We start from the raw sequence: 53,455 nt of genomic DNA, 5'->3' as shown, positions 1-53,455 counted from the left end.
CGCCAGCACCAGTTGCTCCATGCTTTGCGCCAAGCCACAGAACAGCGAGGCGACGGTGAACAGCCCCATGCCGATCAACATCATCGGCCGCCGCCCATACAGGTCGCCGAGTTTGCCGTAGATCGGCACTGCCACCGTCATCGCCACCATGTAGCCGGAGATCACCCAGGCCAGCAGGTTGACGTCATGAAATTGCGCGGAAATGGCCGGCATCGACACGGCGACGATGGTCTGGTCCAGCGCACCGAGAAAGATCGCCAGCATCAGCGCGGCGAGGATGCTGCGCACGGCGGGAACGGTTGGAGCGGGCTGATTGAGAGGGGTCACGGCAGAACCTTCGAGCAGGGCCCGCAGGCAACGGCAGCCAGCGGGAATGCCGAATACGATAGCAGGCTATTCGATAGCTTCGTAAGGAAGCCCGACGTAATTTTCCGCGATGGTCTTGCGCCCCGCCTCGGAGTTAATGAAGTAATCCAGCTCGCTCTCGGCAATGCGCTGGCTGAAGCCGTCCGCCTCGGGAAATTGATGCAGCATCGAGGTCATCCACCAGGAAAACCGTTCGGCCTTCCACACCCGCCGCAGGCAGATGGCGGAGTACCGCTCGAGCAACTCCACGCGCCCTTCGCGATAGACCTTGAGCAAGATCCGAAACAAGGTGTTCACATCACTGGCCGCCAGGTTCAAGCCCTTGGCGCCGGTGGGCGGCACGATATGCGCGGCATCGCCGAGCAGGAACAGGCGCCCGTACTGCATCGGCTCCACCACAAAGCTGCGCAGCGGCGCGATGCTTTTTTCAAGGGACGGCCCGGTGACCAGCCGTTCAGCCAGGTCGGCGGGCAGGCGGGTTTTCAGCTCATCCCAGAAGCGCTCGTCCGACCAGTCGGCCAAGGGCTCCTGCGCGGGCACTTGCAAGTAGTAACGGCTGCGGGTCGGCGAACGCATGCTGCACAGCGCAAAGCCACGGGGATGCTTGGCGTACACCAGCTCCGGGTGCACCGGCGGCGTATCGGCAAGCATGCCCAGCCAGCCGAACGGATAGACGCGCTCAAACACCTGCAGCGCCTCGGGCGGAATCGACTGACGGGCCACGCCGTGAAAGCCATCACAACCGGCGACGTAATCGCACTCCAGGCGAAAGGCCTGGCCCTGATGCTCGAAGGTCAGCCAGGGACGCTCACTTTTCAGGTCATGGGGTTGTACGTTCGAGGCTTCATACAATGTCGTGGCGCCGGCTGCTGCACGGGCGGCCATGAGGTCGCGGGTGACTTCGGTCTGGCCGTAGATCATCACCGACTGGCCGCCGGTCAGGGTCTTGAGGTCGATGTGCGTGAGTCGGCCATCGCGCGCCAAGGCGAAACCGTCATGCACCAGGCCCTCGGCGTCCATACGTCGGCTGACACCGGCCTCGCGCAGCAGGTCGACCATGCCTTGCTCCAGCACCCCGGCGCGGATGCGGCCTTGCACGTAATCGGCGGCCTGGCGCTCTAGGATCAGGGTCTGGATGCCAGCATTGTGCAGCAACTGGCCGAGCAGCAGTCCGGAAGGACCGGCGCCAATAATGGCGACTTGGGTTTTCAGCGTTTTCATTATTCTTATGGCCTTCAGGCTTCACCCGAACCGAACGAGTGAAAGAGTTGTCAGTGGACGTGTGGCTGACATTTTTCACTTGAGCGAGCAGCATAAGAAGGTGAAAACTGTTTCAAAGCCTGCGCTTTTTGCCAATCGGGGCGATTACCGACCACTTCCTGAGTATCGGATTGAAACCATGACCAACACCGCGATTCCGGTCTTCAAGCTTTACGGGGAAAGCCAACAGTGGCCGACCCCCGATTTGTTGCACTGCGAAACCATTTCCCGCCGCAGTCGGGAATACCAGTGGGAAATTCAACCCCACCGGCACGCGGATCTCTGCCAGCTGCTGTACGTGCACAAAGGCCAGGCGCATCTGGAAATCGAAGGCCAGCGCACCACCCTCAACGAAGCGAGCCTGCAGGTACTGCCGCCGCTGTGTGTGCACGGTTTTCGTTTTTCCGAAGATGTCGAAGGTTACGTGGTGACCCTGTCGGCGCCCCTGGTCAGCCACTTGCAGGCGCAACTGGGCAGCACGGTCGATGGCCTGCACGCCCTGGGCAACTACCCGGCGGGCAAGGACAGTGATTACCTCAACAACCTGTTCACCCGTTTGCAGGACGAGTACGCCGACGATCAACCGGCACGGGACATGATGATGCACGCCCTGGTCAGCGTGCTGCTGGTGTGGGTCAGCCGCCAGGCGATCCAGCGCCGCCACCCCAGGGTGCCACGCAGCCGTGAATATTTCCGACGCTTCACCCAGTTGGTCGAACAGCATTACCGCGAACACCCCAAGATTGAAGACCTGGCCCACAAGTTGGGCATCTCGGTCTCACACTTGAATGGGACGTGTCGGGAGTTAGGCGGGCAGCCAGCCTTGCAGATCATGCATGACCGCCAATTGCTGGAGGCCAAGCGCCTGCTGACGTACACCAGCATGACGATCAATGAAATGTCGGAAGTGCTGGGGTTTTCCGACCCGACCAACTTCTCACGCTTGTTCCGCCGCAGGGTCGGATTCTCACCCAAAGCGTTTCGCGAGCAGCTGAAGGCCGATAGCCCGCAGCAATAAACATCGGCGGCTTGTAGCGTGTCCGGCATCAACGCAAGGCACTGAAACTGCCGCTGCGGGGCACACACATATCCTGATGGCAACTGATCGCAAAGGTGGGCTGCATGCGCGTCTGTTCCACGCGATACGCGGCCGTCCCGTAAAGCGCGGTAGCCAATGCGCACAGGCTGAAAATCATCAGGTACTTTCTGGTTTTAATACTCATGACACACCTCTGAACAGATCTATACGGTGCTGTTTAAAGCATAGGTCAGTCCGGGCAAGTTGCCATGATTGCAGGCCATTCAGCCCGTTTATGTCGCCTCAGAGACCGGCATCCCAAGCGGGCTCCTCGGGAAACCGCAGCACCAGAAAATCCAGCAGGCTGCGCAACGCCGAGGGCATGTGCTTGCGCGAGGCGTACACCGCATAGATATTCATCTGCCGTGGCTCGGCCCCCGGCAGCAAGCGCACCAGTTCACCGCTGCGGATCAGGTCGCCGGCCTGATAGCTGGGAAGCATCGCCACCCCTGCCCCAGCCAGCGTTACGCGCAATAACGTACTGGCCTCGTTGGCGGTGATATTGCCGTGTACGGGCACCGACACATGCTCGCCGTTTTCCTCGAAATGCCACAGGTTCTTGCCGAAGTAGGAGTGGGTCAGGCAGTTGTGCCGGGCCAGGTCTTCGACTTTCTGCGGCGCCGGATGCTCCAGCAGGTAAGCCGGCGTGGCGCACACCACCGAGCGGCATACGGTCAGGCGCCGGGCGATCAGGTTCGGGTCCAGGTCGTTGCTGGTGCGGATCGCCAGGTCGATGCGCTCATCCACCAGGTTCACCGTGCGATCCAGCATCTGCAGGTCGACCGTCACCAACGGGTAGCGTTTGATGTATTCGGCAATGGCCGCGCCCAACTGCGCCTGGCCGAACGAGGTGCTGACACTCAGGCGCAGCAGGCCCCGCGGGGTCTCATCGGGCTCGCTGACGGCGGCCTGCATATCAGCGCACAGTTCCAGCAATTGCCGACAACGCGGCAGGGTTTCACTGCCGGCGGCCGTGAGGCTGAGCTTGCGCGTGGTGCGGTGCAGCAGGCGCGCGCCGACCCAATCTTCCAGCTCGGCCAGATAGCGCGAGACCACTGGGCGCGACAGGTCCAGATGATCGGCGGCGGCAGATTGACTGCCCAGGTCCACCACGCTGACAAACACGCGCATTGCTTGAAGACGATCCATGATTTGCCCGATTTCAGAAACAAACTATGTCCCAGCATCGCATTTTTTGTGATGTTTTATGCAACTAAGCTCTGTGCATCCCTTACCGATGGCAGGAGCTGCCCGATGTTCTCGACCTTCAAACGCTTGACCCTGGCGACCGCCGCCCTGGCCTTCAGCGCCCACGCACTGGCGGCAGAGTTGACACTCGAGGTGTACAACCCCGGCGAAGCCGCGATTTTCCCGGTCAGCTCGGTGCTGGTCAGCGGTGCCAAGGACGCGATCCTGGTGGACGCACAATTCGGCAAGGGCCAGGCCGAGCAACTGGTGCAGAACATCCGCGCCAGCGGCAAACAGCTGACCACCATCTACATCAGCCACGGCGACCCGGACTACTACTTCGGCCTCGACACCCTCACCGCCGCCTTCCCCGAGGCGAAAGTGCTGGCGCCCCAACCGGTGGTCGACCATATCAACGCCACCGTCGCCGCCAAGCTGGCGTTCTGGGGCCCGAAAATGGGCGCCGACAAACCGGCCAAGACCGTTGTGCCACAGGTGCTTGAAGGCCACAGCCTGACGCTGGAGGGACAGCAGTTGGAAGTCATCGGCCTGGACGGCCCGCAGCCGGATCGCAGTTTTGTGTGGATTCCGTCGATCAAGGCCGTGGTCGGCGGCGTGGTGGTCGCGCAAAACATTCACCTGTGGATGGCTGACACCCAGACTCCGCAGTCCCACAAGGATTGGCTGACCATCTTGCAACGTATTGCAGACTTGAAGCCGACCACCGTGATTCCCGGCCACTACCTGGGTACTCCATCGCCGGCCTCGGTCAGGTTCACCGCCGACTACATCAAGGCCTTCGACATCGAAACCGCCAAGGCCAAGGATTCCGCCGCCCTGATCGCGGCGATGAAAAAGCGTTACCCGACCCTCGCCGACGAAAGCTCGCTGGAATTGAGCGCCAAAGTCGCCAAGGGCGAAATGAAGTGGTAATTGGTTTTAAACCCTGACCTGACTGGAGAACGTCATGAGCAAGATCGCAATCATTGGTGCCACCGGCCGTGCCGGTAGCCAACTGCTGGAAGAAGCGCTGCGCCGTGGGCATACCGTCACTGCCATCGCGCGCAATACCGACACCCTGGCCGGGCGCCCTGGCGTCACAGCCAAAGGCGTCGATGCCCTGGACGCCGATGCCCTGCAACAGGCCGTGAGCGGCAACGATGTGGTGATCAGTGCGGCGCACTTCGCCACCTTGCCCGCCAGCGCCGTGATCGGCCCGGTCAAGAAGGCCGGGGTCAAACGCCTGTTGGTGGTGGGTGGCGCCGGCTCGCTGCTGCTGCCGGACGGCAGCCGGGTGATCGACAGCCCGGGCTTCCCGGCTGAATACAAAACTGAAGCCAGTGCGGGGGCCGAGTTCCTGGAAACGCTGCGCCAGGAAAAGGAGCTGGATTGGACCTTCCTGTCGCCGTCGGCCCTGTTCGATGGAACCGAGCGCACCGGTAAATTCCGCCTGGGCCAGGATGATCTGCTGGTCAACAGTGACGGGACAAGCTCGATCAGTTTTGCCGACTACGCCATTGCCATGCTCGATGAAGTGGAAACCCCCAAACACTCGCGCAAACGCTTCACCGTTGGCTACTGACACAACAGGGTCAAACTTGTGGGAGGGTGCTTGCTCCCGATGGCGCTGGTTCAGTTGGAGCCTCTTTAACTGATACACCGCTATCGGGAGCAAGCCCCCTCCCACATTGAATCCTCAGTGCTGTGGCAATTTGCGCAATTGGCTGGGGCATAAAGCATTTTTTCAATAGCTCCAACGACTTTCTCATTTGCCTGCCCTCGCCCACCGTGGCCTGATGCGCCCTGGTTCATTCAAGGCAGGCCCATGGAAAACGTTCAGGCAAAACCCACCACCGCCGTGTGGCTGATGATCAGTGTGGTGCTGGTCGCCTTCAACCTGCGCCCGTCGATGGCGGCCGTGGGGCCTTTGTTGTCGTCGATTCGCGCTGAGGTGCCGCTGAATTTCAGCAGCGCGGCCTTGCTGACCATGTTGCCGGTGATGGGCATGGGCCTGGCGATGTTCTTTGGCATGGGCCTGGCCAGGCGCTTTGGCGAACACCGCAGTATCGTGGTGTCGTTGCTGGTGATCGGCGTGGCGACAGTGTCGCGGCTGTGGCTGGATTCAGCGCTGGAGCTGGTTGTCAGCGCCATTGCTGCAGGCATCGGGATCGCGCTGATCCAGGCGTTGATGCCGGCGCTGATCAAGTCGCGCTTCAGCGCTGACGTTTCGTTGTTCATGGGCCTGTATGTCACCGCGATCATGGGCGGCGCGGCACTGGCCGCCTCGTTTGCGCCCTTTGTGCAAGTGCACACCGGCAGTTGGCGCATGGGTCTTGCGATATGGGCGGGGCTGGCGCTGCTGGGGCTGGTGTTCTGGTACGCCCAGCGCTCGGCGTTGCCGCCCTTGCCGCAGGTCGACAGCGGCCCGCAGGCGTCGTTTTTCGGCAATCGCCGGGCCTGGTTGCTGGCGCTGTTTTTCGGCCTCGGCACGGCGTGCTACACCTGTGTGCTGGCGTGGCTGGCACCGTATTACGTCGAGCAGGGCTGGAGCGAACAGCAGGCCGGTTTGCTGTTGGGTTTGCTGACTGCCATGGAGGTCGTCTCCGGCCTGGCGACCCCCGCCATCGCCAATCGCCGCCGGGATAAACGCGGCGTGGTCGCGGTATTGCTGGTGCTGATCATCATCGGCTTCTGCGGCCTGATCCTCAGCCCGCAGCATCTGAGCCTGGTGTGGGCGTGCCTGCTCGGCCTGGGTATCGGCGGCCTGTTTCCGATGAGCCTGATCCTGTCCCTCGACCACCTCGACAACCCGCGTCGTGCCGGTGGCCTGACCGCGTTCGTGCAGGGCATCGGCTACCTGATCGCCGGCCTCTCGCCCTTGATCGCCGGGATGATCCGCGACCAGTTGGGCAGCTTCGAATGGGCCTGGTGGTCATTGGCGGCCGTGGTGGTGGTGATGCTGCTGATGGTCACGCGCTTCAATCCCGCGCATTACGCGCGGCATATCCGCTGAGGTCGTGTTGTAAACACTTTTTGTCCCACTCAAAACATAGAAGAGTCCTACAGAGCTTTCTATTGGTACGAGCGTTCCGTTAACATTTTGCGCAGTCTTGTACTGAGTTCGGTACAAAGGGTTTTACGGACGGAACCGATGCTAAACAGTAACTTGCTCAGAAAGCTCGATATGCAGGACTTGATGGTGTTTATCGCTGTCTACGACCAGAGCAGCGTTACCGACGTGTCCGAAACGCTGTTCGTCAGCCAATCCACCGTGAGCTACAGCCTGAAGAAACTGCGCACCAGTTTCGAAGACGAGCTGTTTATCAACACCCGTGCGGGCATGCGTCCGACGTACAAGGCCACCACGATGTACGGCCATGTGCAGAAAATCCTCGAAAGCATCAACCTGTGCCATGCCGGTGGCCAGGCCTTCGACCCGACCCGCAAGGCCGTGACCTTCAATGTGTGCGCCCCGGAATACTTCGAACAGCTGATCCTGCCGCGCCTGCTGAAAAACTTCGACCGCGCCGACCTGCCGGTGATCGTCAACGTGCGCAAGCTGGAAGCCGAGATTCCCGCCGACGACTTGCGAGAAGGCCGCCTCGACCTGGTGATCTGCTTCGGCCCCAATTTTCACCGTGCCCATAAAGACTTCAAGACCCAAATGCTGCTCGAAGATGACCTGGTATGCGTCTTCGATAAACGCGCGGCGCCCCGGGAACCGGCATTCGGCCTGCAGGCCTTCGTCGAGCGGCGCCACGTGTTTCCCACGCCCTGGACGTCCGACACCAACATGATCGACGGCTGGCTGGCGCGCCAGGCCCACAAACGCCAGGTGATCGCGCGGGCCAACAGCTACAGCGCGGCGTTGAAGATGATCAGCGGCACCGACTTCATCGTGACCCTGCCCCGCCGCGTGCAAAAGCTGCTGGCGTCGACTGCGGCGTACGGGTTTTGCGAAGCGCCGAATGGTCTGCCGGGCTTCACCCTGGATATGCAGTGGAATGAAACCATCGAACAGGACAACGCCAATACCTGGTTTCGCGAGCAAGTGGTGAAGGTGTGTGAGGAGCAGCTGCAAGCGGCAAGTTAAAAGCGGCAAGAGGTGCCGGGATGGCTGTTAGCTTGGCGCTGGCAGCTTGTCACTCCTTGCGGCTTCTTTGCGAAACGATGAATCAGACTTGGACGCCGAGCCCTCGATCACTCATGAACGCCTCCAGCCGCGAGCGCATCCAGCGTTCTGCCGGGTCGGTGTCGACGTGGCTGAGCCAGACCATCGACAAGTCCAGGGTCGGCGTTTCAAATGGAAACGCCTCGCAGAACAGGTTCCCGCCGGCGGCCATGGCCTGGGCCGTGTAGTCCGGCAGGCTGGCGATCATATCGGTGCCGGCGAGCAGCGCCGGTAGCGAGCTGTATTGCGGCACCGACAGCACCACGTGCCGCTTGCGGCCGATCTCCGCCAGCCATTCATCGGCAAACCCGGCCACGTTGGCGGTGTGGGACACCAGCACATGGGGCCGTGCGCAATATTCGTCGAGGGTCAGCGGTGTGTCGGACGCATCGGCGCGCAACAGGCAAGGCCGGATATGCCGCAGCAGTTTACGCTTGGCATTCGCCGGCAGGCCGCGGGTCTGGGTGATGCCGACGGTGATATCGCCGGAGGCCAGCAGGTCGGGAATGCGCCAGTAATCCACATGCTGTACCACGAACACCACCTGCGGCGCCTCCTGACGCAGAGCCCGCAGCAACGGCGGCAGCAGGCCGAACTCAACGTCATCGGACAGGCCGATACGAAAGGTCATGGTGCTGATGGACGGGTCGAAATCATGGGTCAGGCTCAGGGCCGACGACAGCGAATCCAAGGCCGGCGACAAGTGCTGGATGATTTCTTCGGCGCGTGCGGTGGGCTCCATGCGGTGGCCGACGCGAATGAACAACGGGTCATTGAACAAAGTGCGCAGACGATTGAGGGCCGAACTGATGGTCGGCTGGCCGAGAAACAGCTTCTCCGCCACCCGGGTCACGTTGCGCTCGAGCATCAGCGCTTCGAAGACCACCATCAGGTTGATATCGGCCTTGCGTAATTCATTGCGATTCATCGGCGCCTGCCCCTTCCCCAAGACAAGCCGCAGTTTAGAAAGGCAATGGGGCGGCGTCTATGTCGGTCGACGCATCGGGTTTCATGTGGAAGTGGACTTGCCCGCGATTGCGGTGGGTCAGTAGAGGCATGGATTGACTGGCACACCGCAATCGCGGCATAGGTATCTACACAACTTTGGCGTAGCCCTGAACCTGTGGCGAGGGAGCTTGCTCCCGTGGCGACCTGGCGGCCTATAGCTATCTGACTGATGCCGCGCGATCCAAATGTGGGAGGGGCGGTGCGACGATTCGACTTGCCCCCGATGGCGGCCTGACAGCCGACCAGGATGTTGGATCAAGGCGAGTACATATCCGTTGCTGCGGTAACGGCAGCTTAGGGTTCCGCCCTTACGGCGTCTCACTTTTGAAAAGCGCAAAAGTAAGCAAAACGCTCTTGCCCCACCACTCGGCACCTCGCCTAGGCTCGGTGTGCCCGTAATCCGACAGTGATTTGGGGGGCCGCCGCCACGCGCCATCCATGGCGCGGGGCGGCTAAACCGGCATCCCTGCCGGTTTACCCCCCAAATCACTGTCGAATTCCGGCCAGCGTGGTTTAACGGGGCGCCTAAGAGCAAGATCAAGAGCGACTCGCTTCGCATCGTGGTTACCGTTGGCTGCTACGAAGTTGTGTAGATACCTATGGTAATCGCGGGCAAGCCCACTCCCACATTTGGCTCGCGTCGTCCCCGACATCAAGGTTTCAAAGGGAATTCCTGATCCCGCTCTGAAAGCTCAGTCCCATCGTCGGGATGCTTCCAGGTTTGCGGTTTTTCTTCCTCAGGTCGTTGCCGAGGCTGTTCACGCTCCGGCTCATTGTGCTGTTTGTGTTCCTCACCCATAGCCACCTCCCATTCGTAAGCATTGAACCCAGCTTCAAGCGTAGAACAGGACCGACAATTCCGACGGCTCTTTCGATTGATAGCCAAGACGCATCAATCTATCCAAATTTGTCACTTATCATTTCTAAATGTGTCAGCCACTATCCCAAGTCTTAAGCGAAACAAGCACTTTAAAAAGAACGCTGGAGACACAAAACCATGACTAGCCCTTCCCGGCCTGCGGCTGCTTCCTCGAAAGCAGGCGCCGTACTGCGCGTTACTTCGGGCAACTTTCTCGAACAGTTCGATTTCTTTCTGTTCGGCTTCTACGCCACCTACATCGCCGCTGCCTTCTTCCCCGCCGCCAATGAATTTGCCTCATTAATGATGACCTTCGCCGTGTTCGGTGCAGGCTTCCTGATGCGGCCGTTGGGGGCGATCATCCTGGGTGCCTATATCGATGACGTGGGTCGGCGCAAAGGCTTGATCGTGACCCTGTCGATCATGGCCAGCGGCACGCTGTTGATCGTGCTGGTGCCCGGTTATCAGACCATTGGCCTGTGGGCACCGTTGCTGGTGCTGCTGGGTCGTTTGCTGCAGGGCTTCTCGGCCGGCGCGGAATTGGGCGGTGTGTCGGTGTACCTGTCCGAGATGGCCACCCCGGGCCGCAAGGGCTTCTATACCAGCTGGCAGTCGGGCAGCCAGCAGATCTCGATTGTGGTCGCCGCCGCACTGGGCTATGGCTTGAACGTATGGATGGAGCCGGCCGTCGTCGCCGACTGGGGCTGGCGCATTCCGTTCGCCGTTGGTTGCGTGATCATTCCGTTTATCTTCGTGCTGCGGCGCAACCTGCAGGAAACCGAAGAGTTCGCCAACCGCAAGCACCGCCCGACCATGCGTGAAGTGATGGCCACCCTGGTGAAAAACTGGACCGTGGTGATTGGCGGCATGCTGATGGTGGCCATGACCACTACCGCGTTCTACCTGATCACCGTGTACGCACCGACCTTCGGCAAGACCGTGCTGCAACTGAGCACCTCCGACGCGCTGCTGGTGACGTTGCTGGTAGCGGTGTCGAACTTTGTCTGGCTGCCGATCGGCGGCACCCTGAGCGATCGCTTCGGCCGCAAGCCGGTGCTGGTCGCCATGACGGTGCTGACCGTTCTTACGGCTTATCCGGCGTTGTCCTACGTAGTCAACGCGCCAAGCTTTGCGCACATGTTGGAGACCCTGTTGTGGTTTTCCTTCCTGTACGGCATGTACAACGGCGCAATGATCCCGGCGCTGACTGAAATCATGCCGGTAGAAGTGCGCGTCGCAGGCTTCTCCCTGGCCTACAGCCTGGCAACTGCGGTGTTCGGTGGCTTCACGCCCGCGATCTCCACCTGGTTCATTCACATCACCGGAGATAAAGCGTCGCCGGCTTACTGGATGATATTCGCTGCGCTGTGTGCCTTGTGTTCTACCCTGGCGCTGTATCGCCGCGCCAATGCCCGTGGCCAGGTCATGCAGGGGGCTGCACAATGAAGCCGCTGTTCAAAACCCTCACGGCCTTGGTCCTCGGCGCCCTGGCGCTGTCAGCCCAGGCTGAGGAACTCAAGGTGATGACCTCCGGTGGCTTCACTGCCGCGTATAAATTGCTCGGCCCGCAATATGCCAAGCACAGCGGTGACACCCTCGACACTATCCTCGGCCCGTCCATGGGCAAGGCGCCGGAAGCGATTCCCAACCGCCTGGCCCGTGGCGAACACGCCGATGTGGTGATCATGGTCGGCTACGCCCTGGATGAGCTGATCAAACAAGGCAAGGTCGACCCCGCCTCCCGCGTGGAACTGGCGGATTCGCGGATTGGCTTGGTGGTCAAGGAAGGCGCGGTCAAACCATCGATCGGCACCGATGCCGAACTCAAGGCCGTGTTGAGCAAGGCCAAGTCAGTGGCGTATTCGGACAGCGCCAGCGGTGTGTATGTCGAGAAAGAGCTGTTCAAAAAGCTCGGCATGCCCGCCAAGGGCACCATGATCGAACGCGTGCCGGTGGGCGAACAGGTGGCCAAGGGTGACTACGAAGTAGGCTTGCAGCAGGTGGCGGAATTGTTGCCGGTCAAGGGCGTGACGTTTGTAGGCAAGATCCCGGAGGACGTGCAGTCCGTTACGCGTTTTGCAGCGGGCATTCCGGTAAACGCCGAACATCCGCAAGAGGCCAAGGCGCTGCTGCAGTTCATGGCGTCGCCCGAAGCCCAACCGGTGGTGCAGTCCACCGGCCTGGACTCGGTGTCACGCTGACCGAAACGGCATCTCCCGCACCAACCGCTCCAACTCCAGCGCCGCCGGCGGCAATGTCCGCCCGCGGCGCTTGATCAAGCCCACATTGCGCATCACCTGCGGCTCCACCAGCGGCACACTCACCAGGATCGGGTGTTCGCACGCCGGCATCGCAATCGACGGCACCATCGCCACGCCCAACCCCGCCTCCACCAACCCGATCATGGTAGTCACGTGGTGGGTCTCGCAGATACTCGGCTTTTTCACACGCACGCCACGCAGGGCCTGGTCCAGCAGGAAGCGGTTGCCCGAGGTTTTGTCCACCGTGATGTAGTCATGCTCGTAGGCTTCGGTCCACGTCACGCTCTCACGCGCGGCCAACGGATGGTCACGACGACAGGCCAGCACATAGCGCTCCTGCAGCAACAACTCGAACTCCACTTCATCGGCCAGGCTGCCGCTGAAACTCACGCCAAAATCCGCCTCGCCACTTTCTACCGCATTGCACACTTCACCGGCACTGGCGTCCAGCACCCGCAGGCGAATTTTCGGATACAGCTTGTGGAATTCGGAGATGACGTGAGGCATGAAGTAATACGCGGTGGACGGCACACAGGCGATGGTGACGTTGCCCATGCGCGTGGACGCGACGTTACTGATGCCCATCAAGGCGATGTCGAGATCGTCGAGCATGCGTTCGACCTGGGGCAGGAACGCCCGCCCGACCATGGTCAGGCTGACCCGCCGCGTGGTGCGCTCGAACAGTTTGACGTCGAGTGCGGATTCCAGCTTTTCGATACGCCGGCTGAGGGCCGGCTGGGAGATCCGGATGGCCTCGGCAGCGCCGCGAAAACTGCCCTTGTCTACCACGGCGCGGAAGGCTTGGAGGTCGTTGAGGTCGAAGTTGATGATCACGGGAGGCAGGCCAAAGTGGTCGGGGTGGCGGGCATTATCGTATGGGAGCCGGTGGGATGCCATGCGTGCCGGGCGGGCTGGCCGGGATAACTCTGTTACACATATGAAGTCATACATATCAGCAGCTTATCAGCGTCCCCAGACCACGAAATCGCCAAAACGGGTCAATACTTGCAGCCTTACCTACACAACGGGAGAGGCAAAACCGCATGGAAACCTATCACTTCTGGATGGACGACGAGACGCCGGATATCGGCATCGATCAGCTGCTTCTTGCATCGCGCCAATGGTCAAGTAGGATTGAATCCTACTCACCTCTGGCGGACATCCAAATGCGCTCAACCCAGCAAATGAGCATCACGTTGCCCCTTGAAATGGCTGCCCTGGTCAAAGCCAAGGTGGCTGCCGGCGAATATGCCAGCGAAAGTGAAGTGATTCGCGACGGACTGCGCGTGCTGCTGGCACGTGACCGCGCCATGGACGACTGGCTGAGGGATGAAGTCATTCCGGCAGCGACCGCGCTCGAGGCTGAGCCTGAGCTCGGGCTATCCGCTGAACAGGTCCGCGAACACCTGGCAGCCAAACGTCAGCGCAAAGGCACAGGGAAAGCGTGAGCTACTCGGTAGTCTTTTCGCCTGAAGCCCTGGCGCAACTCGATGCCCTCGAAGACTACATCAGCGATGTCGGCTCCCCGCCTGTGGCTGCGCGTTTTATCGACAATCTCGTCAGCTACTGTGAAAGCCTTGCCCTGTTTCCCTTGCGTGGCTTGCGTCGTGACGACCTGCTGACAGGCTTGCGCATCACCCATTATCGTCGCACCACCCTCATTGCTTTCAGGGTGAGGGCTGGCTGCGAAACGGTATCGATAGTGGGGATATTTTACGGCGGGCAAGACTACACGGCGTTGTTGCAGGGAGATGAGAGTTAACGTCCAACACTGGATAAAACAGCCTGCTGAAAACGGGTCAGCAGGCTCTTGGTATTTCTTCTCGCTGATTGAATAAGTGCACGCCTCGTCACATCGATGGCACTGATGATTACTATCGAAACGAGCGCCTGCCCGATTGCCCACACTGCTTCCTATAATCCCTTCCGAATTCCCTCCCCCGCCTGGCTTCAGGCGACATTCCTGTTGGAACCCAATCCCATGCCAAGCGCGAGCCAGGCCCCTAGCGGGCTTCCCGAACATAACCAACAAAGTGTCAAACAGCAGTGGCTGGCGATTCTTTCGGTCGCCGTGGGCGCATTCGCCTTGGTGACCAGCGAATTTCTGCCGGTGGGCGTGCTCAATGATGTCGCCAGCGATCTGGGCATCAGCGCCGGTCACGCCGGGCTGATGGTGACTCTGCCCGGCATCATGGCCGCGCTAGCCGCGCCGTTTCTGTCGGTCAGCATCGGCACCATGGACCGTCGCTATCTGCTGATCGGCCTGACGTTGGTGATGATCATCGCCAACTCGGTGGTGGCCTTCGCCAGTGACTTCAGCCTGTTGCTGTTCGGGCGTGTACTGCTCGGCATCAGCATTGGCGGCTTCTGGGCCACGGCCATTGCGCTCAGCGGAAGGCTGGCGCCCAAGGGCGTGGGCGTTGCGAAAGCCACCTCGATCATCATGATGGGCGTGACCCTGGCCACCGTATTGGGCGTGCCGGTCGGCACCTGGCTCAGCGGCCTGATGGGCTGGCGCATGACTTTCCTGGTCACCGCACTGGTGGGCATTCCGGTGCTGCTGGCGCAGGTTTTCCTGCTGCCCCGACTCACCCCGGAAAAAGCCATTCAGATCCGCGACCTGCCGGCCTTGTTTATCAACCCACAAGCTCGGGTCGGGTTGATCGCCGTACTGCTGATCGGCCTGGCACACTTTGCCGCGTACACCTATGTCGCGCCGTTTTTCAAAAACAGTTCAGGCTTTGACGGCCCGACGATTGGTTCACTGTTGCTGCTGTATGGCGTAGCGGGCGTGATGGGTAACGTCTTCGCCGGCTTCGCCGCCAACCGCAGCGTACGCAACACCCTGCTGCTGGTCGCGCTGATGATCGGCACCAGCACCGCGCTGTTCCCCTACTTCGCCACCGGCATGACCGGCGCCGCGATGCTGATCGCCCTCTGGGGCTTCGCCTTCGGTGCGTTCCCGGCCTGCGCCAGCATCTGGATGTTCGTCGTGGCACCCAAGGACGTGGAGCGCGGCATGCCACTGTTTGTCGCGCTGTTTCAGGTGATCATTGCCCTGGGCTCGTTCTTTGGTGGGCGGATTGTCGATCAGATGGGTAGCTCGGTGTTGTTGAGCCTGGCGACGGTGTTGGTGGGATGTGGTTTTGCGACGGTATTGGTGCTGGGGCGCAAGGTGAGTAATAGCCTGGTGGCGCAGCCTGCCTGAGCGGGTTGAATCCGCGAAAAAAGCCTGCTGAGCGTGAGTTCAGCAGGCTTTTTTCGCTCCAGCGGCAAGTATTAATCAACGCAACGCTGCTCGAAAACTGCCGGCTCTGCACAACGTAAGCACCTGTCTCGGAAAAGCTTGGTAAAGAGAATTCCCACAGGGAGGCTTGTGTGCATAAGCCTCTGAGCTAGCCTCAAAAGGTCGCCGCCGTGGCGACATACTGACAGGATGCTTATATGCCAACGAGATACCGCGATGCGGTCACAGGTGAATACGTGACAGAGCAAGAGGCAAAAAAACGGCCAAGGGAAACGGTAAAGGAAACGGATAAAAAGCCCCCGGCAAAGCCGAAGGCTAAGAAGTAGGGTCAATGAATGAGAGAGATTGCCGTATGTCCAGAGAGGCTTGCCAGTAAAGCACGCTTGCTCCATCGTAATGACGAACGTCATTACATAAGGAGTTATCCCTTGGCCTCTATCAACATTCGTATCGATGACGACCTTAAGGCTCGCGCCTACCTTGAACTGGAAAAACTCGGTGTCACGCCTTCCGAACTGATACGCCAGGCGCTGCAATATGTAGCCGAGCGCGGCCAACTGCCATTCAAGCCCGTGCTGATGACTGAAGAAGATGAAGCCTTGATAGCGACCGTGCGTGAGCGCCTTGCGTCGCCTCAACGAGTGAAGGTTTCTTTAGATGATCTATAGCCTTGATTTTGATGCGCGTGCATTGAAGGAATGGCAAAAACTCGGCGACACCCTTCGTCAGCAATTCAAGAAGAAGCTGGTCAAAATCCTGAACAACCCACACATTGACGCGAACCGCCTGCATGGCCTGCCTGACTGCTACAAGATCAAACTGCGTAGCAGCGGGTACAGGCTGGTCTATCAAGTGATCGATCAGGAAATTACTGTGTTTGTGGTCGCCGTTGATAAACGTGAGCATGATCAGGCTTATCGGAAAGCGTTTGAGCGCTTGGACCGGCGCCAGGTGCGATTGCAGCGAATCCCTGAAGCAGCCATGAACAGCCATAGGAAACGAAAAAGCCCCGTAGCTTATTCAGCTGCGGGGCTTTTCTTATGTAATGGCGGAGAGATAGGGATTCGAACCCTAGGTACCGGTGAAGGTACAACGGATTTCGAATCCGTCCCATTCGGCCACTCTGGCATCTCTCCAACGGCGCGCATCATAACAGCCTGTTTCGTGGAAGCAAAGCGCCGAAGCGTTTTTTTTCCGTGCTATCAGATGCTTGCGTCGATTACAGCGGTACGCCGAGACGCTTGGCGACTTCTTCGTAGGCTTCGATAACATCACCGAGGCCCTGGCGGAAGCGGTCTTTGTCCATCTTCTTCTTGGTGTCCTTGTCCCACAGGCGGCAGCCGTCAGGGCTGAATTCGTCGCCCAGGACGATGGAGCCGTCGTGGAACACGCCGAATTCGAGTTTGAAGTCCACCAGCAAGAGGCCGGCGTCGTCGAACAGTTTGCTCAGCACGTCGTTGACCTTGAGGGACAACTCTTTCATGCGCGCCAATTGTTCAGCAGTGCCCCAGCCGAAGGCCACGACGTGGGATTCGTTGATGAACGGGTCGCCCTTGGCGTCGTCCTTCAGGAACAGTTCGAAGGTGTAGGGATTGAGCTTGAGGCCCTCTTCCACGCCCAGGCGTTTGACCAGGCTGCCGGCAGCGTAGTTACGCACGACGCATTCGACCGGGATCATGTCGAGCTTCTTGACCAGGCACTCGTTGTCGCCCAGCAATCTGTCGAATTGGGTCGGAATGCCGGCCTCTTCGAGTTTCTGCATGATGAAAGCGTTGAACTTGTTGTTCACCATCCCCTTGCGATCAAGCTGCTCGATGCGCTTACCGTCGAACGCCGAGGTGTCGTTGCGAAACAGCAGGATCAGGCGGTTGGCGTCGTCGGTCTTGTATACCGACTTGGCTTTGCCGCGGTAGAGTTCTTCACGTTTTTCCATGATGGGCTCCGCTTTGAGTGAGGTGGGCTAGGCGATATGTCGCCAGTCGAGCCCTGAATCTTGATCGGCCAGTTGCAGCCAGTCCGGGTCGCACCCGAGGGTGTCGACAAAACATTGCCGGGCAAGCGTCGGCAGGTTGTTCTTGCTGCTCAGGTGGGCCAGGACCAGGTGTTGCAGGTCTTGCCAGCCCAACTCATACACCAGGTACGCCGCCTGATGGTTGTTCAAATGTCCCAGTTCGCCGCCCACCCGCTGCTTGAGAAAGTAGGGGTAATGACCGCGAGCCAGCAGGTCTCGGCAGTGATTGGACTCGATCATCAAGGCATCGAGGTCGCGGTAACCGTCGAGCACCTTGGCGCAGTAGGAACCCAGGTCGGTGAGCACACCGAAGCGCCGCTCGCCGTCACTGAATACATATTGCGTGGGTTCCTGGGCATCGTGAGCGACCGCGACAACACTGATGCTCAGGGCACCGATCTGCAGTTGCTCGCCTCCCGCCAGGAAACCTGCGGGTTCAACGGGTTTGCGCATCCCGCGCAACGTGCCGCGACTCAAGTACACCGGAAGATTGTAGCGCCGAGACAGCAAACCCACGCCATGCACGTGATCGGCATGTTCGTGGGTCACTAGAATCGCGCTCAGCTGCGCGGGGTGAACCCCCAGGCGCAGCAGGCGCCGCTCGGTTTCTCTTAACGAGAAACCACAATCCACCAGTACGTACGTGTCGTCGTGGGCGACCAGCGTGCCGTTCCCTTGGCTACCGCTACCGAGAACAGCAAAACGCATCGGATCAGCCCAGGTTGTCCTGAATCACGCCCAACACTTTGCGCGCTGTTTCAGCTGGCGCGACAGTGTTGATGTTCTTCTCGACCGTGACTTGTACGCTCTCGCCAACCTTGCTCAAACGAACCTGGTAACGCTCGGCGCGGGTCTCGACTTCTTCCTTGGTCGGCTGGCTGCCGAACAATTTGCCGAAGAAACCTGGCTCGTCGTCCTTTTTCTCGGCCTTTTCAGCCACGTTGATGTAGTACAGGCCCAGGCTGCGGTTGATGTCTTCAACGCGCCAAGGACCCTGCTCCAACGCGCGACCGACGCTGGCCCAGGCACGATCCAGGTCTTCACCCAGGTTCAGCACCACGTTGCCGCTACCATCTTCGGTAAGGCTGACGCGGCTCGGTGTGTCGTAATCGCGTGCGGCGAGCAGGGAAACCGAGCCGCCCTTCTCGGAGATACGACTCATGCTGGCCAGCATCTCGTCGACCAGCGCGGCGTCGACACCGGTATTGACCGAGCGGTTGGTGAAATCGACGTTGGCGGTGCTGCCGGCAGGACGCTCGGCGCTGACCACATAGACTTCACTGGTATTGCGTTGCACGCCAGGCTCGATGCGCACACGCACACGGGCTTCGTTATCGGCGGCTACACCACTGGCCTGCAGACGCTGGGCCATGTTGGCGGAGAGCTCGCTGCCGCGCTGCCAGGCCGTGGTGAACTCACCGGTCTGCGGACGCTGTTGGTCGAGACGAAAACCGTTGTCCTGAAAGAACTGCACGGCCACCGGCCAGACTTCGGCGGGTGGGCGCTGAGCCACGATCCAGCGGTTGTCGCCGCTCTTCTGCAGGCTGTAGTCGCTGGCATCGGCCACCGCCGTGATCGGTTGCGGGCGTGGCACCACGTATTCGCCCTTGACGGTGTCGTCGGCGACATTGCGTGGAATCGGCAGCAGCGGGTCGAGGCGCTTGGCGACGCTCACGTCAGGCGGTAGTTGCATCGGTTTGGTTGCTTGCGCTTCCAGGTAATCGCTGCCGCGGTCACGGAAGTAGCCTTCCGGGCCCCATACCCAACCGCAGCCACTGGTGCTGGAGATAATCAAGGCAAGTGCGGAAAGTCCGGCCAATCGCTTCATGCGTAGTGCTTCCTCAATTAAACCAGGACGCCGGACTGGCGCAGGGCCTGTCGCAGCGGTTCGTGACAGGCTTCGCTGAGCCGGGTGAGCGGCAGACGGATACCGTCCGGCATCAGGCCCATCTCAAACAGCGCCCACTTCACGGGAATAGGGTTGGATTCGATAAACAGTGTTTTGTTGAGCGGCATCAGCTTCTCGTGGATCGCACGTGCGGTCGTGGCGTCACCGGCAATGGCGGCGGCGCACATTTCGCTCATGGCGCGCGGGGCGACGTTGGCGGTCACGGAAATGTTGCCCTTGCCGCCCAGCAGGATTAGCTCGACAGCGGTGGCGTCGTCACCGGAATACACCAGGAAATCGCTGCTCACGCCGGCCAGGATGTCCTTGGCGCGCTGCAGGTCGCCGGTGGCTTCCTTGATACCGATGATGTTCGGCACGGTGGACAGGCGGATCACCGTCTCGGCTTTCATATCGCACGCAGTGCGGCCGGGTACGTTGTAGAGGATCTGCGGGATGTCGACAGCTTCGGCAATGGTGCGAAAGTGCTGGTACAGGCCTTCCTGAGTCGGCTTGTTGTAATACGGAGTCACCAGCAGGCACGCATCGGCGCCGGCCTTCTTGGCGTTTTTGGTCAGCTCGATTGCTTCACGCGTCGAGTTGGCGCCGGTACCGGCGATCACGGCGATGCGGCCCGCAACGCGCTTGACCACGAACTCGATCACCTGGATGTGTTCTTCCACATCGAGGGTGGCCGATTCACCTGTGGTGCCGACCGCTACGATGGCATTGGTGCCTTCTTGCAGGTGGAAGTCCACCAGTTTGCCCAGGCTGTCCCAGTCGAGATGACCTTGTGCATCCATGGGTGTGACCAGTGCCACCATACTGCCCGCAATCATGCAACCGCTCCTGCCGGAAAAAGAGAGCCGTAATGGTACTGGCGCCAAGATGCTTGTACAAGCGAAGTACCGTGCGAGGATGCGTTCTGGCGTAACTAAACGACGGGCAATGCCATCATTGGGCCAAAGCACCGCGTGAAGCACGCCGTTCAGGTAATGAAAACGCCACCTCCTAGCCCTTGGCGATGGTTTTCGCTACCCTTCATCCTTTGATCGATACAGCTCTGACGGTATCGACCGCTCATCGCTTTAGGAAGGCTGCATGTCCACCCCCACAGTTCGCGAACAATTCCTTGTTATCAGTGCCCTCGGCGCCAACCCCATGGAGCTGACCAACGTCCTGTGCCGCGCCAGCCATGAAAACCGCTGCGCCGTCGTGACCTCGCGCCTGACCCGCCATGGCGAATGCAGTGCGCTGGTGCTGCAGATTTCCGGCAGTTGGGACGCCTTGGCGCGCCTGGAGACCGGCCTGCCTGGCCTGGCCAAGAAGCACGACTTCACCGTTAACGTGGTGCGCAGCGCAGCCCTGGAAAATCGCCCGCAGGCCCTGCCTTACGTGGCGTATGTCAGCTCGGCCTACCGCTCGGACATCGTCAACGAGCTGTGCCAGTTCTTTATCGACCACAACGTCGAGTTGGAGAACCTGACCTGCGACACCTACCAGGCGCCACAAACCGGCGGCACCATGCTCAACGCCACCTTCACCGTGACCTTGCCGGCCGGCGTGCAGATCAGTTGGCTACGCGACCAGTTCCTGGATTTCGCCGACGCCCTGAACCTTGACGCCCTGATCGAGCCGTGGCGCCCACAGAACCCCATGTAAGGACTTGCCCATGCCGGTAGCCATCGACACACCCGTCGCCGATTTCGAAGCCCAGGCCACCAGCGGCCAGACCTTCAGCCTTGCGGCCCTCAAGGGCAAGCAAGTGGTGCTCTATTTCTACCCGAAAGACAGCACCCCAGGCTGCACCACCGAAGGCCAGGGTTTCCGCGACCAATACGCCGCGTTCCAGGCCGCCAATACCGAAGTGTTTGGCGTGTCGCGCGACAGCGTGAAGTCCCATGAGAACTTCAAGAGTAAGCAGGCGTTTCCGTTCGAGCTGATCAGTGACAAGGACGAAGCGGTGTGCCAGCTGTTTGATGTGATCAAGCTGAAGAAGCTCTACGGCAAGGAATACCTGGGCGTGGATCGCAGCACCTTTCTGATCGACAGCGAAGGTGTGCTCCGTCAGGAATGGCGCGGCGTGAAAGTGCCAGGGCATGTGGACGCGGTCTTGGCGGCGGCGCAGGCGCTGAACAAGAGCTGATCTTCAGCCAATAAAGCCATCAGGCTTTGCGCAACCAATAACGGTACACACCTGCCGCTTCTTCTTCCTGGACCAGCGTGTGGCCCGCCAGCTTGGCAAAGGTGCGGAAGTCGCGCTGGGAGCCTGCGTCCGTGGCGGTCACTTTGAGTACAGCCCCGCTGGCCAGTCGATTGAGCTCCATCTTGGCCTTGAGCAAGGGCAGCGGACAGTTGAGGCCGCTGGCGTCGAGTTCGGCGTCAAAGGCTACAGCGTCGGTCATGGTGTTACTCCAGGCAAACATTTGAGCTGCTTAGAATATCTGGTCCGAAGCTCAGTGTCCGGCTACAGTAAGCTCTTTGTCGAAAGGCTTTGTGCATGACTTTCCTGCGCCCTACCCTGCTGACGCTGGCCTGCCTGCTGGCCTCCCCGGCCTTCGCTGACGAGCTGCCCTCACTTGGCGACGCCAGTTCTGCCATTGTCTCGCCGCAACAGGAATATCAACTGGGCCGCGCCTGGCTGGCCTACCTGCGCGGGCAGGTCTCGCAACTCAACGACCCGCAGCTCAAGGACTACGTCGAAACCAGCGTGTACAAGCTGGTGGAGACCAGCCAGGTCAATGACCGGCGCCTGGAATTCATCCTGATCAACAGCCCACAACTCAACGCCTTCGCCGCACCCGGCGGGATCGTCGGGGTCAATGGCGGCTTGTTCCTCAATGCCCAGACCGAAGGTGAGTACGCATCGGTGCTGGCTCACGAATTGGCGCATTTGTCCCAGCGCCACTTTGCTCGAGGCGTGGAAGCGCAGTCGCGCATGCAGATCCCGATGATGGCTGCTCTGCTCGGCGGCATCATTGCTGCCGCAGCCGGCGCTGGCGATGCAGGCATTGCCGCGATTGCCGGCTCCCAGGCCGCCGCGATCCAGGAGCAGCGTCGATTCTCCAGGCAGAATGAACAGGAGGCCGACCGTATCGGCATCCTCAACCTGGAGAAAGCCGGCTACGACCCGCGCTCCATGCCTACCATGTTCGAGCGCCTGATGCGCCAGTACCGCTTCGACGCGAAGCCGCCGGAATTCCTGTTGACGCACCCGGTGACGGAATCGCGGATCGCCGACACCCGCAACCGCGCCGAGCAGGCCAAACCCGGCGGAAAGGAAGACAGCCTGCGCTATCAGTTAATCCGCGCTCGGGTGCAATTGAAGTACGAGGACACGCCAGGCCTCGCCGCCAAGCGCTTCCAGGCCCAGCTGGACGAGAACCCGAAGAACGATGTGGCGCGTTATGGCCTGGCCATCGCCCAGATCAAGGGCACCCAGCTCAAGGAAGCACGGGAGAACCTGGCACCGCTGCTGGCCAAAGCGCCCAACGACATCACCTACAACCTGGCGCAGATCGAGCTGGACATCACCAGCAATCGCATGCCAGACGCACAACAACGCACTGACCGCATGCTTGCCCAGTACCCCAGCAACTACCCGCTGAACCAGGTACGCGTAGATCTGCTGCTCAAGCAGAATCGCACCGCTGATGCAGAGAAAGCCCTGGATGGCTTGCTCAAGTCCCGCCCGGATGATCCGGACGTGTGGTATCAGGTCGCCGAGACCCGTGGTTTGTCGGGCAATATCATCGGCCTGCACCAGGCACGCGCCGAATATTTCGCGCTGGTGGGCGACTTCCAGCAAGCCATCCAGCAACTGGACTTTGCCAAGCGCCGCGCAGGCAATAATTTTCCGCTGTCCTCGCGAATCGATGCACGCCAGCGTGAGTTGATCGAGCAGGAACGCCTGGTGAAAGGGATGATGAGCTAAACCCATCGCCCAATAAAAAGCCCCGCCATCATTCACTGATGGCGGGGCTTTTTATTGGGCTGGAAGGTTACTCGGCCAGCTTGAAGGTGATGAAGCTGGCGCGCCCCTGACGCAGCACGCGCATCGACACCGAACGATTCTTCGGCAACGCCTTGGCGATGTCGGCGAATTCCTTGGTGGTATCGATCGCCTGATTGTTCAGGTGGGTGATCACATCGCCCGGTTGCAGGCCGATCAAGGCGGCTGGGCCGTCCAGCACTTCCTTGATCACGACACCGCTCTTGAGGTCGTAGGTCTTCTTCTGCTCGGCAGTCAGCTCTACCACGGCAATGCCCAGGCGGTTACTGCTGCGCTCGACACCCGGCTTGGCATTACCCAGGGCATCGAGGGTCGCACCCTCTTCCGGGATTGCGCCTACGGTGAGCTCCACATTCTGGCGCTTGCCGTCACGAATCACTTCCAGCTTGGCTTTGCTGCCCGCCTTGAGTGCGCCGACCAGATGCGGCAAGTCGGCCGACATAATGATCGGTTGGCCATTCATGCTGAGGATCACGTCGCCGACCTGCAGGCCGCCCTTGGCAGCCGGGCCGTCGTCCTGGATCTGTGCGACCAGCGCACCCGCCGGTTTGTCGAGACCGAAAGACTCTGCGAGGTCCTTGTTCACTTCCTGGATCACCACGCCCAGCCAACCGCGACTCACTTTGCCACCGGCCTTCAACTGATTGGAGACGTCCATAGCCACGTCGATCGGAATCGCGAAAGACACGCCCATGAAACCACCGGAGCGGGTGTAGATCTGCGAGTTGATCCCGACTACTTCGCCGGCCAGGTTGAACAGCGGCCCTCCGGAGTTGCCTGGGTTGATCGGCACGTCGGTCTGGATGAACGGCACATAGTTTTCATTAGGCAGGCTGCGGCCGATGGCGCTGACAATGCCCTGGGTGACAGTGTGGTCAAAACCGAACGGCGACCCGATCGCCACCACCCACTGGCCCGCTTTCAGGTCCTGGGATTTACCCAGTTTAAGCACCGGCAAGTCTTTGCCTTCGATTTTCAGCAAGGCCACGTCGGAACGCGGGTCGGTGCCGACCAGCTTGGCTTTCAACTCACTGCGATCGGCCAGGCGCACGAGGATCTCGTCAGCATCGGCAATCACATGATTGTTGGTGAGGATATAGCCGTCAGGCGAAATGATGAAACCAGAGCCCAGGGACTGCGCTTCGCGCTGGCCACCGCCACCACCGCGCGGGCTGCGTGGTTGCGGCATGCCTCGCTCGAAAAACTCGCGCAGCATCGGCGGCAAGCCTTCCAGGTCGGGCATCTGCTGGTTCGAAACTTTGCGATCCGGCAATTTCTGCGTAGTACTGATGTTCACCACCGCAGGCGAGGCCTGCTCCACCAGTTGGGTGAAATCAGGCAGCTCGACCGCTTGCGCGGGCACGGCCTGACCCAGCACCAGCACCGTGGCGACTATGGATAGGTAAGACTTCAAACGTGGTATCGACATACAGCTCCCGTTACGACGAGCAGGGTTGAGCGACAGGGTTCAAAAAAAGCCGGAAACCGCGCCCGGCATTTTTTGTTCCGCGAACAAGGCAAGGGCCGAGAAGCCCTGACCTATAAAAAACATAAGGATTTTTTGCAAGTGAAAATGCTGATCCAGACATTTCATGCTCTCGACAGGCACCCTAGCATGGCAGCAGAGTGAAAGATCAGGATGAACACTGGATTAACGACTCACGGATTGGCTGCGGCCTTTTCACCGCGAACCGACAACGCGATGCGCTCGGCGGTGCCGATTGGGATTTCCCCGACAACCGTCACCATCATCTGCCCGTCCACCGTATTCACATGCCGCGACACCGCAACCGTGGGCCCAAGCTGGGTGCGGGTTTCCGACACGCTCGCGCCGTCGGTGGGTTCAAGAAATACCGAGAAACGTGCAAGCCCATCATCGTACATCAAGCTGTCTAGGGTGGATTTTGTCTGGGGGTCTTTGCGCGATGCAGTGCTGCTCAGCTCAAACCCAGGCGGCAACCAGTCCAGGTGCCACGCGTTGGATGCGGACGTTTGCGATGTCTCGCTGCGGCCAATCGCAACAGGCGTGCATTCGCTGCTGGGCTGCAAGTCTCGATCAACGGGAGCGGCTGACGTATTCAATCGAACAAACTGAAAACGCTCCAGCAGTTGCCCCTTCTCGCTGAGTAGCAACGACTTGAGGGGTAACGCGGTTTCACGATCCAGGTGCAACTCGAAACCATAGCGGTAAGGGTCGCGCGGGGTGATCGAAACAATAATTGCATTACGACCGGCCACGCGAGATTTGCCGATAACGGCCAGCTCGTAGAATTGATTGAGTTTTTGCGGGTTCAGCGAACGTGACGCACTGTCACGGGAATTACCCAGGCCGGCGACAAGGGTGCCGCTGACGCACTGAGTATGACCTTCTACCCGCACGACTTCCTGGGCAGAGCCATCGAGCTGCAGAAGCCGCTCCCGGACCTGACCGTTCTGAACAAGGTGCCAGATATCGTAGGTAGAAAAACTGCCGTTACGCTCGTAAATGAACGTACCTTGAAAGCTTTGCTGCCGCTCCGCACGCCCAAGTCGAGTCAGCCAGTCTTGGGCTTCATCGGCATGGGCGGGTAGTGCAAACCAACTACTGAACAAAAGCGTAAGGAGCGGTATGGCGCGCATAGGGCTCCTTAGCGGTTCAGCGGTTTTCCAGGCTTGCTGCGCGAGCGTATGGCAGAGCACTTTCAGCGTTCTTGCCAGCCGCTTCCTGTGCATGTTGACGCAGGTAGCCTGGGAGACGCTGGTCCTGCCAACCGGATTGCCCCTGAAGCACACCGTTAGCCATAGGGCCGGCGGTATCAGAGCTTTCCTTGTAGCCAGCCAGTACAGCCGGGCCTTTGACTTGCGGACCGGCCATGACCGGTTGCTGAGTCTGCTGGGCCAGCTCGGCACCGGCTATTTCGTCCTGGTTGTACAGACGAACACCGGCCAGTACGGCGACGGTCACCGAGGCAGCGACTGCCAGACGACCCAGGCTACGCCATGGACCACGAGCAGCTTTTGCCGGAACGGCTTCATCGGCCAACGCGGCAGAAACGGCCGCAGCAATATCCAGACGAGGGATTAGAAGATCCTTGTGCATCACCGCCCGAGCGACTTGGTAACGAGACCAGGTGTCACGGGTTTGGGCATCATCAAATGCATTGAGCACTCGACGAAGTTCCAGTTCATCCGCTTCGTTATCCATCACTGCGGACAGCGATTCCTGCAGGGCATCACGACTCATGGCGGTTCCTCTCTTGGCTGTCGCCGCTGTCTTTAGTTTTCCTGCAACAACGGTTGCAAGGCTTTGTCGATGGCTTCCCGGGCCCGGAAAATCCGTGACCTTACAGTCCCCACCGGACATTGCATGACGCTCGCAATGTCTTCGTAACTCAGACCATCGAATTCACGTAAAGTTAACGCCGTACGTAAATCTTCTGGCAGTTGCTGAATTGTTCGATGAACGGTTCCCTCGATTTCGTCGCGCAGCAACGCACGCTCCGGCGACTCGAGATCTTTGAGGCCGTGATCACCATCATAGAATTCAGCATCTTCTGAACTGACATCACTGTCTGGTGGGCGGCGGCCGCGAGACACCAGATAGTTCTTCGCCGTGTTAATGGCGATGCGATATAGCCACGTATAAAACGCACTATCACCGCGGAAATTGCCCAGTGCACGGTACGCCTTGATAAAGGCTTCCTGTGCAACGTCCTGCGCTTCATGGGTGTCGTGCACAAACCGCACGATCAACCCGAGAATTTTGTGCTGATATTTCAGCACTAGCAGATCAAATGCGCGCTTGTCGCCGCGTTGTACGCGCTCGACCAGCTGCTGATCCTCTTCCTGGGTTAGCATGAACACTCCTCGTTGTACTCGAAGGAGGCTTGCATAACTAATCGATCAGGCTTGCAAACATAGACTCGGGCTTTTCGCAAAAGTTCTCCCCCTTCAAGCAAGTTTCCGGCACGCACTGATTTGGCACACACGAAAAACGCAGCTCAGGCAACGCCGGCTGCGCGAATAATCTTTTCGTCGGTTTTCTGACGCGTCCAATGCTCCCGACGGGCCAATAAACACAACGTTTTTTCCCAGCTTTCGGGCAACCTGCTATTGAGTCGGGGCTTATGCAAAAAGTTCCCGCTCGCTGACTGGCTGTTTAACCGGGTGCTGTGCACCGTAATCTCACAATGCCACGAATGCCTGGCTATTGTGCCGCTCCACCCCTCTATATACTAGTGGTCCGTGTGCCCCTTTGATTCGCCGATCCAGGCGTCCTGCTTGCGCCTCCTCTTCGGATCGCTTTTTGCGGAATCCATTCAATGAGCCAACAGTTTCAACACGATGTCCTGGTGATCGGCAGCGGCGCCGCCGGCCTGAGCCTGGCACTGACCCTCCCCAGCCATCTGCGTATAGCCGTACTGAGCAAAGGCGACCTGGCCAACGGTTCGACATTCTGGGCACAGGGCGGCGTCGCCGCCGTACTGGACGACACCGACACCGTACAGTCCCATGTCGAAGACACCCTCAATGCCGGCGGCGGCCTGTGCAATGAAGACGCGGTGCGCTTCACCGTCGAGCATAGTCGCGAGGCAATCCAATGGCTGATCGACCAGGGCGTGCCCTTTACCCGTGATGAGCATGCGGGCAGCGATGACGGCGGCTTCGAGTTCCATCTGACCCGTGAGGGCGGCCACAGCCACCGCCGCATCATCCATGCCGCCGACGCCACCGGCGCCGCCATTTTCAGGACCTTGCTCGACCAGGCGCGCCAACGCCCCAACATCGAATTGCTGGAGCAGCGAGTCGCCGTCGACCTGATCACCGAAAAACGCCTGGGCCTTCCCGGCGAGCGCTGCCTCGGCGCCTATGTGCTCAACCGCACCAGCGGCGAAGTCGACACCTACGGCGCGCGCTTCACCATCCTTGCCTCAGGTGGCGCGGCCAAGGTCTACCTCTATACCAGCAACCCCGACGGGGCCTGCGGCGACGGCATCGCCATGGCCTGGCGCTCGGGCTGCCGGGTGGCGAACCTGGAATTCAACCAGTTCCACCCCACTTGCCTGTACCACCCCCAGGCCAAGAGTTTCCTGATCACCGAGGCGTTGCGCGGGGAAGGTGCGCACTTGAAGCTGCCCAATGGCGAACGCTTCATGCAACGCTTCGACCCGCGCGCCGAGCTGGCACCGCGCGACATCGTCGCCCGCGCCATCGACCATGAGATGAAGCGCCTGGGCATCGACTGCGTCTACCTGGACATCAGCCACAAACCCGAAGCCTTCATCAAGACGCACTTCCCCACCGTCTATGAACGCTGCCTGACCTTCAACATCGACATCACCAAAGGCCCGATCCCGGTCGTGCCTGCCGCGCATTACACCTGCGGCGGCGTGATGGTCGACCAGCATGGCCGCACCGACGTGCCCGGCCTGTACGCCATTGGCGAAACCAGTTTCACCGGCCTGCACGGCGCCAACCGCATGGCCAGCAACTCGCTGCTCGAATGCTTTGTATATGCGCGCTCGGCGGCGGCGGACATCCTCGAACAACTGCCGCGCATCGCGGTGCCGGCCGCCCTGCCGCGCTGGGATGCCAGCCAGGTGACGGATTCGGACGAAGACGTGATCATCGCGCACAACTGGGACGAGCTGCGGCGCTTCATGTGGGACTACGTGGGGATCGTGCGAACCAACAAGCGCCTGCAACGGGCACAGCACCGGGTGCGTTTGCTGCTGGATGAGATCGACGAGTTCTACAGCAACTATAAAGTCAGCCGCGACCTGATCGAATTACGCAACCTGGCCCAAGTCGCCGAGTTGATGATCCGCTCGGCCATGGCGCGCAAGGAAAGCCGAGGGCTGCATTACACCCTCGACTACCCGCAGATGCTGCCTGAGGCCCGCGACACTATTCTGGTGCCAGCCACCTACGGCGACTGAACTTCAAGCGTACGCGCAGGCGCCGGTGCATATCGGCGGTCTGCGCGTCGTGAGGCACGCACGTCGAGCGCACCCATCGTTCACCTTGCACACGATAGCGCAGCACCACGACCAGCGGCAGCGCCAGGCTGTCAGGCCGCAGTTGCACGCTGTGCCAGCCGCGCTCGGCGCTGAACAATTGCCAGCCATCCTCATCGCGGCGCAAGCCCCGAATCGACGAGCGGTGAGTCAGCAACACATGCCGCGGCAACACCCAGGCGGCGTGGATCAGGCACGCCAGCATTCCAAGGGATGCGAACGGCAGATCGACTACCAGGCAGGCACCCAGTGCAAACAGTTGCGCAATCAGATACGCCGCCAGCAACAGCCGTGAGGCCTGCCAGCGGCATTCAAAACGGTTACTTGGGCTGGACACGGTCCAGGATCATCCGAACCATGCGTTGCAGTTCCGCGTCTTCCGATTCGGCGCGCTCCATGAACCAGCCGAACATGTCCTGGTCTTCGCATTCCAGCAGCCGTACGTAAAGGTCGCGATCTACCTGGTTGAGCATCGCGTAGACTTCTTTGGTGAAAGGCACCAGCAACACGTCCAGTTCCAGCATGCCGCGACGGCTGTGCCAGTAGAGGCGATTGATTTCTACATCTTCGACCATGGAACGCTCCTCAAATAGAGCGCAAGTATACAGGCCCGACGGCACCGGGACAGCCGGCTTTGGTCGCGCCCCATGGAAACTATGCATTTGCCGGGCGCCCCTCTATGATGCACCCATGACTTTTTGACCTGCGATGACCCATGGCCGACTCTGCTTTCTTCTGCTCGCTGTCCCACGAAGGCGTTCTCGCCGTCCGCGGCGCGGACGCTGCCAAATTCCTGCAGGGCCAACTGACCTGCAACCTCAATTACCTGAGTGACACCCAGGCCAGCCTGGGCGCGCGCTGCACGCAAAAAGGCCGGATGCAGTCAAGTTTTCGCATCCTGCTACAAGGTGACGGCGTGCTCCTGGCCATGGCCAGCGAACTGCTCGAGCCGCAATTGGCGGACCTGAAGAAATACGCAGTGTTCTCCAAATCCAAACTCACCGATGAAAGCGCCGCCTGGGTGCGTTTCGGCCTGGCGCATGCCGACCAGGCGCTGGCCGCGCTGGGCCTGGCGTTGCCGGTCGAGACCGACAGCGTGGCGCGCACCGAGACGTTGATCGCCATCCGCGTGTCGCCTGGCCGCGCTGAACTCTGGGCACCCGCCGAACACGCCGAAAGCCTGCGCAGCCAGTTGGCGGCAAGCCTGCCGCAAGCCGAGCTGAATGAATGGCTGCTGGGCCAGGTCCGCGCCGGCATCGGCCAGGTGATGCCGCATACCCGCGAACTGTTCATCCCGCAGATGCTCAACCTGCAGGCGGTGGGCGGCGTCAGCTTCAAGAAAGGCTGCTACACCGGCCAGGAAATCGTCGCGCGCATGCAGTACCTGGGCAAACTCAAACGCCGCCTGTACCGCCTGAGTCTGGCTGCGACCGAATTACCCGAGCCAGGCACCGCACTGTTTTCCCCGAGCCATAACAGTTCGATCGGCGAAGTGGTCATCGCGGCAAAAGCGGGTCAGTCCATTGAACTTCTTGCCGTGCTGCAAGCCGAAGCTGCCGATAATGGCGACGTACGCTTAGGCAGCCTGGAAGGACCGGGCCTGCGGCTGCTTGACCTGCCCTACGCGCTGGACCGCGATCGTGAGATCCAGCGTTAACCGCCGTACTTTTTTTGCAACACCCTAGAGAGTATGAATGAACGAGCTGGCGGAAAAAGTCCAACAGGCTTTGATGAAGGCCATCGACAACGATGACCTGGTTCTGCCGACATTACCGGAAGTGGCCCTGAAAATTCGTCAGGCCGCCGAAGACCCGGAGATCAGCATCAGCCACTTGAGTAAAGTGATCAGTCGAGATACCGCCCTGTCGGCGCGCCTGATCAAAGTGGTCAATAGCCCGTTGCTCAGAGCAACTCAGGAAGTTACCGACCTGCACACCGCCATCACGCGGCTCGGCACCAATTACAGCAGCAACCTGGCCATCGGCCTGGTCATGGAGCAGATCTTTCACGCCCGCTCCGAGGTGGTCGAACAGAAAATGCGCGAAGTGTGGCGCCGCAGCCTCGAGGTCGCGGGCGTCAGCTATGCCTTGTGTCGCCGGCATAGCCAACTCAAGCCGGACCAGGCGGCCCTGGGCGGCCTGGTGCACCAGATCGGGGTGCTGCCGATCCTCACCTATGCCGAAGACCATTACGAGCTGCTGTCCGACCCGGTCAGCCTCAACCACGTGATCGACAGCATCCATCCGGTATTGGGTGACAAGCTGCTCAGCGGCTGGGACTTCCCCGAAATGCTGGCAAAACTGCCCGGCCAGTATCTGAACCTGGAACGCGACGGCGCCCAGCTCGATTACATCGATGTGGTGCAGGTCGCCGTGCTCTACTGTCACCGCCACACCGGACACCCACTGGCGAACGTCGATATGGCGGGTGTACCGGCGGTGAAGAAGCTGCGGATTGACCCCTATAGCGAGACTTTGCGCACCGAGCTGGATGAAGCACGTTCGATGTTCTACTGATCCCCGGCGATAAAACTCACGCGCACTTTCAACCCCGCCGAGTCGCCATCGTGCAGGCTGATCTGCGCCAGGTGCGCACGGCAGATTTCCCCGACAATCGCCAGCCCCAGGCCCGACCCCATACCCTGCTGGCTGCGTCGATAAAATCGCTCGAATACCCGGTCCCGCTCATCCAGCGGGATACCGGGGCCGTCGTCTTCGACTTCGAGCACCGCTGGCGCCGTCACCCGCAAAATCACGTTGCCACCCGGTGGTGTGTGCGCCAGCGCATTGTCCACCAGGTTGCTCAGCAACTCATTGAGCAGCGTCGGTTCGCCGCGCAGCCACACCGGCTCGTCTGCTTCCAGCGCCAAGGCAACGCCTCGCGCGTGGGCCAATGGCGCCATGGCCATGCCCAGCTCTCGGGCCAATTGGCTGAGGTCGAGCAACTGCGCGCCGCCTTCGGCAATGGCCCTGGCACCGTTTTCGATGCGTGCCAGGGACAGCAACTGATTAGCCAGGTGCGTGAGACGGTCGGTGCCCTGGGCGGCGGTTTCCAGGGTGGTGCGCCACGTGGCCGGGTCTTCGGCGCGCAGGCCCAGTTCCAGGCGGGCCTTGAGCGCAGCCAGCGGCGTACGCAACTCGTGGGCGGCGTCGGCGATGAACTGCGCCTGGCGTTCGAACTGGCCGCGCAAGCGTTCGGTGAAATGGTTGAGGGAACGCACCAGCGGGCCGAACTCATCCTGCACCTCTACCAGCGGCAAGGGCCGCAGGTCGTCGGGCTGGCGCTCTTCCACCGCCGTACGCAGGCGCTCCAACGGGCGCAGCGCCGCGCTGACGGCAAACCACACCAGCAACAACGCGCCAATAGCCAGCATGCCCAGGCGCAACAAGGTGTCGGCCATCAGGCTGCGGGCCATGGCGACCCGGGCTTCGTCAGTTTCTGCGACACGGATCTCCGCCATGCCATTCATGTTCGGCTCGGAGACAGCCTTGAGCAGGCTCACCACGCGCACCGGCTGGCCCTGATACACGGCGTCGTAGAACCGCGCCAAGGCTGGGTAATCATCCGTACGCGGGGTGCCGGGCGGCGGGCCAGGAAGGTTTTCGTAACCCGATATCAGCTTCTGGTTGATGTCGTTGACCTGGTAATAGATACGCCCGGCGCTGTCGTAGGCAAAGGTGTCCAGGGCCACGTAGGGCACGTTGGCACTGAGCGTGCCGTCCACCTGGGTCAAGCCGGCGGCAATGGTGCGCGCCGAGGCCAGCAGCGTGCGGTCATAGGCGGTGTCGGCCGCTTCGCGTCCGTTCCAGTAGGCACTCATGCCACTGGCGAGCATCAGCAGCACCAGCAACAGCGCGAGGTTCCACAGCAGGCGCCAGCGCAGGCTGCTGGGCTTATGCATCGCGGGCTTCCAGCAGGTAGCCAAGGCCACGGAAGGTGACAATGGCGATAGGCTGGCCGTCGAGTTTCTTGCGCAGGCGGTGCACATAAATTTCGATAGCGTCCGGGCTGGCTTCTTCGTCGAGACCGAACACCTGGGAGGCCAGTTGCTCCTTGCTCATCACGCGGCCAGGCCGGGCGATGAGCGCCTCGAGCACCGCTTGCTCGCGCGAGGTCAGCGTCAGCAGTTCGCCACCGGCCGTGAAGCGCCGAGTATCGAGGTCGTACACCAGCACGCCGCACGCCTGCTGGCGCTCGCCGCCCAATACGCTGCGCCGTAGCAGTGCCTTGACCCGCGCTTCCAGTTCCGTCAGTTCAAACGGTTTGGCGAGGTAATCGTCGGCGCCCAGGTTCAAGCCATGCACGCGGTCTTTTACATCGCTGCGTGCCGTGAGCATCAACACCGGCAAATTTTTTCCACGGGCGCGCAAGCGTGCCAACACTTCGAAACCATCCATGCGCGGCAGCCCCACATCAAGGATCGCCGCCGCGTATTCCTCGCTGCTCAACGCCAGGTCCGCAGCCACGCCATCGTGCAACACGTCGACGGTCAACCCTATGCTCTTGAGCGCTTGGGCGACACTTTCGGCGAGTTGCAAATGGTCTTCAACCAGAAGGACACGCATGAATTTCTACCTCGTGCAGGCGTGGGCGACGCCACGCTTTGGCGGGCAGTTTACAGGCGCAACCTGCCCTGTGAAGCCCGAAAACATTGAAAGGCAACTGAAAGGTTAGTGAAAGCTTCGCCCTTTAGCATCCAGTCACGGTGGTTACGCCCGCCGAGCTACCTCACCCGTAGCGCCCGAAAAACGCCTCGAAGCGTTTTCGCCAAAATAAGAACAATAACGGAGTGCACCACGATGCTGTCGACACAGCCCCAGGCTCGCCCGCCTGCAAGAAATTCCCGCCTTACTCACACCACTCTGCCCTTGCCGTCTTCGAAGACGGTGGCCGTGCGCTCGCGCAACGCCAGGCACAGCAGCGCACGCGGCTAAGCCACTCATAACAAAAATACGGAGATCACCATGACCCTTTCACTGCGTAAAGTTGCCATTACCGCCGGCTGCATGCTGTTTGCCGGCCAACTGCTGGCCGCCGACGAACCCAAGCGCCCTGAATGCATCGCCCCAGCTTCCCCGGGCGGTGGTTTTGACCTGACCTGCAAGCTGGCACAAAGCGCGCTGGTCAACCAGAAACTGCTGAGCAAGCCGATGCGCGTGACCTACATGCCAGGCGGCGTGGGCGCAGTGGCCTACAACGCGGTGGTCGCTCAGCGCCCTGCGGATGGAGGTACCCTGGTGGCCTGGTCCAGCGGTTCATTGCTGAACCTGGCCCAGGGCAAGTTCGGTCGCTTCGATGAAAGCGCCGTGCGCTGGCTCGCAGCGGTAGGCACCAGTTACGGTGCCATCGCAGTGAAAAGTGATTCGCCCTACAAGACGCTCGACGATCTCGTAAAAGCCTTGAAGAAAGATCCAGGCAGCGTAGTGATAGGTTCCGGCGGCACGGTTGGCAGCCAGGACTGGATGCAAACCGCCCTGATTGCCAAGGCCGCCGGGATCAACCCGCGCGAGCTGCGTTACGTCGCGCTGGAAGGCGGCGGCGAAATCGCTACCGCGTTGCTCGGTGGCCACATTCAGGTGGGCAGCACCGATATTTCCGACTCCATGCCGCACATCCTCAGCGGCGACATGCGCTTGTTGGCGGTGTTCTCCGAGCAGCGCCTGGACGAGCCGGAAATGAAGAACATCCCGACCGCCAAAGAGCAAGGCTATGACATCGTCTGGCCAGTGGTGCGCGGCTTCTACCTCGGGCCAAAAGTCAGCGATGCCGACTACGCCTGGTGGAAGGATGCGTTTGACAAACTGCTGGCTTCCGACGAGTTCGCCAAGCTGCGTGACCAGCGCGAGCTGTTCCCGTTCGCCATGACAGGCCCGGAACTGGACACCTACGTGAAAAAACAGGTGGCTGACTACAAAGTGCTGGCCAAAGAGTTCGGCCTGATCCAGTAAACGCCCCGCTTTCGCGCGGCCACGCCCGTTAAACACGCGGTGTGGCCCAGGAGTTCACCATGCTCTTACAACGCATTTTCGCCGCCGTACTGTTGCTCGCCTGCGCCGGCCTCGCCTTGATGGCCTGGCCGTATCAGGCGGCGTTTTCCTACGAGCCGGTCGGGCCTCGCGCTTTTCCGCTGCTGATGCTCGGGCTGATGAGCCTGGCGCTGATCTACATGCTGTTTCGCCCGCAACCCACCCAGCACACCGAAGAAGACCCGGCACTGGACCGCGACACACTGGTCAAGATCGGCATTTGCGTAGCGCTGTTGATCGTGTTCGCCGCCACCTTCGAATCGTTGGGTTTCATCCTTAGCAGCCTGTTGATCGGCATCCCGATGGCACGCCTGTATGGCGGGCGCTGGATGCCCAGCGTAGTGATCGTCGGCCTGATGGCCATCGGCTTGTACCTGCTGTTCGACAAAGCCATGGATGTGCCGCTGCCCCTCGGCCTGCTCGACGTACTGGAGAACTGATATGGATACTTTTGGCTATTTGGGCCAGGGGTTCGGCGTCGCGCTGAGCCCGTACAACCTGGTGACCGCCTTGTGCGGCACGCTGATCGGCACCGTGGTCGGCCTCTTGCCGGGCCTGGGGCCGATCAATGGCGTGGCGTTGTTGATCCCCATCGCATTCGCCCTGGGCCTGCCACCCGAGTCGGCGTTGATCCTGCTCGCAGCGGTGTACCTGGGCTGCGAATACGGCGGCCGTATCAGCTCGATCCTGCTCAATATTCCGGGCGAAGCCTCCACTGTGATGACCACCCTCGACGGCTACCCGATGGCCCGCAAAGGCCTGGCCGGCGTGGCGCTGTCGTTGTCGGCGTGGAGTTCGTTCATCGGTGCCTTTATCGCCACCTGCGGCATGGTGCTGTTTGCCCCGCTGCTGGCCAAATGGGCGATTGCCTTCGGCCCGGCGGAATATTTCGTACTGATGGTATTTGCCATTGTGTGCCTGGGCGGCATGGCCGGTGACAAGCCGCTGAAAACCTTTGTGGCGGCGCTGATCGGCCTGTTCCTCTCGGCGGTGGGCATCGATGCCAACAGCGGCGTGTATCGCTTTACCGGCGACAACATCCACCTCACCGATGGCATTCAGTTCGTGGTGTTGGTGCTGGGCCTGTTTTCCATCAGCGAGATCCTGCTGCTGCTGGAGAAAACCCACCGAGGCCAGGAAGCGGTCAAAGCCACCGGACGGATGATGTTCAACCTGAAGGAAGCGTCTTCGGTTTTCGTAGTCAACATCCGTTGCGGCCTGCTCGGCTTCATCATGGGTGTGCTGCCGGGCGCGGGTGCTACGCTGGCCTCGGCCGTTGCCTACATGACCGAGAAACGCCTGGCCGGTGCCAGCGGTAAATTCGGCCAGGGCGACATGCGTGGCCTGGCCGCCCCGGAAACCGCAATCGGCGCCTCCGCCTGCGGTGCCCTGGTGCCGATGCTGACCCTGGGCGTGCCCGGTTCGGGCACCACGGCCGTGATGATCGGCGCCCTGTCGCTGTACAACATCACCCCAGGACCGCTGTTGTTCCAGCAGCAACCGGACATTGTCTGGGGCCTGATCGCCTCGTTGTTCATTGCCAACATCATGCTGGTGATCCTCAACATCCCGATGATCCGCATCTTCACCCGGATCCTCGCCGTGCCGAACTGGGCGCTGGTACCGGTGATCGCCATCATCACCGCGATCGGCGTGTACGCGGTGCATGCCACCACGTTCGACCTGTTCCTGATGGTCGGTATCGGCATCTTCGGCTACATCCTGCGCAAGCTCGACTTTCCGCTGTCGCCGGTATTGCTGGGCTTTATCCTCGGCGGCCTGATGGAACAGAACCTGCGCCGCGCGCTGTCGATCTCCAACGGTGCGCTGGACATCCTGTGGTCGAGCCCGATCACCTTCGGCGTCTGGGTACTGACCGCGCTGATGCTGATGTTCCCGCTGGTGCGCATCTACCGCAAACGTGCCTTGCAGCGTCGTGCCGTGGCCGATGTCTGAGGTCACTTTCAAGCAATGGTGGGGAACACCGCTGGTCGGCCTGGCCGGCGGTTACCTGGCCAGCCTCGTCGGCTGGCCGTTGCCCTATATGGTCGGCTCGTTGCTGGCGATTATCCTGGTGCGCTGCCTCACGCCCTGGCAATTGGCGGAAATTCCCGGCGGGCGCAAATGCGGCCAATGGGTGGTGGGCATCGGCATCGGCCTGCACTTCACGCCGGTAGTGATCGAACAGGTGATGAGCCACTTCGGGCTGATCTTCTTCGGCGCCTTGGTGACGAGTTTGTCGAGCGTGGTCGGGGTGTGGTTGATGCGCCGCAGCGGTGAAGACCGCGCCACCGCGTTTTTCTCCAGCATGCCGGGCGGCTCCGGGGAGATGGTCAACCTCGGCGCGCGCAATGGTGCGGTGCTCAGCCGGGTTGCGGCGGGGCAGAGTTTGCGCGTGCTGGTAGTGGTGCTGTGCGTGCCGGCGATCTTCAAGTATTTGCTGGGCGGTGGCGCGCCGCAGTTTCATCCGGCACCTGTGGATTGGCGGTGGCTGGCGTTGCTGTTTCCGATGGGGGCTCTGGTGGCCTGGGGCTGGCAGCGTTTGCACCAGCCGAACCCTTGGCTGTTCGGCCCGTTGCTGGTGAGTGCGACTGCCAGTGTGGTCTGGGACCTGCATATCGGCCTGCCCGATGGCGGCAGCCAGATCGGCCAATGGCTGATCGGCAGCGGCTTGGGGTGTCACTTCAACCGCCAGTTCTTTCGCAGGGCTCCATCCTTTATGGGGCGCACGTTGATCGGCACCGCCTTGACCATGGCACTGGCAACATTGGCGGCGGTGGGCCTTAGCGCCCTGACCCAGTTGGACCTGCGCTCCTTGACCCTGGGCATGATGCCTGGCGGCATCGCCGAAATGAGCCTCACGGCTGAAACCTTGCAACTATCGGTGCCGTTGGTGACGGCGATGCAGGTGATGCGGCTGTTGTTCGTACTGTTTCTGGCGGAGCCGTTGTTCAGGCATTGGAACCGCCGGCCGGAAACCATCTGAATCCTCATCGCCGTTCAGAGCGGCGGTAGCCGCCACTCGATCGGCGCCTCGCCATTCTGCTCAAGAAACTTGTTGGTGCGACTGAAATGCCCGCAGCCCAGGAACCCGCGATACGCCGACAACGGTGATGGATGCACCGAGGTCAGCACCAGGTGCTTGGTGGCATCGATCAGCTTCTGTTTGCTCTGGGCGTGGGCGCCCCACAACAAAAACACCAGATGCGGCTGATGCTCGCTGACCACCTCGATGATCCGGTCGGTAAAGAACTGCCAGCCCTTGCCCGCATGGGCATTGGCATTGGCGCGTTCCACGGTCATGGTGGTGTTGAGCATCAGCACGCCCTGGTCGGCCCAGCTTTGCAGGTAGCCGTGGTTGGGGATGTCGATGTTCAGGTCACGCTTGAGTTCTTTATAGATATTGACCAGGGACGGCGGCGCCGGCACGCCCGGTTGCACCGAAAAGCACAGGCCGTGGGCCTGGCCGGGGCCGTGGTACGGGTCCTGGCCGAGGATCACTACCTTGACCTTGTCCAGCGGCGTCGAGTTGAGGGCATTGAAAATCAGCGGGCCAGGCGGGTAGATCTCCTTGCCGGCCGCATGCTCCTGGCGCAGGAACTCGCGCAACTTGGCCATATAGGGCTTCTCGAACTCATCGCGCAGGGCGTGTTTCCAGCTGGGTTCGAGTTTGATACGGTCGCCATCGGTCATAGTTGAATTGTCTTGTAAAAAAGAATGAGGCGAACCCTAGGAAAGCCGACCCCGCTTGTCAATTGATCTGACACACCACCGGCGCTTTCCCACGAAGGGATCATACTCATCCTTCACCTTCTCGATTGAGGTCACGATGAACCTGCACTTCGAAGAACTGACCGGCAGCGACGGCGCCCGCATCGGCATCGCCAGCCTGGACGCGCAAAAGACCCTCAACGCCCTGTCCCTGCCGATGATTTTGGCCTTGGGTGATCGCCTGGATGCCTGGGCCAAGGACCCGAACATCGTCTGCGTATTGCTGCGCGGCAATGGCCCTAAGGCCTTTTGCGCCGGTGGCGAAGTGCGCAGCCTGGCGCAGGCCTGTCGCGAACAACCCGGCGAAGTACCCGCCCTGGCCGCGCAGTTTTTCGCCGCGGAGTACCGCCTCGATTATCGCCTGCACACCTATCCCAAACCGCTGATCTGTTGGGGCCACGGCTATGTGCTGGGCGGCGGCATGGGGCTGCTGCAAAGCGCGTCCGTGCGTGTCGTGACGCCCACCAGCCGGCTGGCCATGCCGGAAATCAGTATCGGCCTGTACCCGGATGTCGGCGCCAGCAGGTTCTTGTCGCGCCTGCCCGGCAAACTTGGGTTGTTCCTGGGCCTTACCGGCGCCCACATCAATGGTCGTGATGCCTTGGACCTGGGCCTGGCCGACCGTTTCCTGCGCGATGACCAGCAAGACGAACTGCTCGAAGGCCTGCTGCAACTGAACTGGCAGGAACAGAGCGCGATGCAGCTCAACAGCCTGCTCAAGGCCCTCGCCCAGGAAGCCGTCGACCAGCAACCCGAAGCGCAGTGGTTGCCGCGCCGTGGGCAGATCGACGAATGGCTGGATGTGGGTGACATACGCTGCGGCTGGCGCGCGTTGAGCCAGTTGCGTGATCATGCTGATCCGCTGCTGGCTCGCGCCGGCAAGACGCTGAGCGAAGGCTGCCCGCTGACCGCCCATCTGGTTTGGGAGCAAATCCGCCGGGCTCGACATTTGTCGTTGGCTCAAGTGTTCCAGATGGAGTACACGGTGAGCCTCAACTGCTGCCGTCATCCGGAATTCGCCGAAGGGGTGCGGGCGCGGTTGATCGATAAGGACCAGGCGCCGCACTGGCACTGGCCGGATATCAACACAATTCCAGAGGCGGTGGTGCAGGCGCATTTTGAAAAAGCCTGGGAGGGTAGGAATCCTCTGGCAGATTTATCCGATTATTGACAGCCTATCGTTGCGAGTTATTTATCGTGAATGCGCAATTATCAGGTTGATTGTCACGGCAGACGTAAACCTGTTGATCGAACGGAATCTTGCCAAGCTCCCAATGCAAGCTGTCGGTCAGCGACATGGTGTTGGCAGCGCCCGAAATGCAAGGACGCATAACGACCAGCTCTTCACGCTGGTTTTTATAAACGCACTTTTCCACGTAGCCGTTTTTTCGGTCTGTGCCCTTTTCAGGCGTGAATAAAGCGCCAAGAAAGCTATGTATATATTCGTTAGGCTCAACCTTGGGACCTTGCCAGAGCACGCCATCCTGCTGGTATTGAAAGTAGCCTTTGACGTTTTGGATCATCGATTTATCCGGACAAAACTGCTTTGCCCCCGCCGGGCCCATGACGCAGCCGACGAGTAAAAGCACGCACATCAGTTGTTTGAACATAGAGGCTTTCCTTCACAAGCACACAACGTTTCCCGCAGTGAATTAGATCTTGAGCCTCAAAGATAGCTGTTAAATCTGACAGTGCCGACGAATGGCAGGCAAAAAAAAGCGGCGCATCATGCGCCGCTTCGTTCAAAGCCTTTCTTCAGCGGTGACCACCGCGCCCACCGCCATGCTCACCACCCCGTCCGTGACCGCCGTTTCCCCAACGATTTCCTCCCCAGCCCTGGTTCGGATACGCCCGGTAGGCAGACCTCGGATAATAACGTGGCGCGGGTTGGTAATAACGCGGCGCCGAGTAATAGCGCGGGGCCGGATAGTAACGTGGAGCCGGCGCGTAGTAGCTGCCCCTGTCATAGCGAGGGCCACCGTAGTAATAGGCAGGCGCCGGTGCGGTATACACCTCGGAGCGATAGTAAGTGGCGCCTCCATCGTAGTAGGGCACACAAGCTGACAAGGTCAGGCCGAGTAATACAGTGAGCAGCAGTCGTCGATACATGGCGGCCTCCTGGACCGCGGAAGAGCACCTCCAGCGACGCTGGAGAGCGGCATCCAGCTTGCGCCGAATGACACAATATGTGACATCAAAAACAACATCTGGTGCGTTCCAGTAACAACTTGATACATCAACACGCAAGTCCTGTAGGGGCAACCGACGGGAGCCCAAGCTATATCGTTTCAGTCATTTTCAGGCAGATACCATGTTGCTCTCGATGACGGCATTGTCCTGCTGCGGGTCCGAGCTGTATTGTGCAAGGCCGAGCACACCTGCCTATACAGCCCAACCCTGCCATGACCACACCCACGCTTTGCCCCGCCTGCGGAGCCGTCAACGACTGCGCCCTGGCAGACCCACGCACGGTTGACCAGGCGTGCTGGTGCTTCAATGTCACCATTGACCCGGCGGTACTCCTCGCGCTGCCTGACGAACTGCGCAATAAAGCCTGCCTGTGCCCGCGTTGCGCCCAAGTGGATGTACAGTTGCGCACCCCTGATGCGCGTTGATCGGTTCCTCAGCAACCTGCCGCGCTTCAATCGCAGGCAAGTACGGTTGCTGTTGGTGGAACGCCGAGTCAGCGTTGATGGCGTAACGGTCAGTGATCCTCACCATGAGGTACGCGAGTTCAGCCAGGTGTGCGTTGATGGTGAGGTGCTGCAGGCGGGCAAACCGGCGCGCTATTTCATGCTGCACAAACCCCAAGGGTGCGTAAGTGCCACGGCGGATCCGCAACACCCTACCGTGCTCGATCTGCTGAATGAGCCGGACAATGGCACGCTGCATATTGCCGGGCGCCTGGACTACAACACGACCGGCCTGATGTTGATCACCAACGACGGCCAGTGGTCGCGGCGCCTGACACAACCGACGACCAAGTTGCCCAAGGTGTACCGCGTGGAAACAGCGCAGGAAATCGGTCCCGAATACGCGGTGACATTCAAGGCGGGCCTGTACTTCGCGTTCGAAGACCTCACCACCCAACCCGCCGAGCTGGAATTACTCGGACCGACCACGGCGCGCTTGAGCATCATCGAAGGCCGTTATCACCAGGTGAAACGCATGTTCGGGCACTTCAATAACAAGGTAATCGCGCTGCACCGTGAGCGCATGGGCCCGCTGCAGTTGGATCCGTCCCTTGCGCCGGGGGAATACCGAGCCCTGACTGACGATGAAATCCGACAAGTCTGACGACCGTTCAGCCGCTGATGGCAAAAAACCAGCCAGGCGGCTTGCGACCTGCCGAGTCTGTGCTTGAATCAAGTTCACCCGTTGAAATATGACTGGCGAGTCACCTATAACCTCCAAGGAACACCTTGCCCCGCCCGTGCTGGATTGACGGGCCGTCCCGGCAAACATCCCGCCCTGACAACCGCTGTCGGCCAACCGCAATCGGGCCGACAGGGGCGCTCATCTTCCAGGCGTATGCCTACCTGTCATAAAGCTCGTGCAAAGTCATTTGCGCGCCCTACCCGCTTGCCAGGAGTCTTACGACATGAGGCCAGAAATCGCTGTGTTGGATATACAGGGTCAGTACCGGGTTTACACGGAGTTCTATCGCGCGGATGCCGCTGAAAAGACCATCATTCTGGTCAACGGCTCAATGGCCACCACGGCCTCTTTCGCCCAAACCGTGAAAAGCCTTTACCCCCAATTCAATGTGGTGTTGTACGACCAGCCCTACGCCGGCCGTTCCAAAATCCACAACCGCCACGAGCGGATGCTGACGAAGGAAGTCGAAGGCCAGATCCTGCTGGAGCTGATCGAGCGCTTCGCCGCCGAACACGTGCTCTCGTTCTCGTGGGGCGGTACTGCCGCCCTGTTCGCCCTCGCCCAACGCCCGCGACGCATTGAAAAGGCGGTGATCAGCTCGTTCTCCCCGGTGATCAACGCGCCCATGCGCGACTACCTTGAGCGCGGCGTCGACTACCTCGGCAACCTCGACCGCGACCGCGTCGGCCATCTGGTCAACAGCACCATCGGCAAGCACCTGCCGTCGCTGTTCAAGCGCTTCAACTACAAGCACGTCAGCAGCCTGGCCGAGCATGAATACGGGCAGATGCACTTCCACATCAGTCAGGTGCTTCACAGCGATCGCTTGTGTTACCTCAATGCAGCCAGGCAGATCGACATTCCGGTGCTATTCCTGAACGGCGAATGGGACGAGTACACCAGCGCCGAGGATGCCAGGCTGTTTGGGCAACATATAACCCACAGCAGCTTCAGCACTATCCAGGCCACGGGGCATTTCCTGGATATGGAGCATAAAGCGGCATGCCGGGACAGCCGGGAGGCGGTGGTAGGCTTTTTGAAAGGGCAGCGGCCGGTGAGTCGGTTACGCTACCAGCAGGGTCAGACGCAACATGCATGGGCGGTCTGAAGTGAGGCCCACTGTAGGAGCGGGTTCCTGCAGTGGCGCCGCTCATTTGCGGGCGGTGCGCGCGCAACATGCGATTTTTTCGAAGAAAAACTTCAAATCCAGCTGAACATCTGGTACAAAGTCAGCCGCTTTGAGCGGGTATAGTTTAGTGGCAAAACGAAAGCTTCCCAAGCTTTAGTTGAGGGTTCGATTCCCTCTACCCGCTCCACTCAAATTGGCTTTCCTGTCATGCCATGCCTGACAGGAAATGCATAAAAAACCGGCTCTGGGAGCCGGTTTTTTTATGCCTGCCGTTCAGGTGCCGATACGCTTGTGGCGGTGGCTCAGTAAAGTCTTACTGCGACAACGAACCGGTATTGTGATGATGTCAGCTCGTCGCCTCCCGCGAAATCAGGAGTATCGCAATGCTTGAGCCTGACCAATGCACGCCACCGCCCATCCTGCGCCAAGTGATCGGTTGGGTGGTGGTTCTGCCGCTGCTGGTCTCACTGGCGAGGCCACCCTTTCCCCTGGGCTTGGGGCTGGCGCTCGGAGCAATCGCCGCGTCGGTCTATGGGGTGGTGTTCGCCCGTCGTCACGCCAGCCGACGCGTGACTGTGTTCGCCCTGGTCGCTACCCTGCTCAATGCCGTGTCGTTGGTAATGTTAAGCACAGCGTCCGTGCTGATGGCGCTCTACTTTATCGTTCGACTCTACGTATATTCCTACGTCAGCCATTGGGTTTACTGGAACTTCTAAGCCCACGAAAAATTCGAGCGCAAGAAACGTAGTTTGCCAATACCCTGATGGGCTTACAGTAGCGTCGTACGCTTCAGCATCCCTTCGAGGAGCCCGCCCATGCCCTGTGAATACACCCTCATGCCCTCCCCTGTCGGCGAACTCACCTTGGTGGCGCGCCATGGCAAACTTGGCGCCATCCTGTGGCAAACAGAGCGCGCCAACCGCGTGCGCCTGGGCGAATTGATCGAGGCCAACGACAGCCTGGTGTTATTGGAAGCCCAGCGCCAGCTAAACGAATACTTCGCGGGAACACGCAGCCAGTTCGAGTTGGAGTTGGACTTCGCCGGCACCGACTTTCAGAAACAAGTTTGGCAGGCCCTGCTGACCATTCCGTTTGGCGAAACGCGCAGCTACAGCCAGATAGCCCAGCAGATCGGCAACCCGAAAGCCGTGCGTGCAGTCGGGGCGGCGAATGGGCGTAATCCGATTTCGATCATTGCGCCCTGTCACCGAGTGGTGGGTGCTTCGGGCGGGCTGACCGGGTTTGCGGGAGGGCTTGAGGCCAAGCAATATCTGTTGACGCTGGAGAATCGCGGCCAGGCGAAACTGGCGTTCTGATCATGGCTGTGGGGCAGCTGCGCGAATAAAGGACGCGCAATCGAACAAGCGTTGGAAACCGAGCTTTCCATACAGTGCAACGGCGAGCGTCGAGGCCTCGAGAAAACACCGGCGAGCCCCCAGGCCCGAGGCGTGAAGCAAGGCCGCTTGAATCAATCGAGTGGCGTAGCCTCTTCCACGAACGCCGACCCGCGTGCCGACATCACTCAGTCGGGCCTCCCCCTCACATAACGACAAGGTCAACGAACAGCTCACCTGCCCCTCGACAGACAATGTGAAGTGATAAAGGGCTTCACCGGCGTCCAGGGCTCGCTGGTGCCGAGCCTGGTAATGCGCGACCGCTTTGGGCGCTATCAGGAATGCACTGTCGAGCGGAGTCGCCCATTCGTTCAGGTTCCGAGTCAGGCTGATCTGCACACCTTCCTCGTTTATCAATGGCGCAAGGCGCGCCAATGACAGGACCATCGCCGTGGTCTCTTCAGCCGGCTGAAAGCCGAGCTGCGCGAGCACGTCGCGCAAGCCATCGACCTGTTCCTGAGGAATCACGATGCGAATGGGGATCAAGATACGACGGATCAGGTCCAGGGGTAACTCCGTCGCTTCGCGCAGCGGGGCGCTGCCCAGACGAATAAACAACATATTCCACGACGCGCAATGTTCCTCAGCAAAGTAGGTGCTGATACCGGCGCTATGCCGACAATACATCGCGCAGGTCGCCGCAAAAAAATGCGCTTCGGTCAAGTCATAGCGTGCAAATAGGGCATGGGCGTTTTTAGCGTGCATAAGCAATAACCAGGCAAAAACCCAGTCTTGTGCTCAAGGTTTCACAGCGCCGTAGGCCCGCTCCTAAAAGCCCGACAGAAAAACCTCTACTTTTGTCCGACTGTTAAGTTGTAAAAAGAAATTTCAGCGAGCGACTGCTGTCAGTAGTTTCATCACCCTTCTTGAGGAAAACGGTCATGAAATTCTCTGCAGTCTCCCAAACCCTGTCGCGCTGGGCCGGCAGCCCCCGGACGTTCTACACGGCGGTGGCGCTGATCCTGGCGTGGAGCCTGAGCGGGCCGTACTTTCATTACAACGATACCTGGCAGTTGATCATCAACACCTCGACCACCATCATCACGTTCCTGATGGTGTTCTTGATCCAGAACACACAGAACCGCGACAATGACATCCTGCATATCAAGATCGACGAGCTGTTGCGTGTGTCCAAGGATGCGCAGAACGCCGTATTGAGCCTGGACGGCCTGGACCGTAAGGAGCTTGAAAAGCTACGTCAGGAATATCGTGATATCGGCAAAGCCGGCAATGTGAACCTCAACAGCAGTTGCGGCCCTGCCGCCGACGCTGCGCAGCGCAAAACCGATTTGAACCAGGCATGAAAAAACGGCGGTTGGAGAGGATCCAACCGCCGTTTTCATTTCACGTAGCCAATTCAACCGTCGCCTTGGTGCCCCTTGCCGTAGGTCGAGGCCAGGGCGCGGGCTTTTTCCAGACGCTCCTGCAGCTTGGGCAGGGTCTCATCCACCAACGCTTTTATCTCTGGCACCTGCGACGCCGCGCCTTCCTGCTTGAACAGGGCGATGGCGTCTTCGTTTTCCTTGACCTGCTGCGCGGTGTAGGCGGCGTCGAAGGAGTCGCCGTCCTTGAGTTCGGGCATCAGGGTTTCGGCCTTGTCGACGATCTTCTCGCGCGGGGCTACCGGCAAGTCGAGCTTTTTAGCGATAGCCGCCAGATGCTGGTTGGCCAGGGTGCGCTCATTGATCACCTCGATGGTGTAATCCTTGATCTCTTGGGACGAGGTTCTGGCGTGGGCCATGCGACTGGTTTCGATATCGGCCATGCCTTTGGCCGAAGCCTGCTCGATGAATTCGGCAGGTGACTGGGCGAAAGCATTGCTGGCGCCGAGGCCCAGCAGCATCGCGAAACTGGCGGTGCGTAACCGGATAGCCATGCGGCTCATGATGGGTTCCTCCAGGGCAAAAATAGGTGCGAGGAAACAGCGCCTCGCCCTGGATTCGAATTTTGCTCGAGGCAAAGGTTTAGAAAAAACTTTCCAGTGCGACGAACGGTCGTTGTTGATTCAGGCGGGCTTGCTGGCAAACAGACCCGGAGTTCTGCACGTTCCCAGGCTACGGGTAAAACTTCATTCCGGCATAAGGCTTGGCGCGACAGGCTTGCAACCGCGAGGCGAGATCGCCGACATGGGCTTCGAGCTTGTGACCATCGGGGTCGAGAAAATAGAACGAGGCGCCTTCACTGCGATTGTCGCGCCACTCCCCCACGCCAGCGGCTCGCAAGCGTGCGACTAGGGGAATGAGATCGTGCGCTTCGACGGTCAACGCGTAATGCGTGTAATCGGCGGCCGGGATCGGGTTACGTAACGGGTCCAGCGACAAACATAACCACAGCCCAGGCAACGAAAGGTAGGCGCCGTTATCCCAAGTGGCGTCAAGCCGAAGCTGCAAGAGCTCATGGTAGAAACGGATGCTTCGCTGTAGATCGGTGACGGCCAGGGTCAGGTGATTCAGACCGGATAGCATAAGTTTTTCCTTTTCCAGGAGACCCCTGACGAACGGGACAATCGATCGATGGGACGACACTGTAGTATGTTGCACTACCTATCACTACATTGAGGTTCGTATGTCTGTTATGTCCCTGCGGATACCGGACGATGTCGCCGATACGCTTGCCAGTCTGGCCAAAGCGACCGGTCGCAGCAAATCGTTCCTCGCTGTTGACGCGCTACGTGAATACTTGACGCGTGAAGCATGGCAAATCGAAGAGATTCAAAAGGCGCTGAAAGAAGCTGATGCGGGGGATTTCGCGACGGCTGCCGAGGTAAAAGCCGTCGCTGACAAATGGCGCAACAATGCAGGTTGAGTGGCTGAGGACAGCCCTCAGAAACCTGGATGATGAAGCGGCCTTTATTGCTGAAGAAAACCCCAAAGCCGCCTACGAGTTCGTCCAGGCGATTTTGGCCGGGCTTGAACACATTGCGCAATTTCCCGCGCTGGGAAAAACCGGGCGCGTCCCAGGGACGCGTGAATGGGTGGTGCCCCGGTGGCCCTACATTGTCCCTTACCGTATTCGTGAAGGGCGACTACAGGTGATGCGAATTTTTCATACCCGCCGCCAACCACCGACCTCCTGGTAGCAACTGATCAGCCCTTTAGCACACCCTGCACCCGCCCACTCAACCACTGCAACCCCGCATCCCCACCCCGTCGCGCATGCCATGCCAGCTCAAATGCAAACGAAGGAATATGAAACGGCGGTGGCACGGCGATCAGTTGGGCATGATCGATATTCAACAGGCCTCGGGAGGAGACGGTCAGGATCAGGTCTGTGCCCTGAATCAACTGCGGCGCCACGCCCCAGTGCGGCAGGCTGACGGCCACATGCCGGCGCTGACGAATCGCGGTCAGCGCACGCTCGATTTCCGGCGTGCCGCTGCCGCGCATTTCCAGCAAGACATGGGGGCGTGACAGGTAGGTAGGCAGGTCCAGCACACCCGTTGCCGGCAAGCTGTCTCGGTCGACCAGGCAGGTGTAATGCTCTTCGAATAAAGGCGTAGTCCGCAGTTCGGCAGGCATGTCAGGGAAAACCCCGGCGGCCAGGTCGAGATCACCATTGAGCACGCCGTCGACCATGCCTTCGCGGCTGGCCTGGATGATTTGCAGGTCAATGCCCGGCGCTTCACGGCGCAACAAGCGCACCAACCCCGGTAGGAAAATCGCCGCACTGTAGTCCGACATTGCCACGCGAAAGCGGCGTTTGGCCGACGCCGGGTCAAAGCGGTTCGGCGCCAGCAGCGCTTGCACCTGGGCCAGCGCCTCCGCCAACGGCGTAGCCAACTCCAGCGCACGCGCCGTTGGTATCAATGAGCCGCCCTGACGCACCAGCAACGGGTCGCCCAGCAGGTCACGCAAGCGCGCCAGCGCGTGGCTGACCGCCGGTTGGCTCAGGTGCAGGCGTTCGGCGGCGCGGGTGACGTGTTGCTCGCTGAGCAACACGTCAAGGATCACCAACAGGTTGAGGTCGATGCGCCTTAGATCATTCATCAGCTGCATGCTCGGCATAAGAACTTGGAATTTAAATTTGCGCGACGAATAACCTAGAGTCCAGCAAAACCTTTGGAGATTCGCCATGACGACGTTGCATTGGCTGGGTGTGTTGCTGCTGGCGGTGATCGCTGGTGCCGTGGTGCCGTTTCAAAGTGCGATCAACGCCAACCTGGGTCGCGGGCTCGGTCACCCGTTGTGGGCGACGCTGGCTTCGCTGTTGGTGAGCATCATTGTGTTGCTGCCGGTGATCATCGCCCTACGGCTGCCCTTGCCGAACCTGGCCTTTATCACCCAGGCGCCGCTGTGGATGTGGGCCGGTGGCGCGTTCGGGGTGTGCTTTATCTCGCTGGCATTGGTGCTGATGCCCACGCTGGGCGCATCAGGCTTCGTTGCCCTGGCGATGGCCGGGCAGATTCTCGCGTCGTTGCTGCTCGACCATTTCGGCCTGTTCGGCCTGGTGGAGCGCCAACTCACAACGCCCCGCGTGGTGGGGGCGTTGCTGTTGATCGGCGGCGTCGCACTGATTCAGTTCAGCGCGACGCCGGCCCGTGCATTGGCAACGGCTGGCTGAGGACCACAGCGAACCGCCATGCTGATGCGCGAAAACCCGGCGCGGGCAGACCTCCTACACAATCAGCGAGTCGGAATAATCGGTGATCATTGCACCACTCCCGAAGCCTTCAGACGTTGAATGTCAGCGTCTGTCAGGCCCAGGCCGCCGAGGATGTCATCGGTGTGCTGGCCCAGCGCAGGGCCTTGCCAGTTCACCGCGCCGGGCGTTTCCGACAGTTTGGGCACGATGCCGGGCATTTTTACCGACACACCACCGGGCAAATCGGCATCGAGCAACATGCCCCGCGCCTGGTAGTGCGGGTCGCTGACAATGTCCGCCACGGAGTAGATGCGCCCGGCCGGCACTTCAGCGGCCTCCAGAGCGCTGAGCACCTGCTCGATGGGCAGGCTGCTGGTCCAGTGGGTGATTGCCGCGTCAAGCAAACCACTCTGTGCCGCACGGCCATCGTTATGGGCGAACTCAGGCGCAGCGGCCAGGTCGGCGCGGCCGATGGCGGTCATCAGGCGCTTGTAGATCGGGTCGCTGTTACCGGCGATCACCACGTAGGCGCCGTCGGCGGTCAGGTAAGTATTGGACGGCGCGATACCGGGCAAGGCACCGCCGCTGCGCTCACGCACATGGCCGAGCATGTCGTATTCGGGCACCAGGCTTTCCATCAGGTTGAACACGCTTTCCGCCAGGGACACGTCGACGATCTGCCCGTCACCCTGGCCGGTCTTGACCCGCAGCAGCGACATCAGCGCGCCGATCACACCGTGCAACGACGCAAGCGAATCCCCCAGGCTCACGCCGACCCGCGCCGGTGGCGAATCCGGGTTGCCGGTGGTGTAGCGAATGCCGCCCATGGCCTCGCCGATCGCACCGAAACCCGGGCGGTCGCGATAGGGCCCGGTCTGGCCATAGCCGGAGATACGCACCAGGGTCAGCTTGGGGTTGAGGGCGTGCAACACGTCCCAGCCCAGGCCGAGTTTTTCCAGGCCACCGGGGCGCAGGTTTTCGATCAGCACGTCGGCGTCGCCGAGCAGTTGCTTGATCAGGCTCAAGCCTTCTACCGACTTGAGGTCCAGGGCCAGGGACTGCTTGTTGCGCGACTGCAGGTACCACCACAGCGACGTGCCTTCGTGCAGCTTTCGCCATTTGCGAAGCGGATCGCCCTGCCCCATGGCTTCGATCTTGATCACCTCGGCTCCAAAATCGGCCATCATCCGCGCCGCGAAGGGCGCGGCAATCAGGGTGCCGATCTCGATAACCTTGATACCGCTCAGGGGGGCCGTCATGGGATGTACCTCTTATTCTTGGAGTGTGCACCGAGGCTAAAGCACTCGGGCAGGAAAAATCCAACCGCAGCACACCAGACTTTTGTGCAGCATCAGCGACGCTCGGCGGCCAAGCGATTGATCTCGGCCTGCTCCACCACAGGCTGCGGCGCGCCACGGCTCACGGCCTGCAACATCGCACGGCCGACGGTCTCGGTGCTGACGACCCAGCTCGGCTTTATCCGACGTACAAACGAGAGCAACGGCCCGAGCACGCTATAGAACGCTTGGTACAACGGCGTCTTCGAACGCACACCGTGCAACGGCTGGACAATCCCCGGCCGGAACACATAGACCGCCTTGAACGGCAAGCGCAGCAAGGCGTTCTCGGTCTTGCCCTTGACCCGCGCCCACATCGACTTGCCCGTCTCGGAACTGTCAGTGCCGGCGCCGGAGACATAGATAAACGTCATCTGCGGGTTGAGCCGCGCCAGGGTGCTGGCGGCGACTAAAGTCAGGTCATAAGTGAGGTGGGTGTAGTTGATTTCATTCATGCCCGCCGAGGAAACACCCAGGCAAAAGAAACACGCATCAAAGCCTTGCAGCAGATTTTCCAGGGGTTGGAAATCCAGCATATCGCTATGCAATACCTGATGCAGTTTGCCGTGCTCCTGGGTCAACGACGTGCGGCCGACGGCAACGACTTCCTGCACGTCGGGCGCCAGCAGGCACTCGCGCAGTACGCCCTGCCCGATCATGCCGGTGGCGCCGAATAATAGAATTCTCATCAACTACTCCATTCATGCAGCTGGTTTTGACACCCCGAGAGACAGATCTTTGAAGCCGATCGTCACATTCAGGCCGCCGCCCCCACACCTTACTCAATCCAGTACAGAACGGCTTCAACAAATCGCATTCCCGCCTCGATGTCGGCCCCAGCACGTCACCACTAAATACGTCTTTGACCTATCCGCCGAACGGCTCAAACAATCATCGAACTGATGCATATTTACCTTCAAAAATGTAGGAACCGACTTACGCCAAACCTTCCGTTTAGGATAGCGGGTATGGGAAACGTCTGACTTAACCTATAAAAATTTTCCCGCTACTGTTTTCGTCCATCGCCAAGGACGAGTAGAAATGGTAAGCACAGAGCCATCAAATAATTTTTCAAACTACAAAAAAGTAATAGAACTTTCCGAAAACGATTGGCGTTCGGCCAAGACGGGTAAAATCTGCGAGATTAACGCCACAGTTATAGACCGCAACTACCTTGCAGATCAGTATGGGCGCAAGTTTCATCACTTCTGTACCACCTCGTACCTTGGTCTTGATTACAACGAGAAAATATTGGAAGGCGGACTATTTCTTTATTTGGATGATTCTCATGCGCTATCCGCATTTGGCGATAAGGGGCGCGGTTTTATCCGACCACGCCTGCCAGAACTAGACGATCAAACTTTAATCGTAGCGTCACTTGGAAAATCATTCGGCGCATCCGGCGGACTGATTATGTTCGGCAGTAGCGAACAAAAAAGTTTAATGTATCGATATGGCGGTCCCAGCAATTGGTCCCAAAGCTTAAATTCTGCAGCTATTGGCGCAGGTTTGGCGTCAATAAAAATACACCACTCTAATGAGCTACTCATGCTTCAAGACAAGCTCCGCACCAACATCCGACTATTTGATAGCCTCATTTACACCGACCAACAAAGCTCACTCTCCGCTATTCGCTTGGTAACCTGTGGCAAAGCTGAAAAAGCAAACGCACTCGCCATACAACTTGCAGACAGTGGCTTTTTCACCTCCGCCGTATTTTTCCCCGTAGTGCCTAGCGGAAAGGCGGCAATTAGAATAACGCTTCGAGCGGATATGACACACGAAACAATACGTTCATTCTGCTCAAAACTATTAGCCCTTATAGAAGAAAACAAAATCACAAACTAGCTAACACGCTCTCAATACACTCATGTGTTCAAGCACGCTAAAACGTCTTGAACACACTAACTTTAGATGAAGTTCTCATATCCTTGAGCAACGGACGGCCCTCATTGAAAAATAGCACCACCCTCACGCTAGCCTGCTGCTCCGCCTTCCTCGCTCAAGTCGGCATCAGCAGCTACCTGCCCGCAGTCCCAGCCATCGCCCACGCCCTCCCTGGCGCCGAAGACCACGTAGCACTGGCCCTGGCGATTTACCTGGTCGGCATGGCATTGCCGATGTTGCTATGGGGCAGCCTGGGCGAACGCTTTGGCAGAAAGCCGGTGCTGCTGGCAGCGCTCGTGGTCTATGCATCAGCCAGCGCGGCGATTCCATCGGCATTCAACGTTGAAGCCTTTCTATCGCTACGGTTGATTCAAGGCTTGGGCGCGGGTGGTGTTTCGGTGATGGCGCGGGTGTTGGTGCGTGACAGTTTCAGCGGTGCGTTATTGGCCAAAGGCTTATCGTGGCTGGGCATGACGTTTGTGATCGCCATAGGTGTGGGCCAGTTCGCGGGTTCGTTGTTGCTGGTGACGTTCGGTTGGGAGGCGATTTTTTATGGGTTAGCGATTGGCGCTGTCGTGTTGATGGTGGTGCTGCAGCGGGTGGAATTCCC

At 60.0% G+C, this 53,455-nt stretch carries 61 protein-coding genes, 2 tRNA genes and 1 pseudogene (2 of these 64 cut by a window edge); 35 read left to right on the top strand and 29 right to left on the bottom strand.

The window, feature by feature from the left end:
* Positions 1 to 327, bottom strand: partial view of an MDR family MFS transporter gene (locus C4J85_RS07045; RefSeq protein WP_124409296.1) — the 5' portion only. It extends 1,188 nt beyond the left edge of the window; the window shows 327 of its 1,515 coding nt (coding positions 1-327); its start codon is at positions 325 to 327; the stop codon falls past the left edge of the window.
* Between the two features lie 66 nt (positions 328 to 393).
* A complete protein-coding gene (pobA, locus tag C4J85_RS07040; protein ID WP_177413579.1) occupies positions 394 to 1,578 on the bottom strand; it encodes a 4-hydroxybenzoate 3-monooxygenase in 1,185 nt (394 codons plus the stop codon).
* A 187-nt stretch (positions 1,579 to 1,765) separates the two neighbouring features.
* Between pobA and C4J85_RS07035 the strand changes: the two genes are divergently transcribed.
* On the top strand, positions 1,766 to 2,644 hold the full coding sequence (locus tag C4J85_RS07035; protein ID WP_124366234.1) for a helix-turn-helix domain-containing protein: 879 nt from the start codon (positions 1,766 to 1,768) through the stop codon (positions 2,642 to 2,644).
* A 28-nt stretch (positions 2,645 to 2,672) separates the two neighbouring features.
* On the opposite strand, the gene C4J85_RS27445 is transcribed toward C4J85_RS07035, so the two are convergent.
* A complete protein-coding gene (locus C4J85_RS27445) occupies positions 2,673 to 2,849 on the bottom strand; it encodes a hypothetical protein (RefSeq protein ID WP_164484515.1) in 177 nt (58 codons plus the stop codon).
* Positions 2,850 to 2,947: 98 nt separating this feature from the next.
* Positions 2,948 to 3,853, bottom strand: a complete 906-nt coding sequence (locus C4J85_RS07030) for a LysR family transcriptional regulator (RefSeq protein ID WP_124409294.1) — start codon at positions 3,851 to 3,853, stop codon at positions 2,948 to 2,950.
* 105 nt (positions 3,854 to 3,958) lie between these two features.
* On the opposite strand from C4J85_RS07030, the gene C4J85_RS07025 reads away from it, so the two are divergent.
* The 4 genes from C4J85_RS07025 (at position 3,959) to C4J85_RS07010 (ending at position 7,985) form a co-directional block, all read left to right on the top strand.
* Entirely contained in the window at positions 3,959 to 4,825 is an 867-nt protein-coding gene (locus C4J85_RS07025) for an MBL fold metallo-hydrolase (RefSeq protein WP_124409293.1), read from the top strand.
* A gap of 34 nt (positions 4,826 to 4,859) precedes the next feature.
* Positions 4,860 to 5,474 (top strand): NAD(P)-dependent oxidoreductase, encoded by a 615-nt coding sequence (locus C4J85_RS07020; RefSeq protein WP_124409292.1) that lies wholly within the window; start codon positions 4,860 to 4,862, stop codon positions 5,472 to 5,474.
* A gap of 243 nt (positions 5,475 to 5,717) precedes the next feature.
* Positions 5,718 to 6,905 carry a cyanate transporter gene (locus tag C4J85_RS07015; RefSeq protein WP_124409291.1) on the top strand — a complete coding sequence of 396 codons (1,188 nt, stop codon included), beginning with the start codon at positions 5,718 to 5,720 and terminating at the stop codon, positions 6,903 to 6,905.
* 138 nt (positions 6,906 to 7,043) lie between these two features.
* Positions 7,044 to 7,985: a LysR family transcriptional regulator gene (locus C4J85_RS07010; RefSeq protein WP_124409290.1), complete on the top strand. Its 942-nt coding sequence runs from the start codon at positions 7,044 to 7,046 to the stop codon at positions 7,983 to 7,985.
* Between the two features lie 82 nt (positions 7,986 to 8,067).
* Here C4J85_RS07010 and C4J85_RS07005 read toward each other — a convergent pair whose 3' ends face one another.
* Entirely contained in the window at positions 8,068 to 8,991 is a 924-nt protein-coding gene (locus C4J85_RS07005) for a LysR substrate-binding domain-containing protein (protein WP_124361748.1), read from the bottom strand.
* Positions 8,992 to 10,068: 1,077 nt separating this feature from the next.
* On the opposite strand from C4J85_RS07005, the gene C4J85_RS07000 reads away from it, so the two are divergent.
* Both C4J85_RS07000 and C4J85_RS06995 read left to right on the top strand, forming a co-directional pair.
* The gene (locus tag C4J85_RS07000; protein ID WP_124366228.1) at positions 10,069 to 11,376 is read left to right on the top strand and encodes an MFS transporter; all 1,308 of its coding nucleotides are present in this window, start codon (positions 10,069 to 10,071) and stop codon (positions 11,374 to 11,376) included.
* Positions 11,373 to 12,131 carry a substrate-binding domain-containing protein gene (locus tag C4J85_RS06995; protein WP_124366227.1) on the top strand — a complete coding sequence of 253 codons (759 nt, stop codon included), beginning with the start codon at positions 11,373 to 11,375 and terminating at the stop codon, positions 12,129 to 12,131. Before C4J85_RS07000 ends, C4J85_RS06995 begins: the two co-directional genes overlap by 4 nt.
* On the opposite strand, the gene C4J85_RS06990 is transcribed toward C4J85_RS06995, so the two are convergent.
* Complete coding sequence (locus tag C4J85_RS06990; RefSeq protein WP_065886461.1) at positions 12,123 to 13,025, bottom strand: LysR family transcriptional regulator; 903 nt, start codon at positions 13,023 to 13,025, stop codon at positions 12,123 to 12,125. The genes C4J85_RS06995 and C4J85_RS06990 overlap by 9 nt on opposite strands.
* Before the next feature lie 332 nt (positions 13,026 to 13,357).
* On the opposite strand from C4J85_RS06990, the gene C4J85_RS06985 reads away from it, so the two are divergent.
* From C4J85_RS06985 to C4J85_RS06960, 5 genes and pseudogenes are all read left to right on the top strand, one after another.
* Entirely contained in the window at positions 13,358 to 13,639 is a 282-nt protein-coding gene (locus tag C4J85_RS06985) for a type II toxin-antitoxin system ParD family antitoxin (protein WP_177413578.1), read from the top strand.
* Positions 13,636 to 13,953 (top strand): type II toxin-antitoxin system RelE/ParE family toxin, encoded by a 318-nt coding sequence (locus C4J85_RS06980; protein ID WP_124406536.1) that lies wholly within the window; start codon positions 13,636 to 13,638, stop codon positions 13,951 to 13,953. The genes C4J85_RS06985 and C4J85_RS06980 overlap by 4 nt, the downstream gene beginning before the upstream one ends.
* 219 nt (positions 13,954 to 14,172) lie before the next feature.
* Positions 14,173 to 15,399 carry an MFS transporter gene (locus tag C4J85_RS06975; protein WP_124406535.1) on the top strand — a complete coding sequence of 409 codons (1,227 nt, stop codon included), beginning with the start codon at positions 14,173 to 14,175 and terminating at the stop codon, positions 15,397 to 15,399.
* Between the two features lie 467 nt (positions 15,400 to 15,866).
* Positions 15,867 to 16,106: a type II toxin-antitoxin system RelB/DinJ family antitoxin gene (locus C4J85_RS06965; RefSeq protein WP_124366222.1), complete on the top strand. Its 240-nt coding sequence runs from the start codon at positions 15,867 to 15,869 to the stop codon at positions 16,104 to 16,106.
* Positions 16,096 to 16,377 (top strand): annotated as a pseudogene (locus C4J85_RS06960) (type II toxin-antitoxin system RelE/ParE family toxin); the annotation flags it as partial. The gene C4J85_RS06965 and the pseudogene C4J85_RS06960, both read left to right, overlap by 11 nt.
* Positions 16,378 to 16,484: 107 nt before the next feature.
* On the opposite strand, the gene C4J85_RS06955 reads toward C4J85_RS06960, so the two are convergent.
* From C4J85_RS06955 to dapA, 5 genes are all read right to left on the bottom strand, one after another.
* Positions 16,485 to 16,574 (bottom strand) — tRNA-Ser (locus C4J85_RS06955).
* An 83-nt stretch (positions 16,575 to 16,657) separates the two neighbouring features.
* Positions 16,658 to 17,371 carry a phosphoribosylaminoimidazolesuccinocarboxamide synthase gene (gene purC / locus C4J85_RS06950; protein ID WP_124409288.1) on the bottom strand — a complete coding sequence of 238 codons (714 nt, stop codon included), beginning with the start codon at positions 17,369 to 17,371 and terminating at the stop codon, positions 16,658 to 16,660.
* A gap of 27 nt (positions 17,372 to 17,398) precedes the next feature.
* The gene (locus tag C4J85_RS06945) at positions 17,399 to 18,157 is read right to left on the bottom strand and encodes an MBL fold metallo-hydrolase (RefSeq protein WP_124369961.1); all 759 of its coding nucleotides are present in this window, start codon (positions 18,155 to 18,157) and stop codon (positions 17,399 to 17,401) included.
* Positions 18,158 to 18,161: 4 nt separating this feature from the next.
* Entirely contained in the window at positions 18,162 to 19,277 is a 1,116-nt protein-coding gene (gene bamC / locus C4J85_RS06940; protein ID WP_124361739.1) for an outer membrane protein assembly factor BamC, read from the bottom strand.
* 17 nt (positions 19,278 to 19,294) lie between these two features.
* Complete coding sequence (dapA, locus tag C4J85_RS06935; protein ID WP_124406534.1) at positions 19,295 to 20,173, bottom strand: 4-hydroxy-tetrahydrodipicolinate synthase; 879 nt, start codon at positions 20,171 to 20,173, stop codon at positions 19,295 to 19,297.
* Between the two features lie 262 nt (positions 20,174 to 20,435).
* Between dapA and C4J85_RS06930 the strand changes: the two genes are divergently transcribed.
* Positions 20,436 to 20,996, top strand: coding sequence for a glycine cleavage system protein R (locus tag C4J85_RS06930; RefSeq protein WP_003189463.1), 561 nt, complete (start codon positions 20,436 to 20,438; stop codon positions 20,994 to 20,996).
* A 10-nt stretch (positions 20,997 to 21,006) separates the two neighbouring features.
* Positions 21,007 to 21,480 (top strand): peroxiredoxin, encoded by a 474-nt coding sequence (locus C4J85_RS06925; protein WP_124366219.1) that lies wholly within the window; start codon positions 21,007 to 21,009, stop codon positions 21,478 to 21,480.
* Between the two features lie 19 nt (positions 21,481 to 21,499).
* Here C4J85_RS06925 and C4J85_RS06920 read toward each other — a convergent pair whose 3' ends face one another.
* Positions 21,500 to 21,739 carry a sulfurtransferase TusA family protein gene (locus tag C4J85_RS06920; RefSeq protein WP_124406533.1) on the bottom strand — a complete coding sequence of 80 codons (240 nt, stop codon included), beginning with the start codon at positions 21,737 to 21,739 and terminating at the stop codon, positions 21,500 to 21,502.
* 95 nt (positions 21,740 to 21,834) lie between these two features.
* Here C4J85_RS06920 and C4J85_RS06915 point away from each other — a divergent pair, with 95 nt between their 5' ends.
* The gene (locus tag C4J85_RS06915; protein WP_124409287.1) at positions 21,835 to 23,268 is read left to right on the top strand and encodes a M48 family metalloprotease; all 1,434 of its coding nucleotides are present in this window, start codon (positions 21,835 to 21,837) and stop codon (positions 23,266 to 23,268) included.
* 67 nt (positions 23,269 to 23,335) lie between these two features.
* Here the strand turns inward: C4J85_RS06915 and C4J85_RS06910 are convergent, their stop codons facing one another.
* The 4 genes from C4J85_RS06910 to rpoE form a co-directional block, all read right to left on the bottom strand.
* Positions 23,336 to 24,775: a DegQ family serine endoprotease gene (locus C4J85_RS06910; protein WP_124409286.1), complete on the bottom strand. Its 1,440-nt coding sequence runs from the start codon at positions 24,773 to 24,775 to the stop codon at positions 23,336 to 23,338.
* 230 nt (positions 24,776 to 25,005) lie between these two features.
* Positions 25,006 to 25,965, bottom strand: a complete 960-nt coding sequence (locus C4J85_RS06905; protein WP_124366215.1) for a MucB/RseB C-terminal domain-containing protein — start codon at positions 25,963 to 25,965, stop codon at positions 25,006 to 25,008.
* A gap of 16 nt (positions 25,966 to 25,981) precedes the next feature.
* On the bottom strand, positions 25,982 to 26,569 hold the full coding sequence (locus C4J85_RS06900) for a sigma-E factor negative regulatory protein (RefSeq protein ID WP_057723059.1): 588 nt from the start codon (positions 26,567 to 26,569) through the stop codon (positions 25,982 to 25,984).
* A 32-nt stretch (positions 26,570 to 26,601) separates the two neighbouring features.
* Entirely contained in the window at positions 26,602 to 27,183 is a 582-nt protein-coding gene (gene rpoE / locus C4J85_RS06895) for an RNA polymerase sigma factor RpoE (protein WP_003172477.1), read from the bottom strand.
* Between the two features lie 464 nt (positions 27,184 to 27,647).
* On the opposite strand from rpoE, the gene nadB reads away from it, so the two are divergent.
* Positions 27,648 to 29,264 (top strand): L-aspartate oxidase, encoded by a 1,617-nt coding sequence (nadB, locus tag C4J85_RS06890; RefSeq protein WP_124361732.1) that lies wholly within the window; start codon positions 27,648 to 27,650, stop codon positions 29,262 to 29,264.
* Here the strand turns inward: nadB and C4J85_RS06885 are convergent.
* On the bottom strand, positions 29,233 to 29,679 hold the full coding sequence (locus tag C4J85_RS06885) for a protein YgfX (protein WP_124409285.1): 447 nt from the start codon (positions 29,677 to 29,679) through the stop codon (positions 29,233 to 29,235). The genes nadB and C4J85_RS06885 overlap by 32 nt on opposite strands.
* On the bottom strand, positions 29,663 to 29,917 hold the full coding sequence (locus tag C4J85_RS06880; RefSeq protein WP_124409284.1) for a succinate dehydrogenase assembly factor 2: 255 nt from the start codon (positions 29,915 to 29,917) through the stop codon (positions 29,663 to 29,665). Before C4J85_RS06880 ends, C4J85_RS06885 begins: the two co-directional genes overlap by 17 nt.
* A 140-nt stretch (positions 29,918 to 30,057) precedes the next feature.
* Here C4J85_RS06880 and C4J85_RS06875 point away from each other — a divergent pair, with 140 nt between their 5' ends.
* Both C4J85_RS06875 and C4J85_RS06870 read left to right on the top strand, forming a co-directional pair.
* Positions 30,058 to 30,999, top strand: a complete 942-nt coding sequence (locus tag C4J85_RS06875; protein ID WP_124409283.1) for a folate-binding protein YgfZ — start codon at positions 30,058 to 30,060, stop codon at positions 30,997 to 30,999.
* Positions 31,000 to 31,036: 37 nt separating this feature from the next.
* Entirely contained in the window at positions 31,037 to 31,858 is an 822-nt protein-coding gene (locus C4J85_RS06870) for an HDOD domain-containing protein (protein WP_124366212.1), read from the top strand.
* Here the strand turns inward: C4J85_RS06870 and C4J85_RS06865 are convergent.
* Complete coding sequence (locus C4J85_RS06865; RefSeq protein WP_124366211.1) at positions 31,852 to 33,243, bottom strand: sensor histidine kinase; 1,392 nt, start codon at positions 33,241 to 33,243, stop codon at positions 31,852 to 31,854. The genes C4J85_RS06870 and C4J85_RS06865 overlap by 7 nt on opposite strands.
* The gene (locus tag C4J85_RS06860; RefSeq protein WP_124366210.1) at positions 33,236 to 33,907 is read right to left on the bottom strand and encodes a response regulator; all 672 of its coding nucleotides are present in this window, start codon (positions 33,905 to 33,907) and stop codon (positions 33,236 to 33,238) included. Before C4J85_RS06860 ends, C4J85_RS06865 begins: the two co-directional genes overlap by 8 nt.
* Positions 33,908 to 34,300: 393 nt before the next feature.
* Between C4J85_RS06860 and C4J85_RS06855 the strand changes: the two genes are divergently transcribed.
* The 4 genes from C4J85_RS06855 to C4J85_RS06840 are packed head-to-tail and all read left to right on the top strand — an operon-like array spanning position 34,301 to position 38,354.
* Complete coding sequence (locus C4J85_RS06855; RefSeq protein ID WP_164484579.1) at positions 34,301 to 35,290, top strand: tripartite tricarboxylate transporter substrate binding protein; 990 nt, start codon at positions 34,301 to 34,303, stop codon at positions 35,288 to 35,290.
* 59 nt (positions 35,291 to 35,349) lie between these two features.
* Positions 35,350 to 35,808: a tripartite tricarboxylate transporter TctB family protein gene (locus C4J85_RS06850; RefSeq protein WP_124366209.1), complete on the top strand. Its 459-nt coding sequence runs from the start codon at positions 35,350 to 35,352 to the stop codon at positions 35,806 to 35,808.
* Between the two features lies 1 nt (position 35,809).
* The gene (locus C4J85_RS06845) at positions 35,810 to 37,324 is read left to right on the top strand and encodes a tripartite tricarboxylate transporter permease (protein WP_124366208.1); all 1,515 of its coding nucleotides are present in this window, start codon (positions 35,810 to 35,812) and stop codon (positions 37,322 to 37,324) included.
* Positions 37,317 to 38,354, top strand: coding sequence for an AbrB family transcriptional regulator (locus C4J85_RS06840; protein ID WP_124366207.1), 1,038 nt, complete (start codon positions 37,317 to 37,319; stop codon positions 38,352 to 38,354). The genes C4J85_RS06845 and C4J85_RS06840 overlap by 8 nt, the downstream gene beginning before the upstream one ends.
* 14 nt (positions 38,355 to 38,368) lie before the next feature.
* Here the strand turns inward: C4J85_RS06840 and ung are convergent, their stop codons facing one another.
* Complete coding sequence (ung, locus tag C4J85_RS06835) at positions 38,369 to 39,061, bottom strand: uracil-DNA glycosylase (RefSeq protein ID WP_124366206.1); 693 nt, start codon at positions 39,059 to 39,061, stop codon at positions 38,369 to 38,371.
* A 136-nt stretch (positions 39,062 to 39,197) separates the two neighbouring features.
* Here ung and C4J85_RS06830 point away from each other — a divergent pair, with 136 nt between their 5' ends.
* On the top strand, positions 39,198 to 40,310 hold the full coding sequence (locus C4J85_RS06830; RefSeq protein WP_124366205.1) for an enoyl-CoA hydratase/isomerase family protein: 1,113 nt from the start codon (positions 39,198 to 39,200) through the stop codon (positions 40,308 to 40,310).
* Between the two features lie 4 nt (positions 40,311 to 40,314).
* Here the strand turns inward: C4J85_RS06830 and C4J85_RS06825 are convergent, their stop codons facing one another.
* Together C4J85_RS06825 and C4J85_RS27635 are read right to left on the bottom strand one after the other, a co-directional pair.
* Positions 40,315 to 40,749: a DUF3757 domain-containing protein gene (locus tag C4J85_RS06825; protein ID WP_124409282.1), complete on the bottom strand. Its 435-nt coding sequence runs from the start codon at positions 40,747 to 40,749 to the stop codon at positions 40,315 to 40,317.
* 145 nt (positions 40,750 to 40,894) lie between these two features.
* Positions 40,895 to 41,248, bottom strand: coding sequence for a hypothetical protein (locus C4J85_RS27635; protein ID WP_124406525.1), 354 nt, complete (start codon positions 41,246 to 41,248; stop codon positions 40,895 to 40,897).
* A 293-nt stretch (positions 41,249 to 41,541) separates the two neighbouring features.
* Between C4J85_RS27635 and C4J85_RS06815 the strand changes: the two genes are divergently transcribed.
* The 6 genes from C4J85_RS06815 (at position 41,542) to C4J85_RS06790 (ending at position 44,962) form a co-directional block, all read left to right on the top strand.
* The gene (locus C4J85_RS06815) at positions 41,542 to 41,754 is read left to right on the top strand and encodes a cysteine-rich CWC family protein (RefSeq protein WP_124409281.1); all 213 of its coding nucleotides are present in this window, start codon (positions 41,542 to 41,544) and stop codon (positions 41,752 to 41,754) included.
* A complete protein-coding gene (locus C4J85_RS06810; RefSeq protein WP_124366202.1) occupies positions 41,744 to 42,436 on the top strand; it encodes a pseudouridine synthase in 693 nt (230 codons plus the stop codon). Before C4J85_RS06815 ends, C4J85_RS06810 begins: the two co-directional genes overlap by 11 nt.
* Positions 42,437 to 42,740: 304 nt before the next feature.
* Positions 42,741 to 43,625 carry an alpha/beta fold hydrolase gene (locus C4J85_RS06805; RefSeq protein ID WP_124369943.1) on the top strand — a complete coding sequence of 295 codons (885 nt, stop codon included), beginning with the start codon at positions 42,741 to 42,743 and terminating at the stop codon, positions 43,623 to 43,625.
* Positions 43,626 to 43,759: 134 nt separating this feature from the next.
* Positions 43,760 to 43,833 (top strand) — tRNA-Gly (locus tag C4J85_RS06800).
* Positions 43,834 to 44,029: 196 nt separating this feature from the next.
* Positions 44,030 to 44,362, top strand: coding sequence for a hypothetical protein (locus C4J85_RS06795; protein WP_124406521.1), 333 nt, complete (start codon positions 44,030 to 44,032; stop codon positions 44,360 to 44,362).
* A gap of 99 nt (positions 44,363 to 44,461) precedes the next feature.
* Entirely contained in the window at positions 44,462 to 44,962 is a 501-nt protein-coding gene (locus tag C4J85_RS06790) for a methylated-DNA--[protein]-cysteine S-methyltransferase (protein ID WP_124361714.1), read from the top strand.
* On the opposite strand, the gene C4J85_RS06785 is transcribed toward C4J85_RS06790, so the two are convergent.
* Entirely contained in the window at positions 44,963 to 45,745 is a 783-nt protein-coding gene (locus tag C4J85_RS06785; protein ID WP_124409280.1) for a GNAT family N-acetyltransferase, read from the bottom strand.
* 176 nt (positions 45,746 to 45,921) lie between these two features.
* On the opposite strand from C4J85_RS06785, the gene C4J85_RS06780 reads away from it, so the two are divergent.
* Positions 45,922 to 46,344: a low affinity iron permease family protein gene (locus C4J85_RS06780; protein ID WP_124406519.1), complete on the top strand. Its 423-nt coding sequence runs from the start codon at positions 45,922 to 45,924 to the stop codon at positions 46,342 to 46,344.
* A gap of 53 nt (positions 46,345 to 46,397) precedes the next feature.
* On the opposite strand, the gene C4J85_RS06775 is transcribed toward C4J85_RS06780, so the two are convergent.
* Together C4J85_RS06775 and fos are read right to left on the bottom strand one after the other, a co-directional pair.
* Positions 46,398 to 46,925, bottom strand: coding sequence for a DUF4142 domain-containing protein (locus C4J85_RS06775; RefSeq protein ID WP_057723086.1), 528 nt, complete (start codon positions 46,923 to 46,925; stop codon positions 46,398 to 46,400).
* Between the two features lie 169 nt (positions 46,926 to 47,094).
* On the bottom strand, positions 47,095 to 47,505 hold the full coding sequence (fos, locus tag C4J85_RS06770) for a fosfomycin resistance glutathione transferase (RefSeq protein WP_124366196.1): 411 nt from the start codon (positions 47,503 to 47,505) through the stop codon (positions 47,095 to 47,097).
* A 100-nt stretch (positions 47,506 to 47,605) separates the two neighbouring features.
* On the opposite strand from fos, the gene C4J85_RS06765 reads away from it, so the two are divergent.
* Together C4J85_RS06765 and C4J85_RS06760 are read left to right on the top strand one after the other, a co-directional pair.
* Complete coding sequence (locus tag C4J85_RS06765; protein WP_124361708.1) at positions 47,606 to 47,845, top strand: CopG family ribbon-helix-helix protein; 240 nt, start codon at positions 47,606 to 47,608, stop codon at positions 47,843 to 47,845.
* A complete protein-coding gene (locus tag C4J85_RS06760) occupies positions 47,835 to 48,119 on the top strand; it encodes a type II toxin-antitoxin system RelE/ParE family toxin (protein ID WP_124361707.1) in 285 nt (94 codons plus the stop codon). The genes C4J85_RS06765 and C4J85_RS06760 overlap by 11 nt, the downstream gene beginning before the upstream one ends.
* A 7-nt stretch (positions 48,120 to 48,126) precedes the next feature.
* On the opposite strand, the gene C4J85_RS06755 is transcribed toward C4J85_RS06760, so the two are convergent.
* Complete coding sequence (locus C4J85_RS06755) at positions 48,127 to 49,044, bottom strand: LysR family transcriptional regulator (protein WP_124409279.1); 918 nt, start codon at positions 49,042 to 49,044, stop codon at positions 48,127 to 48,129.
* A 67-nt stretch (positions 49,045 to 49,111) separates the two neighbouring features.
* Here C4J85_RS06755 and C4J85_RS06750 point away from each other — a divergent pair, with 67 nt between their 5' ends.
* Entirely contained in the window at positions 49,112 to 49,600 is a 489-nt protein-coding gene (locus C4J85_RS06750; RefSeq protein ID WP_124369938.1) for a DMT family transporter, read from the top strand.
* Positions 49,601 to 49,686: 86 nt separating this feature from the next.
* Here C4J85_RS06750 and C4J85_RS06745 read toward each other — a convergent pair whose 3' ends face one another.
* Positions 49,687 to 50,880 carry a CaiB/BaiF CoA-transferase family protein gene (locus C4J85_RS06745; RefSeq protein ID WP_124409278.1) on the bottom strand — a complete coding sequence of 398 codons (1,194 nt, stop codon included), beginning with the start codon at positions 50,878 to 50,880 and terminating at the stop codon, positions 49,687 to 49,689.
* Between the two features lie 92 nt (positions 50,881 to 50,972).
* Positions 50,973 to 51,647: an NAD-dependent epimerase/dehydratase family protein gene (locus C4J85_RS06740; RefSeq protein WP_124409277.1), complete on the bottom strand. Its 675-nt coding sequence runs from the start codon at positions 51,645 to 51,647 to the stop codon at positions 50,973 to 50,975.
* A gap of 352 nt (positions 51,648 to 51,999) precedes the next feature.
* Between C4J85_RS06740 and C4J85_RS06735 the strand changes: the two genes are divergently transcribed.
* Both C4J85_RS06735 and C4J85_RS06730 read left to right on the top strand, forming a co-directional pair.
* Entirely contained in the window at positions 52,000 to 52,806 is an 807-nt protein-coding gene (locus tag C4J85_RS06735) for an aminotransferase class I/II-fold pyridoxal phosphate-dependent enzyme (protein ID WP_124409276.1), read from the top strand.
* A 104-nt stretch (positions 52,807 to 52,910) separates the two neighbouring features.
* Positions 52,911 to 53,455: the 5' portion of an MFS transporter gene (locus tag C4J85_RS06730; protein ID WP_124406514.1), read on the top strand. The gene runs 643 nt beyond the window's last position; only the first 545 of its 1,188 coding nucleotides appear in the window; it begins with the start codon at positions 52,911 to 52,913; its stop codon lies beyond the right edge, outside the window.

The organism is Pseudomonas sp. R4-34-07 (assembly GCF_003852375.1).
Lineage (GTDB): Bacteria > Pseudomonadota > Gammaproteobacteria > Pseudomonadales > Pseudomonadaceae > Aquipseudomonas.
The sequence above is the reverse complement of the archived record's forward strand: the minus strand, read 5'-3'. Positions and strand labels throughout refer to the sequence as shown.

What these genes read in the sequence shown, in the direction of transcription:
- C4J85_RS06825 (WP_124409282.1), bottom strand. Translation starts at nt 40,749, where the DNA reads ATGTTCAAACAACTGATGTGCGTGCTTTTACTCGTCGGCTGCGTCATG.
- C4J85_RS06805 (WP_124369943.1), top strand. Translation starts at nt 42,741, where the DNA reads ATGAGGCCAGAAATCGCTGTGTTGGATATACAGGGTCAGTACCGGGTT.
- rpoE (WP_003172477.1), bottom strand. Translation starts at nt 27,183, where the DNA reads ATGCTAACCCAGGAAGAGGATCAGCAGCTGGTCGAGCGCGTACAACGC.
- C4J85_RS07010 (WP_124409290.1), top strand. Translation starts at nt 7,044, where the DNA reads ATGCTAAACAGTAACTTGCTCAGAAAGCTCGATATGCAGGACTTGATG.
- C4J85_RS06765 (WP_124361708.1), top strand. Translation starts at nt 47,606, where the DNA reads ATGTCTGTTATGTCCCTGCGGATACCGGACGATGTCGCCGATACGCTT.
- C4J85_RS06925 (WP_124366219.1), top strand. Translation starts at nt 21,007, where the DNA reads ATGCCGGTAGCCATCGACACACCCGTCGCCGATTTCGAAGCCCAGGCC.
- C4J85_RS27635 (WP_124406525.1), bottom strand. Translation starts at nt 41,248, where the DNA reads ATGTATCGACGACTGCTGCTCACTGTATTACTCGGCCTGACCTTGTCA.
- C4J85_RS06875 (WP_124409283.1), top strand. Translation starts at nt 30,058, where the DNA reads ATGGCCGACTCTGCTTTCTTCTGCTCGCTGTCCCACGAAGGCGTTCTC.
- C4J85_RS06840 (WP_124366207.1), top strand. Translation starts at nt 37,317, where the DNA reads ATGTCTGAGGTCACTTTCAAGCAATGGTGGGGAACACCGCTGGTCGGC.
- C4J85_RS06735 (WP_124409276.1), top strand. Translation starts at nt 52,000, where the DNA reads ATGGTAAGCACAGAGCCATCAAATAATTTTTCAAACTACAAAAAAGTA.
- C4J85_RS06870 (WP_124366212.1), top strand. Translation starts at nt 31,037, where the DNA reads ATGAACGAGCTGGCGGAAAAAGTCCAACAGGCTTTGATGAAGGCCATC.
- C4J85_RS07035 (WP_124366234.1), top strand. Translation starts at nt 1,766, where the DNA reads ATGACCAACACCGCGATTCCGGTCTTCAAGCTTTACGGGGAAAGCCAA.
- C4J85_RS06915 (WP_124409287.1), top strand. Translation starts at nt 21,835, where the DNA reads ATGACTTTCCTGCGCCCTACCCTGCTGACGCTGGCCTGCCTGCTGGCC.
- C4J85_RS07005 (WP_124361748.1), bottom strand. Translation starts at nt 8,991, where the DNA reads ATGAATCGCAATGAATTACGCAAGGCCGATATCAACCTGATGGTGGTC.
- C4J85_RS06780 (WP_124406519.1), top strand. Translation starts at nt 45,922, where the DNA reads ATGAAATTCTCTGCAGTCTCCCAAACCCTGTCGCGCTGGGCCGGCAGC.
- C4J85_RS06900 (WP_057723059.1), bottom strand. Translation starts at nt 26,569, where the DNA reads ATGAGTCGTGATGCCCTGCAGGAATCGCTGTCCGCAGTGATGGATAAC.
- C4J85_RS07025 (WP_124409293.1), top strand. Translation starts at nt 3,959, where the DNA reads ATGTTCTCGACCTTCAAACGCTTGACCCTGGCGACCGCCGCCCTGGCC.
- C4J85_RS27445 (WP_164484515.1), bottom strand. Translation starts at nt 2,849, where the DNA reads ATGAGTATTAAAACCAGAAAGTACCTGATGATTTTCAGCCTGTGCGCA.
- C4J85_RS06845 (WP_124366208.1), top strand. Translation starts at nt 35,810, where the DNA reads ATGGATACTTTTGGCTATTTGGGCCAGGGGTTCGGCGTCGCGCTGAGC.
- ung (WP_124366206.1), bottom strand. Translation starts at nt 39,061, where the DNA reads ATGACCGATGGCGACCGTATCAAACTCGAACCCAGCTGGAAACACGCC.
- C4J85_RS07020 (WP_124409292.1), top strand. Translation starts at nt 4,860, where the DNA reads ATGAGCAAGATCGCAATCATTGGTGCCACCGGCCGTGCCGGTAGCCAA.
- C4J85_RS06830 (WP_124366205.1), top strand. Translation starts at nt 39,198, where the DNA reads ATGAACCTGCACTTCGAAGAACTGACCGGCAGCGACGGCGCCCGCATC.
- C4J85_RS06860 (WP_124366210.1), bottom strand. Translation starts at nt 33,907, where the DNA reads ATGCGTGTCCTTCTGGTTGAAGACCATTTGCAACTCGCCGAAAGTGTC.
- fos (WP_124366196.1), bottom strand. Translation starts at nt 47,505, where the DNA reads ATGCTATCCGGTCTGAATCACCTGACCCTGGCCGTCACCGATCTACAG.
- C4J85_RS06755 (WP_124409279.1), bottom strand. Translation starts at nt 49,044, where the DNA reads ATGCCGAGCATGCAGCTGATGAATGATCTAAGGCGCATCGACCTCAAC.
- C4J85_RS06905 (WP_124366215.1), bottom strand. Translation starts at nt 25,965, where the DNA reads ATGCGCGCCATACCGCTCCTTACGCTTTTGTTCAGTAGTTGGTTTGCA.
- nadB (WP_124361732.1), top strand. Translation starts at nt 27,648, where the DNA reads ATGAGCCAACAGTTTCAACACGATGTCCTGGTGATCGGCAGCGGCGCC.
- C4J85_RS06795 (WP_124406521.1), top strand. Translation starts at nt 44,030, where the DNA reads ATGCTTGAGCCTGACCAATGCACGCCACCGCCCATCCTGCGCCAAGTG.
- C4J85_RS06975 (WP_124406535.1), top strand. Translation starts at nt 14,173, where the DNA reads ATGCCAAGCGCGAGCCAGGCCCCTAGCGGGCTTCCCGAACATAACCAA.
- C4J85_RS06930 (WP_003189463.1), top strand. Translation starts at nt 20,436, where the DNA reads ATGTCCACCCCCACAGTTCGCGAACAATTCCTTGTTATCAGTGCCCTC.
- C4J85_RS06785 (WP_124409280.1), bottom strand. Translation starts at nt 45,745, where the DNA reads ATGCACGCTAAAAACGCCCATGCCCTATTTGCACGCTATGACTTGACC.
- C4J85_RS06880 (WP_124409284.1), bottom strand. Translation starts at nt 29,917, where the DNA reads ATGGTCGAAGATGTAGAAATCAATCGCCTCTACTGGCACAGCCGTCGC.
- C4J85_RS06760 (WP_124361707.1), top strand. Translation starts at nt 47,835, where the DNA reads ATGCAGGTTGAGTGGCTGAGGACAGCCCTCAGAAACCTGGATGATGAA.
- C4J85_RS06815 (WP_124409281.1), top strand. Translation starts at nt 41,542, where the DNA reads ATGACCACACCCACGCTTTGCCCCGCCTGCGGAGCCGTCAACGACTGC.
- C4J85_RS07030 (WP_124409294.1), bottom strand. Translation starts at nt 3,853, where the DNA reads ATGGATCGTCTTCAAGCAATGCGCGTGTTTGTCAGCGTGGTGGACCTG.
- C4J85_RS07015 (WP_124409291.1), top strand. Translation starts at nt 5,718, where the DNA reads ATGGAAAACGTTCAGGCAAAACCCACCACCGCCGTGTGGCTGATGATC.
- C4J85_RS06985 (WP_177413578.1), top strand. Translation starts at nt 13,358, where the DNA reads ATGCGCTCAACCCAGCAAATGAGCATCACGTTGCCCCTTGAAATGGCT.
- C4J85_RS06745 (WP_124409278.1), bottom strand. Translation starts at nt 50,880, where the DNA reads ATGACGGCCCCCCTGAGCGGTATCAAGGTTATCGAGATCGGCACCCTG.
- C4J85_RS07000 (WP_124366228.1), top strand. Translation starts at nt 10,069, where the DNA reads ATGACTAGCCCTTCCCGGCCTGCGGCTGCTTCCTCGAAAGCAGGCGCC.
- dapA (WP_124406534.1), bottom strand. Translation starts at nt 20,173, where the DNA reads ATGATTGCGGGCAGTATGGTGGCACTGGTCACACCCATGGATGCACAA.
- bamC (WP_124361739.1), bottom strand. Translation starts at nt 19,277, where the DNA reads ATGAAGCGATTGGCCGGACTTTCCGCACTTGCCTTGATTATCTCCAGC.
- C4J85_RS06810 (WP_124366202.1), top strand. Translation starts at nt 41,744, where the DNA reads ATGCGCGTTGATCGGTTCCTCAGCAACCTGCCGCGCTTCAATCGCAGG.
- C4J85_RS06775 (WP_057723086.1), bottom strand. Translation starts at nt 46,925, where the DNA reads ATGAGCCGCATGGCTATCCGGTTACGCACCGCCAGTTTCGCGATGCTG.
- C4J85_RS06920 (WP_124406533.1), bottom strand. Translation starts at nt 21,739, where the DNA reads ATGACCGACGCTGTAGCCTTTGACGCCGAACTCGACGCCAGCGGCCTC.
- C4J85_RS06865 (WP_124366211.1), bottom strand. Translation starts at nt 33,243, where the DNA reads ATGCATAAGCCCAGCAGCCTGCGCTGGCGCCTGCTGTGGAACCTCGCG.
- C4J85_RS06995 (WP_124366227.1), top strand. Translation starts at nt 11,373, where the DNA reads ATGAAGCCGCTGTTCAAAACCCTCACGGCCTTGGTCCTCGGCGCCCTG.
- C4J85_RS06945 (WP_124369961.1), bottom strand. Translation starts at nt 18,157, where the DNA reads ATGCGTTTTGCTGTTCTCGGTAGCGGTAGCCAAGGGAACGGCACGCTG.
- C4J85_RS06850 (WP_124366209.1), top strand. Translation starts at nt 35,350, where the DNA reads ATGCTCTTACAACGCATTTTCGCCGCCGTACTGTTGCTCGCCTGCGCC.
- C4J85_RS06910 (WP_124409286.1), bottom strand. Translation starts at nt 24,775, where the DNA reads ATGTCGATACCACGTTTGAAGTCTTACCTATCCATAGTCGCCACGGTG.
- C4J85_RS06790 (WP_124361714.1), top strand. Translation starts at nt 44,462, where the DNA reads ATGCCCTGTGAATACACCCTCATGCCCTCCCCTGTCGGCGAACTCACC.
- purC (WP_124409288.1), bottom strand. Translation starts at nt 17,371, where the DNA reads ATGGAAAAACGTGAAGAACTCTACCGCGGCAAAGCCAAGTCGGTATAC.
- C4J85_RS06750 (WP_124369938.1), top strand. Translation starts at nt 49,112, where the DNA reads ATGACGACGTTGCATTGGCTGGGTGTGTTGCTGCTGGCGGTGATCGCT.
- C4J85_RS06740 (WP_124409277.1), bottom strand. Translation starts at nt 51,647, where the DNA reads ATGAGAATTCTATTATTCGGCGCCACCGGCATGATCGGGCAGGGCGTA.